The sequence below is a fragment of the Paraburkholderia ginsengiterrae genome (assembly GCF_001645125.1).
In the GTDB taxonomy this organism is placed as follows: domain Bacteria; phylum Pseudomonadota; class Gammaproteobacteria; order Burkholderiales; family Burkholderiaceae; genus Paraburkholderia; species Paraburkholderia ginsengiterrae.
Window position 1 is genome coordinate 403701 of the sequence record NZ_LXKA01000110.1, and the last position, 57384, is coordinate 461084.

The 57384-nt window shown below is 65.3% G+C and carries 55 protein-coding genes (2 of these 55 running past the window's edge); 35 read left to right on the top strand and 20 right to left on the bottom strand.

The window, feature by feature from the left end:
- The 16 genes from A6V37_RS09895 to A6V37_RS09970 form a co-directional block, all read left to right on the top strand.
- Positions 1 to 14, top strand: the final stretch of a protein-coding gene (locus A6V37_RS09895; RefSeq protein ID WP_064267069.1) for a response regulator. Its footprint begins 364 nt before the window's first position; 14 of the gene's 378 nt are visible here — the last part of the coding sequence; its start codon lies off the left edge, out of view; its stop codon occupies positions 12 to 14.
- A 90-nt stretch (positions 15 to 104) separates the two neighbouring features.
- Positions 105 to 2447, top strand: coding sequence for a chemotaxis protein CheA (cheA, locus tag A6V37_RS09900; RefSeq protein ID WP_064285945.1), 2343 nt, complete (start codon positions 105 to 107; stop codon positions 2445 to 2447).
- Between the two features lie 63 nt (positions 2448 to 2510).
- Positions 2511 to 3047: a chemotaxis protein CheW gene (locus A6V37_RS09905; protein ID WP_064267071.1), complete on the top strand. Its 537-nt coding sequence runs from the start codon at positions 2511 to 2513 to the stop codon at positions 3045 to 3047.
- A gap of 42 nt (positions 3048 to 3089) precedes the next feature.
- Positions 3090 to 4973: a methyl-accepting chemotaxis protein gene (locus A6V37_RS09910; RefSeq protein WP_064267072.1), complete on the top strand. Its 1884-nt coding sequence runs from the start codon at positions 3090 to 3092 to the stop codon at positions 4971 to 4973.
- 204 nt (positions 4974 to 5177) lie between these two features.
- The gene (locus A6V37_RS09915) at positions 5178 to 6158 is read left to right on the top strand and encodes a CheR family methyltransferase (protein WP_064267202.1); all 981 of its coding nucleotides are present in this window, start codon (positions 5178 to 5180) and stop codon (positions 6156 to 6158) included.
- The gene (cheD, locus tag A6V37_RS09920) at positions 6155 to 6901 is read left to right on the top strand and encodes a chemoreceptor glutamine deamidase CheD (protein WP_064267073.1); all 747 of its coding nucleotides are present in this window, start codon (positions 6155 to 6157) and stop codon (positions 6899 to 6901) included. The genes A6V37_RS09915 and cheD overlap by 4 nt, the downstream gene beginning before the upstream one ends.
- A 5-nt stretch (positions 6902 to 6906) precedes the next feature.
- Positions 6907 to 7995: a protein-glutamate methylesterase/protein-glutamine glutaminase gene (locus tag A6V37_RS09925; RefSeq protein WP_064285959.1), complete on the top strand. Its 1089-nt coding sequence runs from the start codon at positions 6907 to 6909 to the stop codon at positions 7993 to 7995.
- A gap of 72 nt (positions 7996 to 8067) precedes the next feature.
- Positions 8068 to 8463, top strand: coding sequence for a chemotaxis response regulator CheY (gene cheY, locus A6V37_RS09930; RefSeq protein ID WP_064267074.1), 396 nt, complete (start codon positions 8068 to 8070; stop codon positions 8461 to 8463).
- A 1-nt stretch (position 8464) separates the two neighbouring features.
- A complete protein-coding gene (cheZ, locus tag A6V37_RS09935; RefSeq protein WP_064267075.1) occupies positions 8465 to 9175 on the top strand; it encodes a protein phosphatase CheZ in 711 nt (236 codons plus the stop codon).
- Positions 9176 to 9437: 262 nt separating this feature from the next.
- Complete coding sequence (locus tag A6V37_RS09940) at positions 9438 to 9983, top strand: DUF2844 domain-containing protein (RefSeq protein ID WP_064267076.1); 546 nt, start codon at positions 9438 to 9440, stop codon at positions 9981 to 9983.
- A 17-nt stretch (positions 9984 to 10000) separates the two neighbouring features.
- Positions 10001 to 11302 carry a DUF3443 domain-containing protein gene (locus A6V37_RS09945; protein WP_064267077.1) on the top strand — a complete coding sequence of 434 codons (1302 nt, stop codon included), beginning with the start codon at positions 10001 to 10003 and terminating at the stop codon, positions 11300 to 11302.
- Positions 11303 to 11473: 171 nt separating this feature from the next.
- Complete coding sequence (gene flhB / locus A6V37_RS09950; protein ID WP_064267078.1) at positions 11474 to 12694, top strand: flagellar biosynthesis protein FlhB; 1221 nt, start codon at positions 11474 to 11476, stop codon at positions 12692 to 12694.
- Positions 12691 to 14793, top strand: coding sequence for a flagellar biosynthesis protein FlhA (gene flhA, locus A6V37_RS09955; protein WP_064267079.1), 2103 nt, complete (start codon positions 12691 to 12693; stop codon positions 14791 to 14793). The genes flhB and flhA overlap by 4 nt, the downstream gene beginning before the upstream one ends.
- A gap of 356 nt (positions 14794 to 15149) precedes the next feature.
- Complete coding sequence (gene flhF / locus A6V37_RS09960) at positions 15150 to 17078, top strand: flagellar biosynthesis GTPase FlhF (protein WP_064285946.1); 1929 nt, start codon at positions 15150 to 15152, stop codon at positions 17076 to 17078.
- Positions 17071 to 17940, top strand: a complete 870-nt coding sequence (locus A6V37_RS09965) for a nucleotide-binding protein (RefSeq protein WP_064267081.1) — start codon at positions 17071 to 17073, stop codon at positions 17938 to 17940. Before flhF ends, A6V37_RS09965 begins: the two co-directional genes overlap by 8 nt.
- Positions 17941 to 17968: 28 nt before the next feature.
- On the top strand, positions 17969 to 18703 hold the full coding sequence (locus A6V37_RS09970) for an RNA polymerase sigma factor FliA (RefSeq protein ID WP_064267082.1): 735 nt from the start codon (positions 17969 to 17971) through the stop codon (positions 18701 to 18703).
- An 80-nt stretch (positions 18704 to 18783) separates the two neighbouring features.
- Here the strand turns inward: A6V37_RS09970 and A6V37_RS09975 are convergent, their stop codons facing one another.
- The 5 genes from A6V37_RS09975 to flgA form a co-directional block, all read right to left on the bottom strand.
- Positions 18784 to 19194, bottom strand: a complete 411-nt coding sequence (locus A6V37_RS09975; RefSeq protein WP_064267083.1) for a type II toxin-antitoxin system HicB family antitoxin — start codon at positions 19192 to 19194, stop codon at positions 18784 to 18786.
- Complete coding sequence (locus tag A6V37_RS09980) at positions 19191 to 19373, bottom strand: type II toxin-antitoxin system HicA family toxin (protein ID WP_064267084.1); 183 nt, start codon at positions 19371 to 19373, stop codon at positions 19191 to 19193. The genes A6V37_RS09975 and A6V37_RS09980 overlap by 4 nt, the downstream gene beginning before the upstream one ends.
- Before the next feature lie 292 nt (positions 19374 to 19665).
- Complete coding sequence (locus tag A6V37_RS09985) at positions 19666 to 20112, bottom strand: flagella synthesis protein FlgN (RefSeq protein ID WP_064267085.1); 447 nt, start codon at positions 20110 to 20112, stop codon at positions 19666 to 19668.
- Between the two features lie 94 nt (positions 20113 to 20206).
- Positions 20207 to 20560: a flagellar biosynthesis anti-sigma factor FlgM gene (gene flgM / locus A6V37_RS09990; RefSeq protein WP_064267086.1), complete on the bottom strand. Its 354-nt coding sequence runs from the start codon at positions 20558 to 20560 to the stop codon at positions 20207 to 20209.
- Between the two features lie 201 nt (positions 20561 to 20761).
- Entirely contained in the window at positions 20762 to 22165 is a 1404-nt protein-coding gene (flgA, locus tag A6V37_RS09995; RefSeq protein ID WP_064267087.1) for a flagellar basal body P-ring formation chaperone FlgA, read from the bottom strand.
- Between the two features lie 219 nt (positions 22166 to 22384).
- Here flgA and flgB point away from each other — a divergent pair, with 219 nt between their 5' ends.
- The 12 genes from flgB to flgL all read left to right on the top strand — a co-directional run bounded on the left by flgB (position 22385) and on the right by flgL (position 34791).
- Positions 22385 to 22879, top strand: coding sequence for a flagellar basal body rod protein FlgB (gene flgB, locus A6V37_RS10000; protein WP_064267088.1), 495 nt, complete (start codon positions 22385 to 22387; stop codon positions 22877 to 22879).
- Between the two features lie 160 nt (positions 22880 to 23039).
- Positions 23040 to 23465 (top strand): flagellar basal body rod protein FlgC, encoded by a 426-nt coding sequence (gene flgC, locus A6V37_RS10005; RefSeq protein ID WP_064267089.1) that lies wholly within the window; start codon positions 23040 to 23042, stop codon positions 23463 to 23465.
- A gap of 10 nt (positions 23466 to 23475) precedes the next feature.
- Positions 23476 to 24207, top strand: coding sequence for a flagellar hook assembly protein FlgD (locus tag A6V37_RS10010; RefSeq protein WP_064267090.1), 732 nt, complete (start codon positions 23476 to 23478; stop codon positions 24205 to 24207).
- Between the two features lie 43 nt (positions 24208 to 24250).
- Complete coding sequence (locus A6V37_RS10015) at positions 24251 to 25765, top strand: flagellar hook protein FlgE (protein ID WP_064267091.1); 1515 nt, start codon at positions 24251 to 24253, stop codon at positions 25763 to 25765.
- Positions 25766 to 25785: 20 nt separating this feature from the next.
- Positions 25786 to 26544 carry a flagellar basal-body rod protein FlgF gene (flgF, locus tag A6V37_RS10020; protein ID WP_064267092.1) on the top strand — a complete coding sequence of 253 codons (759 nt, stop codon included), beginning with the start codon at positions 25786 to 25788 and terminating at the stop codon, positions 26542 to 26544.
- A gap of 22 nt (positions 26545 to 26566) precedes the next feature.
- Complete coding sequence (flgG, locus tag A6V37_RS10025; RefSeq protein ID WP_064267093.1) at positions 26567 to 27355, top strand: flagellar basal-body rod protein FlgG; 789 nt, start codon at positions 26567 to 26569, stop codon at positions 27353 to 27355.
- Positions 27356 to 27388: 33 nt separating this feature from the next.
- Entirely contained in the window at positions 27389 to 28087 is a 699-nt protein-coding gene (gene flgH, locus A6V37_RS10030) for a flagellar basal body L-ring protein FlgH (RefSeq protein ID WP_064267203.1), read from the top strand.
- Between the two features lie 2 nt (positions 28088 to 28089).
- Positions 28090 to 29265 carry a flagellar basal body P-ring protein FlgI gene (locus A6V37_RS10035; protein ID WP_064267094.1) on the top strand — a complete coding sequence of 392 codons (1176 nt, stop codon included), beginning with the start codon at positions 28090 to 28092 and terminating at the stop codon, positions 29263 to 29265.
- A 12-nt stretch (positions 29266 to 29277) separates the two neighbouring features.
- On the top strand, positions 29278 to 30276 hold the full coding sequence (flgJ, locus tag A6V37_RS10040) for a flagellar assembly peptidoglycan hydrolase FlgJ (protein WP_064267095.1): 999 nt from the start codon (positions 29278 to 29280) through the stop codon (positions 30274 to 30276).
- 345 nt (positions 30277 to 30621) lie between these two features.
- Positions 30622 to 31395, top strand: a complete 774-nt coding sequence (locus A6V37_RS10045; protein WP_207547597.1) for a flagellar brake protein — start codon at positions 30622 to 30624, stop codon at positions 31393 to 31395.
- Between the two features lie 188 nt (positions 31396 to 31583).
- A complete protein-coding gene (flgK, locus tag A6V37_RS10050; RefSeq protein WP_064267096.1) occupies positions 31584 to 33557 on the top strand; it encodes a flagellar hook-associated protein FlgK in 1974 nt (657 codons plus the stop codon).
- A gap of 10 nt (positions 33558 to 33567) precedes the next feature.
- A complete protein-coding gene (gene flgL / locus A6V37_RS10055) occupies positions 33568 to 34791 on the top strand; it encodes a flagellar hook-associated protein FlgL (protein ID WP_064267097.1) in 1224 nt (407 codons plus the stop codon).
- Positions 34792 to 34895: 104 nt separating this feature from the next.
- Here the strand turns inward: flgL and fliR are convergent, their stop codons facing one another.
- From fliR to fliF, 13 genes are all read right to left on the bottom strand, one after another.
- A complete protein-coding gene (gene fliR / locus A6V37_RS10060; protein ID WP_064267098.1) occupies positions 34896 to 35678 on the bottom strand; it encodes a flagellar biosynthetic protein FliR in 783 nt (260 codons plus the stop codon).
- 37 nt (positions 35679 to 35715) lie between these two features.
- On the bottom strand, positions 35716 to 35985 hold the full coding sequence (gene fliQ / locus A6V37_RS10065; RefSeq protein ID WP_064267099.1) for a flagellar biosynthesis protein FliQ: 270 nt from the start codon (positions 35983 to 35985) through the stop codon (positions 35716 to 35718).
- Between the two features lie 57 nt (positions 35986 to 36042).
- Positions 36043 to 36753, bottom strand: a complete 711-nt coding sequence (gene fliP / locus A6V37_RS10070; protein WP_157447863.1) for a flagellar type III secretion system pore protein FliP — start codon at positions 36751 to 36753, stop codon at positions 36043 to 36045.
- Positions 36754 to 36899: 146 nt separating this feature from the next.
- A complete protein-coding gene (fliO, locus tag A6V37_RS10075) occupies positions 36900 to 37484 on the bottom strand; it encodes a flagellar biosynthetic protein FliO (RefSeq protein WP_082902649.1) in 585 nt (194 codons plus the stop codon).
- Positions 37481 to 37945, bottom strand: a complete 465-nt coding sequence (fliN, locus tag A6V37_RS10080) for a flagellar motor switch protein FliN (RefSeq protein ID WP_064267101.1) — start codon at positions 37943 to 37945, stop codon at positions 37481 to 37483. Before fliN ends, fliO begins: the two co-directional genes overlap by 4 nt.
- Positions 37938 to 38936 carry a flagellar motor switch protein FliM gene (gene fliM / locus A6V37_RS10085; protein ID WP_064267102.1) on the bottom strand — a complete coding sequence of 333 codons (999 nt, stop codon included), beginning with the start codon at positions 38934 to 38936 and terminating at the stop codon, positions 37938 to 37940. The genes fliN and fliM overlap by 8 nt, the downstream gene beginning before the upstream one ends.
- 65 nt (positions 38937 to 39001) lie before the next feature.
- Complete coding sequence (gene fliL / locus A6V37_RS10090; RefSeq protein ID WP_064267103.1) at positions 39002 to 39505, bottom strand: flagellar basal body-associated protein FliL; 504 nt, start codon at positions 39503 to 39505, stop codon at positions 39002 to 39004.
- Positions 39506 to 40019: 514 nt separating this feature from the next.
- Positions 40020 to 41546, bottom strand: coding sequence for a flagellar hook-length control protein FliK (locus tag A6V37_RS10095; RefSeq protein ID WP_064267104.1), 1527 nt, complete (start codon positions 41544 to 41546; stop codon positions 40020 to 40022).
- A gap of 69 nt (positions 41547 to 41615) precedes the next feature.
- Positions 41616 to 42065, bottom strand: coding sequence for a flagellar export protein FliJ (gene fliJ / locus A6V37_RS10100; RefSeq protein ID WP_064267105.1), 450 nt, complete (start codon positions 42063 to 42065; stop codon positions 41616 to 41618).
- An 11-nt stretch (positions 42066 to 42076) separates the two neighbouring features.
- Positions 42077 to 43756 carry a flagellar protein export ATPase FliI gene (gene fliI, locus A6V37_RS10105; protein ID WP_064267106.1) on the bottom strand — a complete coding sequence of 560 codons (1680 nt, stop codon included), beginning with the start codon at positions 43754 to 43756 and terminating at the stop codon, positions 42077 to 42079.
- Positions 43750 to 44427 (bottom strand): flagellar assembly protein FliH, encoded by a 678-nt coding sequence (gene fliH / locus A6V37_RS10110; RefSeq protein ID WP_064267107.1) that lies wholly within the window; start codon positions 44425 to 44427, stop codon positions 43750 to 43752. The genes fliI and fliH overlap by 7 nt, the downstream gene beginning before the upstream one ends.
- On the bottom strand, positions 44420 to 45415 hold the full coding sequence (fliG, locus tag A6V37_RS10115; protein ID WP_035554529.1) for a flagellar motor switch protein FliG: 996 nt from the start codon (positions 45413 to 45415) through the stop codon (positions 44420 to 44422). The genes fliH and fliG overlap by 8 nt, the downstream gene beginning before the upstream one ends.
- Positions 45405 to 47198 carry a flagellar basal-body MS-ring/collar protein FliF gene (gene fliF / locus A6V37_RS10120; protein ID WP_064285948.1) on the bottom strand — a complete coding sequence of 598 codons (1794 nt, stop codon included), beginning with the start codon at positions 47196 to 47198 and terminating at the stop codon, positions 45405 to 45407. Before fliF ends, fliG begins: the two co-directional genes overlap by 11 nt.
- A gap of 238 nt (positions 47199 to 47436) precedes the next feature.
- On the opposite strand from fliF, the gene fliE reads away from it, so the two are divergent.
- The 5 genes from fliE (at position 47437) to A6V37_RS10145 (ending at position 50721) form a co-directional block, all read left to right on the top strand.
- Positions 47437 to 47772 carry a flagellar hook-basal body complex protein FliE gene (gene fliE / locus A6V37_RS10125; RefSeq protein WP_064267109.1) on the top strand — a complete coding sequence of 112 codons (336 nt, stop codon included), beginning with the start codon at positions 47437 to 47439 and terminating at the stop codon, positions 47770 to 47772.
- Positions 47773 to 47997: 225 nt separating this feature from the next.
- The gene (fliS, locus tag A6V37_RS10130; RefSeq protein WP_064267110.1) at positions 47998 to 48432 is read left to right on the top strand and encodes a flagellar export chaperone FliS; all 435 of its coding nucleotides are present in this window, start codon (positions 47998 to 48000) and stop codon (positions 48430 to 48432) included.
- Positions 48429 to 48755 (top strand): flagellar protein FliT, encoded by a 327-nt coding sequence (locus A6V37_RS10135; protein WP_064267111.1) that lies wholly within the window; start codon positions 48429 to 48431, stop codon positions 48753 to 48755. The genes fliS and A6V37_RS10135 overlap by 4 nt, the downstream gene beginning before the upstream one ends.
- 119 nt (positions 48756 to 48874) lie before the next feature.
- Entirely contained in the window at positions 48875 to 50347 is a 1473-nt protein-coding gene (gene fliK / locus A6V37_RS10140) for a flagellar hook-length control protein FliK (RefSeq protein WP_064285949.1), read from the top strand.
- Entirely contained in the window at positions 50347 to 50721 is a 375-nt protein-coding gene (locus A6V37_RS10145) for an EscU/YscU/HrcU family type III secretion system export apparatus switch protein (protein WP_064267113.1), read from the top strand. The genes fliK and A6V37_RS10145 overlap by 1 nt, the downstream gene beginning before the upstream one ends.
- A gap of 26 nt (positions 50722 to 50747) precedes the next feature.
- Here the strand turns inward: A6V37_RS10145 and A6V37_RS10150 are convergent, their stop codons facing one another.
- On the bottom strand, positions 50748 to 52166 hold the full coding sequence (locus tag A6V37_RS10150; RefSeq protein WP_064285950.1) for a coniferyl aldehyde dehydrogenase: 1419 nt from the start codon (positions 52164 to 52166) through the stop codon (positions 50748 to 50750).
- 101 nt (positions 52167 to 52267) lie between these two features.
- On the bottom strand, positions 52268 to 53953 hold the full coding sequence (locus tag A6V37_RS10155) for an isovaleryl-CoA dehydrogenase (RefSeq protein ID WP_064267206.1): 1686 nt from the start codon (positions 53951 to 53953) through the stop codon (positions 52268 to 52270).
- A gap of 411 nt (positions 53954 to 54364) precedes the next feature.
- Here A6V37_RS10155 and A6V37_RS10160 point away from each other — a divergent pair, with 411 nt between their 5' ends.
- Complete coding sequence (locus tag A6V37_RS10160; RefSeq protein ID WP_064267115.1) at positions 54365 to 56023, top strand: GMC family oxidoreductase; 1659 nt, start codon at positions 54365 to 54367, stop codon at positions 56021 to 56023.
- 182 nt (positions 56024 to 56205) lie between these two features.
- On the top strand, positions 56206 to 57384 hold the 5' portion of the coding sequence (locus A6V37_RS10165; RefSeq protein ID WP_064267116.1) for an OmpA family protein. It continues 567 nt past the right edge of the window; the window shows 1179 of its 1746 coding nt (coding positions 1-1179); it begins with the start codon at positions 56206 to 56208; its stop codon lies beyond the right edge, outside the window.

The window sequence follows — 57384 nt, forward strand, 5'->3', positions numbered from 1 at the left end:
CCGATGACGCGTAAGCACCACCCATAGACCACAAGTTATAGAAGCTCTCGACGCGGCGGCAAGGCAGCCCAAGCCTAGACAGGAACTCTCGCGGTGACCCAGGCATGACACTCGACATCACTCAGTTCTATCAGACGTTCTTCGACGAAGCGGACGAACTGCTCGCGCAGATGGAGCAGTTGCTGCTCAATCTCGACATCGCACACCCGGACCCCGAAGATCTCGCGGCGATTTTCCGCGCGGCGCATTCCATCAAGGGCGGTGCGGCGACCTTCGGCTTTACCGCGCTGACGGAAACGACACACATTCTCGAATCGCTGCTGGACCGCGCGCGCAATAACGAACTCGTGCTGCGCAAGGACATGATCGACACGTTCCTCGAAACCAAGGACGTGTTGTCCGGCCAGCTCGCCGACTACCGCGCGAGCGCGGAGCCGGATGCGGCGGTCGCTCGCGCGATCTGCGCGAAGCTCGAACGGCTGCACGCCGAGAGCAGCGAGGGCGGCGCGCCGGCCGCGAGCGCGGCAGCGGTTGAAACACAGGCAACGCAGGCAGTACATGCTGCACAGGGAGGCACCCCGCCGGAGCACGTCGTCGAACAGGCGGTGCAGGCGGCGGGCGAATGGATTGACGGCGAGCCGGCACAGACCGGGCAAGCCGCGGGGGCGGACGGCGGTCAGGACGACGGCGCCGGTCCCCATCTGAAAATTACGCTACGGGGCGTTGGTGAGAAGGACCAGGAACTGCTGGCCGAAGAGCTCGGCAACCTGGGCAACATCGTCGGGCAGGTCAAGAGCGGCGGCGATCTGACGCTGTGGCTCGCGACCGATGTAACCGCCGACGACATCATCGCCGTGTGCTGTTTCGTGATCGACGAAAGTCAGATCTCGGTCGGCCGCGGCACCGCACCGGCGGTCGAGACGCAGCAAGGCGAACCTGGAACGCCTGCCGCTGCCGCCTCGTCCCCGGCGCAAGCAGTACCGGCCAGTCAGGCGGGACAGGGGGCACTGGCAGCATCGTCGGCACGGGCGGCCGACACCGCTGCACCCGCTTCCACGGCCACGCACGGCCTGTTCGACGCACCGGCTGCGGCTCAACAACCTGCTGCAACTCAGCCCGCGGCTCCGGCCGCGGCGGCGAGCAGCGCGCCGGCGGCCAGTCAGGCGAGCGCATCCAGTACGTCCAGCGCAGCCGCACCGGCCACACAGACAGATTCGGACCGCCAGGCCGCGCGTCCGGCAGCGGCAGCCGGCGGCGCGGAAGGCAGCTCGATTCGCGTCGGCGTCGAAAAGGTCGATCAACTGATCAATCTGGTCGGCGAACTGGTCATCACGCAAGCCATGCTCGCGGAGACCACCAGCACGTTCGATCCGGCGCTGCACGACCGGCTCTTCAACGGCATGGCGCAGCTCGAGCGCAACGCGCGCGACCTGCAGGAAGCGGTGATGTCGATTCGCATGATGCCGATGGATTACGTGTTCAGCCGCTTCCCGCGTCTGGTGCGCGATCTGGCGGCGAAACTCGGCAAGGAAGTGGAGCTCGTCACCTTCGGTCAGGCGACCGAACTCGACAAGAGCCTGATCGAGCGGATCATCGATCCGTTGACGCACCTCGTGCGCAACAGTCTCGACCACGGTATCGAAACCGTGGAAGCGCGGCGCGCGGCGGGCAAGGATTCGACCGGCCAGCTGGTGCTGTCCGCGGCACACCACGGCGGCAACATCGTCATCGAAGTGAGCGACGACGGCGCCGGCCTGCGCCGCGACAAGATTCTCGCGAAGGCGGCCAAGCAGGGCATGCAGGTCAGCGACACGATGTCCGACGAAGAAGTCTGGAACCTGATCTTCCTGCCGGGCTTCTCGACGGCCGAGCAGGTCACGGACGTGTCGGGCCGTGGTGTCGGCATGGACGTGGTGAAGCGCAACATCCAGTCGATGGGTGGTCACGTGGAAATCACCTCGCACGCCGGCAAGGGCAGCACCACGCGCATCGTCCTGCCGCTCACGCTGGCGATTCTGGACGGCATGTCGGTCAAGGTCGGCAACGAGATCTTCATTCTGCCGCTGAACTTCGTGATGGAGTCGCTGCAGCCGCAAGCCGACGACATCTACACGGTCGCCAACGGCGAGCGTGTGGTGCGGGTGCGCGGCGAGTATCTGCCGCTCGTGGCGTTGCACGAAGTGTTCAACGTCGACGAAGCGAAGCAGGAGCCGACGCAGGGCATCGTCACCATCATGCAGACCGAGGGGCGCCGCTTCGCCATGCTGATCGACGAACTGGTCGGCCAGCAGCAGGTGGTGGTGAAGAATCTGGAAACGAACTACCGCAAGGTTCACGGCATTTCCGCGGCGACCATTCTCGGCGACGGCAGCGTCGCGCTGATCGTGGACGTGGCGGCGCTGAACCGCGAAACGCGCCACGCGCATGGCGCAATGAGCCTCGCATGAAGTCAGTCAAATCCGGCGGCACTCTTACTCAACTTATTTCATCCCAACCATTTGGGGGCTAACGTGGCAGAAGTCCAATCCATCAATTCGAGCGTCGCCAACGCGAACGGTACGAATGGCCGCCGCGCCTCGCAGCAGGCTGACGCCGGCGGTCAGGAGTTCCTGGTCTTCACGCTCGGCGCGGAAGAGTACGGCATCGACATTCTGAAGGTGCAGGAAATCCGCGGCTACGACAACGTGACGCGTATCGCCAATGCGCCCGAGTTCATCAAGGGCGTGATCAACCTGCGCGGCATCATCGTGCCGATCGTGGACATGCGCATCAAGTTTCATCTGGGCCGTGTCGAGTACGACCATCAGACCGTCGTGATCATCCTGAACGTCGCGCACCGCGTGGTCGGGATGGTGGTGGACGGCGTCTCGGACGTGCTGACGCTCGCCACCGATCAGATCATGCCGGCACCCGAATTCGGCGCCACGCTGACGACCGAGTACCTCACGGGTCTGGGCACGGTCGACGGCCGCATGCTGATCCTCATGGACATCGAGAAGCTGATGACCAGCCGCGAAATGGCGTTGATCGAAACGCTCGGCGTCTAACGGCCGCCGCCTTCACGAACGATTGGGACAGGGAGCATCGAGATGCTGAGTAGGTGGTCGATTCGCACATCGCTGACGATGGTGGGAGTCATTCTGGCAGCGCTGACCGTAGTCGTCGGCGTACTTGGGCTAACCGCGCTGAATGGCGCGAGCCAGTCGCTCGACCGCATTGCGCGCGGCGATCTGGTCGCCATTCATGCACTCGACGATGCCTCGTCGTACCTGCTGCGCTCGCGCGTGTCGCTGGACCGCTTCAACGCGTTGAGCGCGTCGGGCGACACGGAGCAGGCGAAGAAGGTCCTCGACCGTGCGCAGGAGCTGTACGGCAAGGGCAATCAGAACTGGCAGGCTTACCTCGATGCACCCAAGAACGGCGTGGATCAGGCGCAGCTCGACGAACTGGCGGCGCGCCGCACGGCGCTGATGCGTGACGGCATGGAGCCGGAGTTCGCCGCGCTGCGCGCGAACGATCTGGCCGGCTATCACGCGATCGCGGACACCAAGATCAGCCCGTGGTTCGTGTCCTACGACAATGCCGCGTCGGTCGTCATCAAGGGTTTGCAGCAACACGCCATGGATCAGCAGGCGAGCGCGCAATCGAACATCTCGCTGATGACCATGCTGATCATCGGCTTCACCGTGTTCGCGCTGCTGCTGGTGGTGGGCATTCGCTTCGCGCTGCGCGGCCTGATCGTCCAGCCGCTCAACGACGCGACCGCGTGTTTCGAACGGATCGCTTCGGGCGACCTGTCAGAGACGATTGAAGTGTTCAGTCGCAACGAAATCGGGCGTCTCTTTGCCGGCATCAAGCGCATGCAGGAAAGCATGGCGACGATGGTGAAGGCCGTTCACAGCAGCACCGAATCGATCGACACCGGCGCGCGCGAAATCGCCATGGGCAACACCGATCTGTCGCAGCGCACCGAACAGCAGGCCGCCTCGCTGCAGGAAACCGCATCGAGCATGGAGCAGTTGACCGGCACCGTGCGGCAGAACGCCGAGAACGCGCGTCAGGCGAGCCAGCTGGCCGTCAACGCCTCCGATATCGCCACGCGCGGCGGCGACGTGGTGAGCCAGGTCGTCACGACCATGCAGGACATCGCGACCAGCTCGAACAAGGTCGTCGACATCATCGGCGTGATCGAAGGGATTGCTTTCCAGACCAATATTCTGGCGCTGAACGCGGCGGTCGAAGCCGCCCGGGCCGGCGAACAGGGCCGCGGTTTCGCGGTGGTGGCAGGCGAAGTGCGCAGCCTCGCGCAGCGCAGCGCGAGCGCCGCGAAGGAAATCAAGGAGCTGATCGGCGACTCGGTCGACAAGGTGCAAAGCGGCTCGGCGCTGGTCGGCCGCGCGGGCACGACGATGGACGAGATCGTGCAGGCCGTGCGCCGCGTAACCGACATCATGGGCGAAATCAGCGCGGCGTCCGAAGAGCAGTCCGGCGGCATCGAGCAGGTCAATCGCGCGGTCGTGCAGATGGACGAAGTCACGCAGCAGAACGCCGCGCTGGTGGAACAGGCAGCGGCCGCGGCGGCGTCGCTCGAAGACCAGACGAAGCAGTTGCAGGCCGTGGTGAGCGGCTGGAAAGTGGCCGGCGGTCCGGCGCGCAGCAGCGCGGCGGTCGCGCGTGCGCGTACGGCAACGACCCGCGTGAGCAGTGGTACGAGCAAGCCGGCTGCTAAAGCAACGACGGCAACGGCGGCGGCGGCGGCAACGCACGGCAACGGCGCAGCGCATCCGGCGGCGAGTGCGACGGCCACCCATGCAGCAGTCACGAAGACCGCGCCGGCTTCGGCCACCCACGATGCACGCGTCGAACCGGCTCTCAAGCCGAAGACCGTGCGCGCGACGGCCGAATCCGCAGCACGTCCGGCCGCAGCAGGCGCGGCTACGGCGGGCTCCGACGCGGACTGGGAAACATTCTAGGAAGCAGCACAAAGACATGCGGTCATTCGACATCTCGCTCCATGAGGGGCGAATCATCGAAGCACGTTCAAGCAGCGTGCCACGGGCCGATTGCGTGTTGGCAGAACTCGCGGGCGGGCGCGACCCCGCGAACACACTCGCTTTCCCTCAGGCAGGAACGCCCGGTGGAAAGCGGGATGGCTCGTATCGCAGGCAGGAACTTTCATAATGGCAACGCGCGCACCACAACGCTCCGCACGGACATCCCCTGAACGGGCACTTCCCGATCAGGGGGAGCTGGTCAGAGTCGGCGAACAGGCACGGGATTTCGAGTTCACGTCGGCGGACTTCGCTCGCATTCGCGAGCTGATTCATCGCAGCGCGGGCATCTCGCTGTCGGATCACAAGCGCGATATGGCCTACAGCCGCCTCGCGCGGCGTCTGCGCGCGCGCGGCCTCGACACGTTCAAACAGTATCTGGATCTGCTCGAAGCGGAAAACGATCCGGCCGAGTGGGAAGCGTTCACCAATGCGCTGACCACCAACCTGACGGCGTTTTTCCGCGAAGCGCATCACTTTCCGATCCTCGCCGACTTCGTGCCGCGCCGTGCGCAGCCGGTGTCGGTATGGTGCTCGGCGGCCTCGACCGGTGAAGAGCCGTATTCGATCGCGATGACGCTGATCGAGGCGCTCGGCGAGAGCGGCGCGCGCCAGGCCTCGGTGCTCGCCACCGATATCGACACCCAGGTGCTGGCCAAGGCCGAAGCGGGCATGTACCAGTTCGACCAGGTGAAGCACCTCTCGCCCGAACGGCTCAAGCGCTTCTTCCTGAAAGGCACTGGCGCGCATGCAGGGATGGTCAAGGTGCGCCCGGAAGTGCGCGCCATGGTGCGCTTCGAGCAGTTGAACCTCACCGACCGCGACTACCAGTTGCGCTCGCAGTTCGACGCGATTTTCTGCCGCAACGTAATGATCTATTTCGACAAGCCGACGCAGGCGCAAGTCCTCGCGCGCTTCGAGCCGCTGATGAAATCGGGCGGCCTGCTGTTTGCCGGCCACTCGGAAAACTTCACGTATGTGACGCAGGCGTTCAAGCTGCGCGGCCAGACCGTCTATGAACTGACGCGCGACGCGACCGGCGTTCGTACGCCGTCGCGCGCGCCGGCATCGGCGGCGCACCACACGACCGGTGGGGTGACCGTATGAGCAGCACCCTGCCGATCGCCACCAATCTATATTTCGACAACCACTTTCAACGCCCCGGCGTGAAGCTGTTGCCGAACGAGTTTTACACCACGAGCGAAGACATGGTGCTCGTCACCGTGCTCGGCTCCTGTGTCGCGGCCTGCATCCAGGATCGCACGGCGGGTATCGGCGGCATGAATCACTTCATGCTGCCCGACGATGGCGCCGACGTCGGCCAGGCCGCATCGGATTCGATGCGCTACGGCGCCTATGCGATGGAAGTGCTGATCAACGAACTGATCAAGGCCGGCGGCCGGCGCGAGCGCTTCGAAGCCAAGGTGTTCGGCGGCGGCGCGGTGCTCGCCGGCATGACGACGATGAACATCGGCGACCGCAATTCCGAGTTCGTGCGCCGCTATCTGGCGCTCGAAAAGATCCGCATCGTCGCCGAAGACTTGCAGGGCTCGCACCCGCGCAAGGTGGCCTTCATGCCGCGCACCGGCCAGGTGATGGTGAAAAAACTGCGCCTGCAGCAGGAAGCCGGCGTGGCCGAGCGCGAGCAGGCGCTTGTGCGCAGGAGCGCCGAGGAACGTGCGGAGCGGCTGGCGCAGGCGCGCAAGCGGGTCGAACTGTTTTCGACACCTGCCGCGCGGCCCAAGGTCGAGCTGTTTTCGGCCCCCGCCGCCCGCCCGAAGGTCGAGCTGTTCGGCTCGGCCCCGCGCCCGATTAACTCAAACAACGCCAGAACTACAGAGGAGGCGTGAGCGCTGTGCAAAAGATCAAAGTACTGTGCGTCGACGATTCCGCGCTGATTCGCAGTTTGATGACGGAAATCATCAACGGTCAGCCGGATATGACCGTGGTGGCGACCGCACCCGACCCGCTGGTCGCGCGCGAACTCATCAAGCAGCACAATCCGGACGTGCTGACGCTCGACGTCGAAATGCCGCGCATGGACGGACTCGACTTTCTCGAGAAGCTGATGCGTCTGCGGCCGATGCCGGTCGTGATGGTGTCGTCGCTGACCGAACGCGGCAATGAAATCACGCTGCGCGCGCTGGAACTCGGCGCGGCCGACTTCGTCACCAAGCCGAAGGTCGGCATTCGCGACGGCATGCTCGACTACGCGGAAAAGCTCGCCGACAAGATCCGCGCGGCGGCTCGCGCGCGCGTGCGCCAGGCCGCGCCGGTGCAGCATGCGGCCGCGCAGCCGGCGCACGCGCCGGTCGGCGCCGCGCCGCTGTTCAACAATCCGCTGCTCAGTACCGAGAAGCTGATTATCGTCGGCGCGTCGACCGGCGGCACCGAAGCGATCCGCGAAGTGCTGCTGCCGCTGCCGCCGGATGCACCCGCGGTGCTGATCGCGCAGCATATGCCGCCGGGTTTTACGAAATCTTTTGCACAACGCCTCAATGGTTTGTGCCGGATTACCGTTAAAGAGGCAGAGCACGGCGAACGCGTGCTGCCGGGCCATGCGTATATCGCGCCTGGCCACGCGCACCTGTTGCTCGCACGCAGCGGCGCGAACTATATTGCGCACTTGTCGGACGAGCCGCCGGTGAACCGTCATCGTCCTTCGGTGGACGTGCTGTTCCGTTCGGCCGCGCAGCATGCCGGCAAGAACGCGGTCGGCGTGATTCTGACCGGGATGGGGCGTGACGGCGCAGCGGGTCTGCTGGACATGAAAAAAGCAGGGGCGTACACCCTTGCGCAGGACGAGGCGAGCTGTATCGTGTTCGGCATGCCGCGCGAAGCGATTGCGCTCGGCGCGGCCGACGAGATCGCATCACTGCCGGAAATGAGCCGGCGTGTGATGGCGCGTTTGTCGGCGATGGGCGATCGCGTTCAGCGGGTTTGATGCGCCCGGTAAATTGAGGCGCGGGTTTGAGGCAACTCAACGCCGCACCATGAATCAAGCAAAGGGAATGAAATGGATAAGGGAATGAAAATCCTGGTAGTTGACGACTTTCCGACGATGCGCCGGATCGTTCGCAACCTCCTGAAAGAACTCGGCTACTCGAACGTGGACGAGGCGGAAGACGGTCAGGCCGGTCTCGCGCGTTTGCGCGGCGGCAGCTACGACTTCGTGATTTCCGACTGGAACATGCCGAACCTCGACGGTCTGGCCATGCTTCAGGCCATCCGCGCGGATGCCAGCATTGCGCACCTGCCGGTGCTGATGGTGACGGCCGAGTCGAAGAAGGAAAACATCATCGCGGCGGCGCAGGCCGGCGCGAGCGGTTACGTCGTCAAGCCGTTCACGGCCGCGACGCTCGACGAGAAACTCAACAAGATTCTCGAGAAGATGGCCAAGACCGGGAGCTGATGTGAATCTGCCGACCAATGCGCCTGGCGCCGAAGCGGTCAACGAGAGCGGCGACTTTGCGTCTGACCGCATTCTCGCCCGCATTGGACAACTCACGCGCACGCTGCGCGACTCGATGCGCGAGCTCGGGATCGACAAGCATGTCGAGCGCGCGGCGGAAGCCGTGCCCGATGCACGCGATCGTCTGAAATACATCGCGAACATGACCGAGCAGGCCGCCGAGCGCGTCCTGTCCGCGATCGACATCGCCAAGCCGATCCAGGAGCAGTTGCAGAAAGACGCGGGTGAGCTCGACGCGCGCTGGGAGCAATGGTATGCGGCGCCGATCGAACGCGAGGAAGTGCGCGCGCTGATGAACGACACGCGGACCTTCTTGCGCGGCGTGCCCGAGGCGACCGGCGCGACCAACTCGCAGCTCATGGAGATCATGCTGGCGCAGGACTTCCAGGATCTGACCGGCCAGGTCATCAAGAAGATCACCGACGTCGTGTACCTGATCGAGCAGCAGTTGCTCGGCGTGCTGGTGGAGAACATCGCGCTCGAGCGGCGCGAACAGTTCGCCGCGAACGCGGCGGCGCTGGCGGCGGAAGTCTCGTCGACCGGCAGCCCCGAGCATCTGCTGAACGGCCCGCAGATCAATCCGGAAGGGAAGGCGGACGTGGTCCAGGACCAGTCGCAGGTCGACGACCTGCTGGCGAGCCTCGGCTTCTGACGTGCCGCGCGGCCTCCCGCGCGCGGCATCGAACCCGCACGCGTGACAGGCCGCGCGCACGTGGTTTCTGTGTCCGGACACAAACCACAGGCATACTACGGGCTCAAGCAGCGGCACGGCGTACCGGCAAAAATTGCCGACTGCCGGCGGCATAGTGAGGATTGCCCTTAGTGTGCTGCCGCAGCCGTGCCGTATGATTTGCATACATGCCGCCGGGTCGCGCGAGGTGCGGGCCGAGTGGCAGCTCGGGAGGAACCTCGTCATGTGGAGTTGTATTCGTCGCGCCGGGATCATTACGGCGCTTGCTTTGCCTTGTTCGTTTTTTGCGGTGCAGTCCGCCAACGCGGCACTGGGCGGTGCCCCAATGACGCCTTCCGGGGACGCATCGGTCTCGTCCCGCACCGTCCAGCCGGGCAGCGGCGCCGCCAACGCCGCGCAAGGCGTGATGCGCTCCGCCTCCAACGCCGCCTCCGCCACTTCGGCTACAGCCTCGTACACCGTGCGTGAGACCAAGCTCGGCAACGGCACCGTGGTTCGCGAGTACCTTGCCGCCGACGGTTCCGTATTCGGCATTGCGTGGCGCGGTCCGCAAATGCCGGATCTGAGCGATCTGCTCGGCACCTATTTCCCGCAATACGTGGCCGGCGTGAATGCGGTCCGCGCGGCGCGCGGCGGCGGCCATGGTCCCGTTGCGGTCGAGCAGAGCAGCCTCGTGGTGCGTTCCGGCGGCCACATGGGCGCGTTCAACGGCCAGGCCTGGCTGCCCGCGGCGCTGCCCGCGGGCGTCAGCGGTTCCGACATCCAGTAACGGCGAGGACGAGAACGATGCGAACCATGCATAGCGCTGTAAAGCTCAAGGACTGGATGCGGGCGGTCGTGGCCGTGATGCTGGTGTCGGTGCTCGCCGCTTGCGGCGGTGGGGGCGGCTCCAGTTCCAGCAACAATTCGTCGACCACGCTGAACGGCGGCTCGCTGCCGGCGAGCCCGACCCAGCAGCCGATTGCGGCCGGCGCCGCGAACACGGCGGTGATCACGGTCGGGCAGGGGTTGAGCGGCGTCGTCAATATTCCGACGGTCAGCGTCACCATCTGCCAGCCCGGTTCGACCGCGAATTGTCAGACCATTAACAATATTCAGGTCGATACCGGTTCGTTCGGATTGCGGGTGGTTGCCTCGGCGCTGAACCCAACGATGGCGCAGGTGTTGCAGCCGATCCAGTTGAACGGCGGGCAACTTGCCGAATGCGCAACCTTCGCCGACGGCTACACGTGGGGTACGGTGCGTAGCGCAAGCGTCGGGATTGGCGGCGAAACGGCCACCAATATTCCGATCCAGGTCATCGGCGACAAGCCTCAGAGCACGGTGCCGGCAACCGGCTGCAGTGGCACGGCGCAAAACACGGCCAGCCAGCTCGGTGCCAACGGCATTCTCGGCATCGGCACGGCGCCTACCGATTGCGGTGCGACTTGTTCCGATCCGGCGACGGCCGGTACGTACAGCAATTACTTCGGCTGCCCGGGTACCGTAAATTGCACCCGGACGGCGGTGCCAACCGCTCAGCAGGTGACCAATCCGGTCTCGAAGTTTACAGGCGACAACAACGGCGTAATCGTGCAGATGCCACCATTGCCGGATACGGGGGCGCCGTCGGCCACCGGCACGCTGGTGTTCGGTATCAACACGCAGTCGAACAATACACTGACCGGCGTGCAGACCTATACGACCGACGCCTTCGGCGACATGAACGACAGCGTTTTCAACGGCACAACGGTGCAGGCGTTCCTCGATTCGGGCTCGAACGCGTACTTCTTCGCCGATAACTCAATCGCGCAGTGCGGAGGCAATTTAGGGAGCTTCTATTGCCCGCCGTCGGCGCAAACCCGCTCGGTGACGCTGGTCGGGCTGAACAAGGCCACCACGAGCGCCAGCATCGGCATCCTGACCGCGCAGACGCTGTTTGGCGGCGGCAGCAACTTCGCGTTCAACGACCTGGCCGGTCAGATCGGCGGCAACAGCAGCTTCGATCTCGGCCTGCCGTTCTTCTACGGCCGCCACATCTACTACGGCATCGATCAGACCCAGAACGGCGCGAACCCCGGCGGCCAGGCACCTTTCGTCGCCTTCTAATCTCCGCGCAACACTGAAGCACAAGGCCAGCCGGGCGCCCAACCCGGCTGGTCCATCCCTCGAAATACCCCCCTTTCTCCGCCCTTATCCGCCGATCAGCGCTTGCGTCGAGCGGGAATAATCGCTCTCACTGGAAAGAGGCGCCGTGCCTCGGCCGACTGGAGAGCGTTTGTGGCAGAGGATAGCGACCTCGAAAAGACCGAATCAGCCACCCCCCGGCGCCTGCAGAAGGCGCGCGAGGAAGGGCAGATCGTCCGCTCGCGGGAACTGTCCACGTTTGCGCTGCTGGCGGCGGGGTTCTTCGGCGTGTGGGGCATGTCCAGCACCATAGGCGAACATTTGCAGGGCATGCTGCGCGCGGCCTTCACGTTCGATCACGCCAGTGCATTCGAAACCCGCCGCATGATGATCGGCGCCGGTGTGGCGAGCCGCGAAGGGTTCTACGCGCTGCTGCCGGTCCTCGCCTTCACCGGCGCGGCCGCCTTGCTCGCGCCGATGGCGCTGGGCGGCTGGCAACTGTCGGCCAAAGGCCTCGAACCCAAGTTCAACCGGCTCAATCCGATCGCCGGGCTCGGCAAGATGTTTTCGATCAACGGGCCGATCCAGCTCGGCTTGTCGCTGGTGAAGACGCTGGTGGTGGGGATCATCGGCGGAACGGCGATCTGGAATCGCCGTGAGGAGATTCTCGCGCTGGCCACCCAGCCGCTGCATCTCGCGCTCGCCAATACAGTGCATCTGATCGCCGTGTGCTGCGGCATGACGGTGGCCGGCATGTTCGTGGTCGCCGCGCTGGATGTGCCGTACCAGCTGTGGCAGTTCCACAAGAAGCTGCGCATGACGAAGGAAGAAGTGAAGCGCGAGCATCGTGAAAGCGAAGGCGATCCGCACGTGAAAGGCCGGATTCGCCAGCAGCAGCGCGCGATGGCCCGCCGCCGCATGATGACCAACGTGCCGAAGGCCGACGTGGTGGTGACCAACCCGACGCACTTCGCCGTCGCGCTGCAATACACCGACGGCGAGATGCGCGCGCCGAAGGTGGTCGCCAAGGGCGTGAACCTGGTGGCCGCGCGGATTCGCGAAATCGCCGCCGAAAACAACGTGCCGTTGCTGGAAGCGCCGCCGCTCGCGCGGGCGCTGTATCACAACGTCGAGCTGAATCGCGAGATTCCGGGCCCGCTGTACGGTGCGGTCGCGGAAGTGCTCGCATGGGTGTATCAACTGCGGCGCTTCAAAGCCGAAGGCGGCACCGTGCCGATGGCACCGACCGAACTCGACGTGCCCGCCGAACTCGACAAGGGCGGCGTATCGGATGACGAAGCCGATCAGGAAGCCGCCGACACGCTCAACCCTGCCAACCCAAATAACGACGACGCTTCAGGAGCCTCCGCATGAACGCTCGCGCCGGTTTCCTCGCTCGACGGCCGGATGCCTTAAGCAGCACCAATTTGCGCGCCCTCGCCGGGCCGGTGCTGATCTGCATGATCCTCGGCATGATGATCCTGCCGCTGCCGCCGTTCCTGCTGGACCTGCTGTTCACCTTCAACATCGCGCTCTCGGTGATGGTGCTGCTCGTCAGCATGTACACCATGAAGCCGCTCGATTTCGCCGCGTTCCCGAGCGTGCTGCTGTTCTCGACCTTGCTGCGTCTTTCGCTGAACGTGGCATCCACGCGGGTCGTGCTGCTCGAAGGCCACACCGGCCCGGACGCGGCCGGCCAGGTGATCGAGTCGTTCGGCCACTTCCTCGTGGGCGGCAACTTCGCGGTCGGTATCGTCGTCTTTATCATTCTGATGGTGATCAACTTCATGGTGATCACCAAGGGCGCGGGGCGGATCGCGGAAGTGTCCGCGCGCTTCACGCTCGATGCGATGCCCGGCAAGCAGATGGCGATCGACGCCGATCTGAACGCCGGCCTCATCAACGAAGAACAGGCCCGCAAGCGCCGCGCGGAAGTCTCCCAGGAAGCCGAGTTTTACGGTTCGATGGACGGCGCGAGCAAGTTCGTGCGCGGCGACGCGATCGCCGGTTTGCTGATCATGGTGATCAACATTCTCGGCGGGCTGATTGTCGGGATGGTCCAGCACGGCATGGACTTCGCGTCCGCCGGCAAGAACTACACGTTGCTCACGATCGGTGACGGCCTCGTCGCGCAGATTCCGTCGCTGGTGATTTCGACGGCCGCCGGTGTGATCGTCTCGCGCGTCGCCACCAACGAGGATATCGGCACGCAACTGACCGGCCAGCTGTTCACGAATCCCCGCGTGCTGATGATCACGGGCTGCATTCTCGTGCTGATGGGCCTGATTCCGGGCATGCCGCACTTCGCGTTTCTGGTCCTCGGCGGCGGCCTGATCCAGCTCGGCCGCACGATGAAAAAGCGCGCCGAAGAACGCAAGAACACCACGGCGCTCGTCGATGTCGCGCCGGCCGCGATGGCGCCGGCCGAAAATACCGAGGCAAGCTGGGACGACGTGACGATGATCGACACGCTCGGCCTCGAAGTCGGCTACCGGCTGATTCCGCTCGTCGATAAAAACTCGGACGGCGAACTGCTCAAGCGGATCAAGAGCATCCGCAAGAAATTCGCGCAGGAAATCGGCTTCCTGCCGCCGGTCATCCATATCCGCGACAACCTCGAATTGCGGCCGAACGGTTACCGCATCGCGCTCAAGGGCGTCGAAGTGGGCGTCGGCGAGGCGTACCCGGGTCAGTGGCTGGCGATCAATCCCGGCCAGGTGTCGGCGGCGCTGCCGGGCACACCGACGCAGGACCCCGCATTCGGTCTGCCGGCGATCTGGATCGACACGAATCTGCGCGAACAAGCGCAGGTGTACGGCTACACGGTGGTTGATTCGAGCACGGTGGTGGCAACGCACCTGAATCACCTCGTCGTCACGCACGCCTCGGAACTGCTGGGCCGCCGCGAAGTGCAGGCGCTGCTCGAGCGGATGCAGAAAGATACGCCGTCGCTGGTCGACGATCTCGTGCCGAAGTCGCTGCCGCTCACCACGCTGCAAAAGGTGCTGCAAAACCTGCTGGAAGAGGGCGTGCCGATCCGCGACCTGCGCACGATTCTCGAAGCGCTCTCCGAACACACGCCGAAGATCACCGACGCGCACGATCTCACCGCGGCCGTGCGGCTCTCGCTGGGCCGCGCGATCACGCAGCAGTGGTTCCCCGGCACTGGCGACATGCAGGTGATGGGGCTCGACTCGAACCTCGAGCGGGTGCTCTCGCAGGCGCTCTCGACCGGCTCCAACCCAGGGCTCGAACCGGGCCTCGCGCATACGCTGCTCACCGAAACCCAGAAGGCGATGACGCGTCAGCAGAATCTCGGGTACGCGCCCGTGCTGCTGGTGCAGCACGCGCTGCGGCCGATGCTCGCGCGCTTCCTGCGCCGCAGCCTGCCGCAGCTGAAGGTGCTGTCGTACGCGGAAGTCCCCGACACGCGCAACATCAAGGTCGTGAATCTGATCGGCGCGCACGGTTAAACCGCGGCGCTCATCGCGGGCGGTTGCCATTTGCCGGCCGCGCTTCCCAATCCCCTTTTTGCCGGCGCTCATCGAGCGCCGGTTTCATTTCGGCGCCTGACCGGCGCCTGACTTTCCATGCGAAAAGCGGGCGCCGGAGGTCAGGCCCTGCCCGCGAAAGCGCCGCCGCGCAAGCGTGAAAGACCCGTTTAAAACCGCTGCACGCGGGCATCGCGGCGGGTTTCCATCGTCCGAATTGCCCGCCTTTAACCGTCTTTATCCATCGATCGTCGCTCGACGGGTTTCGCAATAATGATCTCAATGGGAAGCGGTATGTTGCCGGTCCGTTAGTCCGTTTACCTCATCGGGGGTCCAGCTTGAACATTCGTAAATTTGTCGGTGCCACCAGTCGCGACGCGCTGCGCCTTGTGCGCGAAGCGTTGGGCGCGGATGCGGTCGTACTGTCCAATCATACGATGGACGACGGCAGCGTCGAAATCGTCGCACTGGCCGACAGCGACCTCGCCGCCATCGCGCCGAAGGCGCCGCGCACTGGCGCGCAGCAGGCTGGTGCGATGAATGTCACGGCTGGACAACCGGCGCTGAGCGCGCCGCGCGCGCTGCCGGGCGCGGCGCCGATGCAGGCCAATCCGTATGCGAGCGGGATGCCCGATGTGTTCTCGTCGGTGTTCGGCGCAAGCCCGGAAGCCGGTGCTGAGAATTTCGGCGGCAGCGTGGGCAGCGACGACGCGAACGAAGCGCCGGCTACTGCGATGAAGCCCGCCGCGAGCGCGTCGAAAGCGGCGCTGCCGGGCACGGCGAGAGCACCGCTGGCCGCGCCGGTCAAGCCGGCTGCCGCGTCGCCTTCGCAAGCGGCGAGCCCGGAACAACCGAGCGCGCGTGCCGCCGCCTCGCGCCTCACCGAAGACATCCGCGCCGATCTGCTCAAAGCCGCCGGCGTGCCGCCGGTGCCTGCCGTGCCGGGCGCAAACACGCAGACGCCGCGCACGATGGCCGAATCGAATCCCTGGTTGATCGACCACGCTCGCCGCATCGCCGCCGAACAGCAGGAGGACGGCGCCTATAGCGCGCGGCCCGCCGCCATGGCGCCGGCCGCCGCGACGGCCAGGGGCCTCGGCTCCGCCGTCGAACCAGGCAAGGCCGCCGCGCCGCGAGCCGCCGACACCCCCGAGTGGGCCCGCGAAGGCGCGCAAGCCTCCGCGCGCCGCGCCGCGCAAAAGAACGCTGCGCCGCTGCCCTCGGGTGACGACGCCCGCACGCCCGCCTCGGTGGCCGAGGCGATCAAGGTGCGCATGGAGCAGGTCGTCAACGACACCGTCATGAACGAGCTGTCGTCGATGCGCGGGATGATGGAAGAACATTTCGCCGGTCTGCTGTGGGGCGAGCGTCAGCGCCGCAACCCGGCGCGCGCCGCGCTTACCAAGCATCTGTTCGCCGCCGGCTTCTCCGCGCAGCTCGTGCAGATGATGGTCGACAACCTGCCGGACGACGTCGAAAGCATGGACGGCGGCATGGCGTGGGTCCGCTCGGTGCTCGATTCGAACCTGCCGGTGATGGAAGACGAAGACGCGCTGATGGAGCGCGGCGGCGTGTTCGCGCTGATGGGCCCGACCGGCGTGGGCAAGACCACCACCACCGCCAAGCTCGCCGCGCGCTGCGTGATGCGCTTCGGCGCCAGCAAGGTCGCGCTGCTCACCACCGACAGCTACCGGATCGGCGGCCACGAGCAGCTGCGCATCTTCGGCAAGATTCTCGGCGTGTCGGTTCACGCCGTGAAGGACGGTGCCGATCTGCAGCTCGCGCTGTCCGAGCTGCGCAACAAACACATCGTGCTGATCGACACGATCGGCATGAGCCAGCGCGACCGTCTCGTCTCCGACCAGATCGCGATGCTGTGCCGCGCCGGTCAGCCGGTGCAGCGCCTGCTGCTGCTCAATGCGACCAGCCACGGCGACACGCTCAACGAGGTCGTGCAGGCCTATCAGCGCGCGCCGGATCAACAGCCGCTCGCCGGCTGCATTCTGACCAAGCTCGACGAAGCCACCAACCTGGGCGGCGTGCTCGATACGGTGATCCGCTACAAGCTGCCGGTGCACTACGTGTCGACCGGCCAGAAGGTGCCGGAGAACCTGTATGTGGCCACCAAAAAATTCCTGATCAAGAGCGCGTTCTGCATTCCGCGCGACAACTCGCCATTTGTGCCGCACGAAGACGACATTCCGGGCTTGCTGTCCGCGTTGTCCGCCCGTTCGACGGCCGAATTGCACGAGGTTCGCTTTGGATAAAGTCATCTCCGATCAGGCAGAAGGACTGCGGCGGCTGCTGGCTCGCAGCGGCTCGCGCGTGATTGCGGTGACAGGCGGCTCAGCGGGCGCCGGCCGCACGGCGACGGTGGTGAACCTCGCCGCCGCGCTCGCGCAGCAAGGCAAGGATGTGCTCGTCATTGATGAATGCCTCGGCGCGCAGTCAGTGAGCGCGATGCTCGGCGGCGTGCGCGGCGCGGGCAATTTCGCCGCGGTGATGCGCGGCGAGATGACGCTCGACGACGCCGCTGCGCGGCACGCGCTTGGCTTTTCGGTGCTGGCCGCTTCGCGTATGAGTCGCGAGGGCCACACGGCCGAAGAGTTCGGCGTGGTGTTGCGCGGTTCCGCCGATGTGGTGCTGATCGACGCGCAACTCGATTCGCAAGGCCACCTGTCGCCGCTCGCGATGCAGGCGCACGACGTGATGATCGTCACGCGCATGGCAGCCCAGGCGATTACGGATGCCTATGCGTGCATGAAGCGTCTGCACTACGCGCACGCCATCGCGCAGTTCCGCGTGCTGGTGAACCACGTGCAGAGCGTGAGCGATGCGCATACGGCGTTCGCCAACCTGGCCGGCGTGGCCGGACGCTACCTGACGGTGGCGCTGGAAGACGCCGGTTGTATTGCCGCCGATACGCGGATGGTGCGAGCCCTGGAGTTGTCGCGCTGTGTCGTCGATGCATTCCCGTCGACACCGGCTGCGCGCGATTTCCGGCATCTCGCCGCCGAATTGCAGTACTGGCCGATGCGGCCAGCGATGTCGTCGCAAGCGCCATGGATGGCGCCTGCGACAGTTACAGCGGCGCAACACGCCGACCAACCGTCTGCGCAGCACGCCTGAGAGGCGGCACAAGGACAAGGGGAGCACGATGTATAACGCTCAGGGAAAGATTTCCCAAGCCGACGTTCTGACGAAGTACGCACCGCTTGTGCGGCGTCTCGGCTTGCAACTCGTTGCCAAGATGCCGGCGAGCGTCGATCTGGACGATCTCATCCAGGCCGGCATGATCGGGCTGATGGACGCGGCGGGCCGCTACAAGGAAGACCAGGGCGCGCAGTTCGAGACCTATGCCAGCCAGCGGATTCGCGGCGCGATGCTCGACGAGTTGCGTAGCAACGACTGGCTGCCGCGCAGCTTGCGGCGCACCTCGCGCGAGGTGGAAACGGCGGTGCACAAGGTCGAACAGAATCTGGGCCGCTCGGCGAGCGAAACGGAGATTGCCGAGCACCTGCAAATGCCGCTCGACGAGTACCAGTCGATGCTTCAGGACCTGCACGGCAGCCAGCTCATCTATTACGAAGACTTCGACCGTTCCGCGGACGACGAACCGTTTCTCGACCGCTACTGCGTGGATCATTCCGATCCGCTCTCGGCGCTGCTCGACGACAGCCTGCGCTCGGCGCTGGTCGACGCGATCGATCGCCTGCCGGAGCGCGAGAAGCTCCTGATGTCGCTGTACTACGAACGCGGCATGAATCTGCGCGAGATCGGCGCGGTGATGGAAGTGAGCGAGTCGCGCGTGTGCCAGTTGCACAGTCAGGCCGTGGCCCGTTTGCGCACGCGCTTGCGCGAGATGGCCTGGGCGAACGCCGAGGCAACCTGAGGTGACCTGAAGGGCGGGTTTGGTGTTTCAGCGCTCGAAGAAGCGAGCGCGGCTGCGGTGGTCTTGAGCGTTAGCTTGCATCACGTGTCCGCCATCTCGTGTTCCGCGGCCAGCGCAAGAAACGCTGACCGCGACATGCCACGCGCCTTGGCATACGCGTCGATCTCGTTGACCAGAACCTCGGGCAATGAGATGTTGATACGCACGGCCTTTTTCAGCGCCGGAATGTTGCGTGTCGCAACAATACCCCACGTCAGACCCGCGTAATCCGGATTGCGCCGATGCTGCTCAAGCGGCAGACGTTCGGGGATCGGCAATCCTTCGTCGAGCAGCGTATCCAGATGGGCCTCGATGGCCTCCTTGGCGTTCGCGTAGGCTTCTTCCAGCGTATCGCCAGCCGAATGGCAACCGGGAATGTCCGGCACGACCACGCCAAATGCGTGCTGCGCGTCACCCGCTTCGATCGCGATCGGGAAAACCAGGTTCTTCATTTCAGCCCCGCCTGTTTCAAGATGCTGTTCAATGTGCCCGGCGGCAAATCCTTCTTTGGATGAGGGATGGTCACGAGACCGGCTCTGTCGGAATGCCGGTAATGGTGATGGCTGCCCGATATGCGGACCAGCCGCCAACCCGCCGCCTGAATGAGTTTGACGACCTCGGCACTGTTCATATTTCACTCCTCGAATAATACACACGATTACACAACCTCGCTAGTGGGTAATGCTCCGCATTGATCGTTCGAGTTGGCGTTCACACGCCGCCCGAAACGGCGGAGAACCGCAGTGGGGGAACTCGTGATTTCATCGTGGCGCGCGGATTCGCGCCACCTGGCCGGATGGCCAACGTGGCGGTGTTGAGCGGGAGTGGGAAAGCAAAAAGGGCTCGTCGTCGACGAGCCCTTCGTTCAAGGCAATTTGTTCAGCGAAGCCCGCGCATCTGAATGCGCGAGTCCGCGGCCATCTTCACACGGCGGCGCGAGCCGGGATCCGGCCATCCGGACCGTAAAAACCGGCCTTCTGCGGCACGGCCACCTGCAGCGCTGTCAGCGCACGCTGGTTGTAGTCCATCCGCACGCGAATCAGTTCACCGTTGCTGGTATTGCTGCGCCGCGCGCGTTCGGCGGCTTTTTGCAGCAGCGACCATTGTCCGGCGAGGCGGGTGTCGGTGCTGGCCGCGAGCTCCATGCCGGACCAGCCGGACGGAAAGCCCATCTCGGCGAGCAATTTGTCGCGAGTGCTTTCGAGGTTGGCGAGTAGGCCGATCAGTTCGGTTTTCTTCTCGACGATCGGCGGCAGGAGTTCCAGCGGCGACAAGGCAGTCAGTGCCTTGGTTTCGAGCGTCAGAATGGAGGCAAAGGCCTCGACAGCCGAATGTTCTTCGACGAGGGTGGCAAGCAGGGCGTCTTTCATCTCAACAACTCGCTGAACACGGCGGCTCGCGCTTGATTCGCGAGCCGGTTTTGTCGAACGCCGCCCGGCACGTCACCATACTTCGATGCGTCGATCAGTTGCCGGCCGACGAGGTTTTGCTTTGCAACAGTTCGCGTGCGGTGTTCAGCACGCCGTCGGCGATCTTGCCGGAGTCGATCGTCAGCGTGCCGTCCTTGATGGCCTGCTTGATCGACTCGACGTGCGCCGTGTCGATGTCGGCCGAGCCGGACGCCGCGAGGCTGCGCAGATGCTGCGAGAGCCCCGACAGGCTGACGCTGGCGTCGCCCGAACCGCTGCTGGTGGTCTGCGAGGCTGTGCCCGCACTCTGCGCGCCGGTGTTGGCGGTCGCCGCATCGCTTTGTTGCGAGCGGGAGAGGCCGTCTTTCAACGTCGGCAGATTCGAATTGGATGTGGAATCGACTTTCACGATGGGCTTCCTGAACGATTTGATTCTGATAACGGCAAGCGTTGATCAAAACTTTAGCGCAATCGCTCCAGGTCCTGCCCCGTCTTGCAAGCTGATCCGGCCCCTTGGCGGGCCCCATGCCCGCGATTCCTGCTATTCCTGTCATGCCCGTGCCACCCGCCGGCGCGTCCCGATCCGCTCTGACGCCACCGCCGCGGCGGTTCACAGTTGAATCTCCACGGTCGCACCGTCTTTCACGATGCCGGAAATGATTTGCCCATTGGCCGTCTTGACCCGCACCTGCTGGCCGGGCGACGCGTTGTTCAGCGCGCTGCCTTCGGCCGAAATCGCGAAACCGTCGCCGGCCGCCACGACCCGCACCGTTTGTCCGATGGAAACCGCAGACGCGCTTTTCAGCATGTCCCGGCGCAACGGCATGCCGCCGGCGACGCGCGTCAGCGTGACCGAACCGACCGCTTGCGCGGGGTCGGTGACGATCGCCTGCGGCAAGCCCGTCAGGTCGCCGTCGCGCGCCACGAGGTCGGCGGCGGTGAGCACTTCGCCCGGCGCCATCGCGCGGGCGGCCAGATAGTAGGTGGCATGCAGCGAAATGCGCGCCTGCAGATAAATGGTCCACGGGCGTTCGCCCGCGCAGCGCACGCCGACGGTCGTGCGGCCCCACAGGCGCGCGCCGGTGGGCATGAACGGCGCGAGCGTCGCGCAGGCCGCGAGTCCGCGCGGAAATGCCGGCGCAACGCTGATGTCGACCTTGCCGGGCAAACCAGTGGACTGCTGCTGCAGAAACGCGAGCGCCGCGCTGCGGATAGCTTCGGGATCTTGCTGGCCGGGCAGCGGCGCGGGCTGCGCAACCGCGGCGGGGCGCAGATTCTGTTGCGCGACGGCGGGCGCGGCTGCCCGCGTCGCCGAGATGCGGCCGATGGTGGCCGGGGTCGGCGCGGCGCTCGGAGCGGGCGCGGCGACGGTGGCGATGGCAACGGTGCCTTTGCTCACGACCGGCGTGCCGTTCGCGCCGAGTTGCGGCGGCTCGCCGCGTGAAGCCAGGCTGTCGAAGCCGTCTGTCGCGGGCGCGCTGGCGGCGATGCTGGCTGCGGAATTGACCGCGCCATTGGCCGCCGGGCCGGCGCTGCCCGGCGCGGGAATCGTCACGACGCCGTTGGCGTCGGGCTTGAAGTTGGTGCGAATCATCTGCGGCGCGGCAGGCGGTTCGCCCATGCCTGGAATCACGATCGAGCCGCTCGCGTTGGCCGCGCGTGTGAAGGAGTCGGTATTGCGAGCGACCGTGCCAGGCGTCAGCGACTGCGCGGTGGCCGCGGCCAGCGTGGCGGCGGAGCCGACGCGTTTTGCCGGCGTGTCCTGCAGGTGCGCGGCCAGGTCGGCGAGCGCGGCCGGATTCTTTTCACCAGGTCCGGGAATCACGATCGGGCCGCCGGCGTCCTGAGCCTGGGCGGCGGGCGGGAGCAGCAGGGCGCCGGCCAGCAGGCACAGCGCCGAACCCGATGCCAGTTGCGAGGCCATCCGTGAAGCAAGGCGCACGGCGCGCGCACCGACACGACGCGCGGCGGCGCGGCTCGCGCGCTGCGGCGGATCGAAGGTGGGCTGGTCCATGGCGATTCTCCATCGAATGCATCGGTGTATGGCTTGCATTCTAGTGAGCGCCCCCTTTGCGCAAACGTTGAATAGAAGCCCCCTTTCCCGGTTATTCGTCCGATTGCCGCTTGCGTTCGGCCCATAAGATGCACCTCATGCAAAAAGGTCTTCCCGCCTGGCGCAGCCTTCACGCGAGGTTTGCATGGGAAGCCTCGGGAACGTTCTCCGGAGATTCTTATGCTGGACAAACTCGATGCCGAATTCGCCTTTGGCCGTGAAGCGCTCGATGTGCGCGCCTACCGGCAGGAGCTGCTGTCGTCGAATATCGCCAACGCCGATACCCCTGGGTACAAGGCGCGCGACGTCGACTTCGCCTCGTCGCTCGCCGGCGCGCTGAAGAAGGCCGGTGGCGCCACCGGCACCGCCGCGTCGAACAACTCGACGCTTGCCATGACGCAACCCGCGGGCGTGACGAGCGGCATGTCGATGGTGTCGACCGCGCCGGGCCACATGTCCGGCAAGGCGACGCTGACGCCGACCGGCGGCACGTCCGACGACTACGGCAACCTGCAATACCGCATTCCGACGCAACCCGCGCTCGACGGCAACACGGTCGACATCGATACCGAGCGGGTGCAGTTCGCGGACAACACGCTGCATTTCGAATCGGGAATGACGGTGCTGTCCGGCCAGATCAAGACGATGCTGGCGGCGATCCAGTCAGGCTCGTAAAGAAGCCGCGCCGGCAGCACAGCAAGCAACACGGCAGTACGCAAGAAAAATCGCTACGGGAACTAACGTGAAGCCGGGTCGAACCGGTAAATGCGTTGCATGGGACCGGAGTAAGCGCTGAAGCGCTAACTCCGGATCGACAGGAGAGAGGTCAGGAAACATGCCATCTTTAATGAACATTTTCGGCGTCGCAGGCTCCGCGATGTCCGCGCAGTCGCAGCGGCTCAACGTGACGGCGTCGAATCTCGCCAACGCGGACAGCACGACCGGCCCTGACGGCCAGCCGTACAAGGCCAAGCAGGTCGTGTTCGCGGTGAGCCCGCTCGGTGGCGCGCGCACGGCTTCCGGCCAGCAGGTCGGCGGCGTGCAGGTCACCGGCGTGGTCGACGACCCGACGCCGATGAAGACCGCCTACGACCCGGGCAACCCGGCGGCCAACTCGGACGGCTACGTCACGATGCCGAACGTCGACCCGGTGCAGGAAATGGTCAACATGATCTCGGCGTCGCGCTCGTACCAGGCCAACGTCGAGACCCTGAACACCGCCAAGACACTGATGCTGAAAACGCTCACGATCGGAACCTGAGGAGAGCTCCTTGACCACCAACACCACCATCGGCGGCAGCGGCACGACCGTGTCGCAAACGCTGCTCGACACGATGAACGGCACGAACAAGGCCTCGAGTTCGACCAGTTCCACCAGTTCGACCAGCAGCACCTCGGGGACCTCGGCGACCGATCTGCAGAACACCTTTCTGCAGTTGCTCGTCGCGCAGCTGAAGAACCAGGACCCGACCAATCCGATGGACAGCTCGCAGATGACCTCGCAGCTGGCGCAGATCAACACGGTCTCCGGCATCAGCCAGTTGAACACGACGCTTACCTCGCTCGCTACGCAAATGTCCGCGGGCCAGCAGTCGCAAGCCGCGCTGCTGATCGGCTCGACCGTGCTCGCGCCGGGCAGCTCGGTGACGGTCGCGAGCGGCAAGGCCAGCTCGTTCGGCGTGCAGCTCGCCAACTCGGTCGGCGACCTGCAGGTCGTGGTGAAGAACTCGGCAGGGCAGATCGTCAACACGATCGACCTCGGCAAGCAGTCCGCCGGCACGATCCCGGTGGGCTGGACGCCGACCGATTCGAAGGGCAACACGCTGCCGGACGGCACCTACACGATCAGCGCGGTCGGCACGATCAACGGCCAGCAGGCTACTGCCACCACGCTCGCTGGCGCGACGGTGCAAAGCGTCGTCCAGCAGAGCAATGGCACGCCGGGCCTCGTGCTGTCGAACGGTACGACGGTCGGATTGACCAGCGTCGCGGCCATCCTCTGATTCAGATTCAGTCAGTCAAGACTTTCCAGATACGGAGACCGTCATGGGTTACCAACAAGGTTTGAGTGGTTTGGGGGCGTCGTCGAGCGATCTCGACGTGATCGGCAACAACATTGCCAACGCGAATACGGTTGGCTTCAAGAGCGGCGCTGCGCAATTCGCCGATATGTACGCCAATTCGGTGGCGACCGCGGTGGGCAACCAGGTCGGCATCGGCACGAAGCTCTCCGAAGTGCAGCAGCAGTTCTCGCAAGGCACGATCACCAGCACCAACCAGGCGCTCGACGTCGCGATCAACGGCAACGGCTTCTTCCAGCTCTCGAATAACGGCTCGCTGGTGTACTCGCGCAACGGCGTGTTCCAGCTCGACAAGAACGGCTTCATCACCAACGCGCAAGGCCTGCAGCTGATGGGCTATGCCGCGAACAGCTCAGGCATCATCAACACCGCGCAAACCGTGCCGCTCAGCGTGCCGACCGCGAACATCGCGCCGCAAGCGACCACCAAGATCGTCGCCGGTCTGAACCTGAACGCGCAGGATCCGCTGATGCTCGGCACGCCGACCGTGACGGCCGGCGGCGGCAACACCGGCACGCTCACGACGCCGGGCGCGACCATCACGAACACCGCGTCGGGCACGAACAACGACAACTTCACCGTCAATTTCACGAGCCCGACGACCTACACGGTGACCGACGCGACGCTCGGCACGACCACCGCGCCGCCCGCGACCTATACGGCCGGCACACCGATCCAGCTCGGCAACGGCCAGACCGTCACGTTCAACGGCGTGCCGGCGACCGGCGACAGCTACGCGATCGCGCCGACCCCGGTCGCGTTCAACCAGAACAGCTCGTCGACGTACAACTACTCGACCAGCACGACGGTCTACGATTCGCTCGGCGGCTCGCAGACGGTCAACATGTATTTCGCCAAGACGTCGGCGGGCACGTGGAACGTGTACGCAGGCACCTCGACGGGCACGGCGAGCCTGATCGGCCACGCGAACTTCAATTCGTCGGGCACGCTGCTCAGCACGACCAACGCGGCCGGTGTCGCGACCACCACGCCGTTCGTCTTCAACTTCGGCATTCCGACTACCGACGGCTCGTCGACGCCGCAGAACCTGACGCTGAACATCGCCGGCACGACGCAGTACGGCGGCAAGGACGGCGTGAACTCGCTGCAGCCCGACGGCTACGCGGCCGGCACGCTGACGAGCTTCACGATCGGCGCCGACGGCACGCTGACCGGCAACTATTCGAACCAGCAAACCGCGGCCCTCGGCCAGATCGTGCTGGCGAACTTCTCGAACCAGAACGGTCTCGTGAATCTCGGCAATAACGAGTTCCAGCAGACCTCCCAATCGGGCGTCGCGCAGATCTCCTCGCCGGGCTCGACCAACCACGGTGTGCTGCAAGGCGGCGCGGTGGAAAACTCGAACGTCGATCTGACGAGCGAACTGGTGAACCTGATCACCGCGCAACGCAACTATCAAGCGAACGCGCAGACGATCAAGACCCAGCAGACCGTCGACCAGACGCTGATCAACCTGTAAGCGACCGGGACCCACCCATCATGGATCGGCTGATCTACACCGCGATGTCGGGCAGCACCCAGGCGCTCGAACAGCAGGCCATCGTTGCGAACAACCTGGCGAACGCCTCGACCACCGGATTTCGCGCGCAGCTCGCGACGTTCCGGGCCGTGCCGATGTCGTTCGGCGACGGCAGTACGGTCGACGACAACACCACGCGTACCTTCGTGCTGTCGTCGACGCCGGGCGCGGACTACACGCCTGGGCCGATCCAGCAGACGGGCAATCCGCTCGACGTGGCAATTCAGGGGCCGGGCTGGCTGGCGGTGCAAACCGCCGACGGCGGCGAGGCTTACACGCGCGCCGGCAACCTGCACATCGACGAGAACGGCCAACTGGTGAACGCCACCAATCAGGTGGTGCTCGGCAATGGCGGTCCGGTGTCGGTGCCGCCGGGTGCGCAGATCACCATCGGCAAGGACGGCACGGTGTCCGCGCTGACGCCGGGCGATCCGCCGACGGCCGTGGTGACGGTCGATCAGCTCAAGCTGGTGAATCCGGATCCGCAAACCATGACGCGCGGCAACGACGGCCTCTTTCGCACCGCCGACGGCAACGCCGCCGATGCCGATCCGGTGGTCACGCTGGCGCCGGCTTCGCTCGAAGGCAGCAACGTGAATCCGGTCAGCGCGATGGTCGCGATGATCACCAACGCGCGGCAGTTCCAGATGCAGACCAAGCTGCTGGAAAACGCCGACAAGAACGATCAATCCGCCAACCAGTTGCTCAGCTTTAGCTGACGGATCCAGATAGGAGAAAAATATGAATCGCTCACTCTACATCGCCGCAACCGGCATGAATGCGCAACAGGCGCAGATGGACGTGATCTCGAACAACCTCGCGAACGTCAGCACCAACGGCTTCAAGGGCTCGCGCGCGGTGTTCGAGGATCTGCTGTATCAGACCATCCGCCAGCCGGGTGCGAACTCGACGCAAAACACCGAATTGCCGTCCGGCATCCAGCTCGGCACGGGGGTGCAGCAGGTCGCCACCGAGCGTCTGTACACCCAGGGCAACCTGCAGCAGACCGGCAACTCGAAAGACGTCGCCATCAACGGCCAGGGCTTTTTCCAGGTGCAGATGCCCGACGGCACGACCGCCTATACGCGTGACGGCTCGTTCCAGACGAATGCCCAGGGCCAGCTCGTGACGTCGAGCGGCTATCAGGTGATCCCGGCCATCACGATCCCGACCAACGCAACCTCGCTCACCATCGGCAGCGACGGCGTGGTGTCGATCACCGTGGCCGGCTCGACCAACAGCCAGCAGCTCGGCTCGATGCAGATCGCGACCTTCATCAATCCGGCCGGTCTGGATGCGAAGGGCGAAAACCTGTTCGCGGAAACCGCTTCGTCGGGTGCGCCGAACGTCGCGCAACCGGGCCTGAACGGCGCCGGCACGCTGAATCAGGGCTACGTGGAAGCATCGAACGTGAACGTGGTGCAGGAACTGGTGAACATGATCCAGACGCAACGCGCTTACGAAATCAACAGCAAGGCCGTGACGACTTCCGACCAGATGCTGCAGACCCTGAGCCAGATGCAGGTTTAAGGGACTGGGAATTAAGATCAGGCGGTAATCATGATGTCGCACTTCACTCGTCATCCGGTTCATTCGCGCACCGCTCAGGCGCTCGTGCAGCTCACGCTGCTCGCAGCGCTGGGCGGCTGCGGGCTCGTGCCAAAACAGCCGATCACGCAGCAGCCGATGACGGCCCTGCCGCCGTTGCCGCCGCAAGCGCAGTCGCCGGGCTCGATCTTCAATCCGGGCTACGCGGGCCGGCCGCTGTTCGAAGACCAGCGGCCGCGCAATGTCGGCGACATCCTGACCATCGTGATTCAGGAAAACGTCAACGCGACGAAGTCCTCGGGCTCGGGCATCAACCGCAACGGCAACACCAGCTTCGACGTGCCGACCGCGGGCTTTCTCGGCGGGCTGTTCGCCAAGACCAACCTGAACGCGACTGGCGCCAACAAGTTCTCGGCGACGGGCGGCGCGAACGCGTCGAACACCTTCAACGGCACCATCACCGTGACGGTGACGGGCGTGCTGCCGAACGGCAACCTGATGGTCAGCGGCGAAAAGCAGATGTTGATCAACCAGGGCAACGAGTTCGTGCGCTTTTCCGGCGTGGTGAATCCGAACACGATTTCCAACCTGAACGCCGTGTACTCCACCCAGGTGGCCGACGCGAAAATCGAATACTCCGCGAAGGGCTATATCGACGAAGGCGAGAACATGGGCTGGTTGCAGCGCTTCTTCCTCAATGTGTCGCCGTGGTGATCATGCGTACCGCTTTCTTCCGTAACCGCCTCGCCCGCCTCGGCCGCGCACTGGCCTTCGTCGCGCTGGCCTGCGCGGCGCTGCCGGCGGCGACGCCCGCGCATGCCGAACGTCTGAAGGACCTCGTGCAGATCCAGGGCGTGCGCGACAATCCGCTGATCGGCTATGGCCTTGTCGTCGGTCTCGACGGCACCGGCGACCAGACCACGCAAACGCCGTTCACCACGCAGACGCTCGCCAACATGCTGGCGAACCTCGGCATCTCGATCAACAACCAGGCGGCGGGCTCGACCAATCAGCAATCGTCGCTGTCGAACATCCAGCTGAAAAACGTTGCCGCGGTGATGGTGACGGCGGTGCTGCCGCCGTTCGCGCGTCCGGGCGAAGCGATCGACGTAACCGTGTCGTCGCTCGGCAATGCGAAGAGTCTGCGTGGCGGCACGCTGCTGCTCACGCCGTTGAAGGGCGCTGACGGTCAGGTCTACGCGCTCGGTCAGGGCAACCTCGCGGTCGGCGGTGCCGGCGCCAGCGCGAACGGCAGCAAGGTGCAGGTGAACTCGCTGGCCGCGGGCCGTATCGCTGGCGGCGCAATCGTCGAACGCACGGTGCCCACGTCGGTCTCGCAAGCGGGCATCATGCAGCTCGATCTGAACGACATGGATTACGACACCACGCAGCGCGTGGTGGCCGCGGTGAACAACGCCTTCGGCGGCGGCACCGCGACCGCGCTCGACGGCCGCACGATTCAACTGCGTGCACCGACCGATCCGGAGCAGCAGGTCGCCTTCATGGCGCAATTGCAGAACCTCGACGTCAAGCCCGCGCAAGCCGCCGCGAAGGTGATCCTGAACGCGCGCACCGGTTCGATCGTGATGAATCAGATGGTCACGCTGCAGAACTGCGCAGTGGCGCACGGCAACCTCTCGGTGGTGATCAATACGCAGACAGCGGTGAGCCAGCCAGGCCCGTTCTCGAACGGTCAGACCGTCGCGACTCCGCAGTCGCAGATTCAGCTGAAGCAGGACAACGGCGCCCTGAAAATGGTGACCGCCGGCGCCAACCTCGCCGAAGTGGTGAAGGGGCTCAACGCATTGGGTGCGACGCCCGCGGATCTGATGTCGATCCTGCAGGCCATGAAAGCGGCGGGCGCTCTGCGCGCCGACCTGGAAATCATCTAAGGAGCACGCCAGATGAATTCGGATACGACCAACTCCGCCAACGCGGCGAACGACCTGACCCAGCGCTTCGCGCTCGACGTGCAGGGCTTCGCCAAGCTGAGCGCACAGGCCAAGGCCTCGCCGCAAGCCGGCATGAAGATGGCTGCGCAGCAATTCGACGCGGTGTTCACGCAGATGATGTTGAAGAGCATGCGCGATGCGACGCCGCAGGACGGCCCGTTCGATTCGCATGACAGCGCCACGTTCACGTCGATGCTGGATCAGCAGCTGTCGCAGCAGCTTTCGCAGAAGGGTATCGGCGTGGCCGACGCCATGCTCAAGCAACTGATGCGCAATCAGGGCATGCAGGTCGGCGGCGGTGCCGGCGGCGCGGGTGGACTTGCCGGCATGGCCAACGCACTGGGCGGCGGCAGCGGCGGCGACGAAGGCCAGACTGCGGCGCTCAACGCGCTCGCCAAGGCCTACGGCAATGCGCAGGCCAACGGCCAGCTGGCGATGGGCAAGGGCTACTCGGCCAACAGCGCGCTGACGCCGCCGCTGAAGGGCGACGGCAGCTCGCCGAAGATCGACGCGTTCGTCGACAAGCTCGCCGAACCGGCCCAGGCCGCCAGCGCGGCCACCGGCATCCCGGCGCGCTTCATCATCGGTCAGGCCGCGCTTGAATCGGGCTGGGGCAAGAGCGAGATCAGGAAGACGGACGGCTCGACCAGCCACAACGTGTTCGGCATCAAGGCGACCAAGGACTGGACCGGCAAGACCGTCTCGACGGTCACGACCGAGTATGTGAACGGCAAGCCGCAGCGCAAAGTGGAAAAATTCCGCGCCTACGACTCGTATCAGGAAGCGATGACCGACTACGCGAGCCTGCTCAAGGGCAACCCGCGTTATGCGCAAGTGATCAATTCGGCGCACGACGTGAACGGTTTTGCCAACGGCATGCAGCGCGCGGGCTACGCCACCGACCCGCATTACGCGAAAAAACTGATGTCCATCATGCAGAAGATGGGCTGACCTGCCGTTAATGCAGTTTGATGCAGTTTGAATCACCGGATCATTCGACCGGATAAATACCATGCACGCGACGGGGCCAGGTGCATAACAAGACGGACGAGGCCGGCCGCCCATGGCGGCCGGTCCACCCGCACCAGGGATTGCGCCTTTTAACGTTTGCGGCAAATAATTCATTACAACGCCCTAAATTTTGACGGGACGCTGCCGCTAATCAGTTACACCTGATACCGGAAAGCGCAGTAATGTCCGGTTGAAAGCGCGTGCTGCGGCTTCGATGAAGACCGCGCGAAAGCCCCAAAAGGAGCCTTGGCACGCGATCGCAAGAATATGCATACCGGCAAGCCCATGGATACTACCCAGTCGAACGGCCAAACCGACACGCACGGCCAGCCTCCCGCTCCGCTAGACGAAAGCGCCAATGATTTTGGCCGTCGCAACCCGCTGGAGATCGGCGTTCAGCTGCGCAATCTCGTCAATCGCGGCGATTTCCTCACTGCTCAATACGCCGGCGGCCAGATCGTGACGCGGCTGCTCGACGTGGACGTGCGCGGCCGTACGTTCACGTTCGATTGGGGCGCGTTGCCCGAGCAGAACAAAGGGCTGCTCGCCGCGCCGCGCTGCCAGTTCCACGCCCAGCCGGACGGTGTGCGCGTCGAATTCGCCACCGCCACGCCGCGCGAAACCCGTTACGAAGGGCTGCCCGCATTCGAGGCCGACTTCCCCGAGGTGCTGTTTTACGTGCAGCGCCGCGAGTATTTCCGCGTCGACGCGCCGATTCTCGACCCGTACATGTGCACCGGCCGCCTGCCTGAAGGCGATACGTTCCGCTTCGAAGTGCACGACCTGTCGCTCGGCGGCGTCGGCATGCGCACCGCCGACGTGCGCGTGGCCGAGTTGCCGATGGGCACGCGCCTGATGGATTGCGAACTGTCGCTCGGCGGGCTCGGCCGGCTCTCGCTCGATCTGCAGCTCGTGTCGCATCGCTCCACTGCGTTGCCGAACGGCACGCAGCGCTATCAACTCGGCTTCCGTTTTCTGGCACTGCCGGGCAGCGCGGAGAACACGCTGCAACGTCTGATTACCCAGCTCGAGATGAAGCGCCGCTCACTCGCGCGCTGATCTTCGCGGCACGATTCGCGGAACGACCCGCGGCATGACCCGGCGCCACGACTGGCAAGGCTCGCAAACGTTGAAACAAAAGCCGGGCATGCAGCGCAATAGCCTCAATTTTTCGTTATTGGGGCCGTTAAACAGACTGTTCAAGTAACGCGGCGGCAAGTGGTCGGTGTCGCCCTTCAGGATGGCGCATGTCCAATCTAATCAATCTCGGCCTCAGCGGACTGAACGCAGCCCAGTGGGGACTCACGACGACTGGCCAGAACATCAGCAACGCGTCGACGCCAGGCTACACCATCGAAACGCCGGTGTATGCGGAAACGGGTGGCCAGTACACGGGTTCCGGCTATCTGCCGCAAGGCGTCTCGACCACCACCGTGACGCGCCAGTACAGCCAGTATCTGACCACTGAGCTCAACAATGCACAGTCGTCGGGCAGCTCGTTGTCGACGTACAACTCGCTGATTTCGCAACTGAACAATCTGATCGGCAGCCCGACCGCCGGGATTGCAAGCGCGATCACCAGCTATTTCACCGGCTTGCAGAACGTCTCGAACAACGCGTCCAGCCTGGCCACGCGGCAGACCGCGATGAGTGGCGCGCAGACGCTTGTCAACCAGATCAACGCCGCCGGTCAGCAATACGACGCGCTGCGCCAGAGCGTCAACACGCAGCTCTCGAACACGGTCTCGCAGATCAACAGCTACACGCAGCAGATCGCGCAGCTGAACGGCCAGATCTCCCAGGCCAGCTCGCAAGGCCAGCCGCCGAACCAGTTGCTGGATCAGCGCGATCAAGCCGTGTCCCAGCTCTCGCAGCTGATCGGCGTGCAGGTGGTCAACAGCAACGGCAGCTACAGCGTTTTCATGGGCAACGGCCAGCCGCTCGTGTCCTCCACCAACAGTTATAACCTCGGCACGGCGCCCTCCACGGGCGACACGAGCGAACTGTCGGTGCAGTATCTCGGCCAGGCCGGCGCCAATCCGGCGGCCACGCCGCAAAACCTGCCGGACAGCAAGATCACGGGCGGCACGCTCGGTGGCCTGCTCGCGTTCCGCAGCCAGACGCTCGATCCGGGCGAAGCGCAGCTCGGCGCGATTGCCGTGAGCTTCGCCTCGCAGGTCAACTCGCAGAACCAGCTCGGCATCACGCTCGCCGGCGCCCAGGGTGGCGCGCTGTTTTCGGTGGGTGGCCCGACGGTTTATGCGAACACGCAGAACACCGGCAACGCGCAGCTGAACGTATCGTTCGCGAACCCCGCGCAGCCGACCACCGGCGACTACACGCTGGCCTACAACGGCACCACCTACACGCTGACCAACAATTCGACGGGTGCGGTGGTGGGTTCGGCGACCACCCTGGCCCAGCCGATCAACGGCCTGAATTTCTCGACCACCGGCACGATGAACCCCGGTGACTCGTTCACGGTCGAGCCGACCCGCGGCGCGCTGAACAGCTTCGCGACCGCCACCACCGACCCGTCGGCGCTTGCCGCCGCGGCGCCGGTGCTCGGCGCGGCCACGGCGAGCAACACCGGCACCGGCACGATCACGCAGGGCACGGTGACGGCCGGCTACACCATGCCGAACGCGACCACCACGCTGACGTACAACGGCGCGGGTCTGTCCGGCTTCGCGGCGGGTTCGACGGTGACGGTGGCGGGCACGCCCCCGACCAGCTATCCGATCGCCAGTGCGGCGACCGTGGTGCCGTATTCGGCGGCCACGGGCGCCGCGCTCACGATCACCAGCGCGACCGCCGGCCAGATGAACAACGTCTCGGTGACGATCAGTGGCGCGCCGGCTGCCGGCGACACGTTCACCATCGGGCCGAACACCGGCGCCACCAACGACGGCCGCAACGCATTGGCGCTGTCGAATCTGTCCACCGCGAAAGCGCTGGCGGGCGGCACGGTCACGCTGTCGGGCGCGTACGCGAACTACGTCAACCAGATCGGCAACCAGACCAACCAGGTGCAAACCGCGAGCACGGCGCAGACTTCGCTGGTGACGCAGATCACCACCGCGCAGCAGTCGGTGTCGGGCGTGAATATCAATGAAGAAGCAGCCAACCTGCTTCAGTATCAGCAGATGTATCAGGCTAACAGCAAGGTCATCCAGACCGCGCAGACCCTGTTCCAGACGATACTTGGCATCTTCCAGTGAGGCGTTGAACATGCGCATCTCAAGTACGCAGTACTTCACCATGAACGTGGCGACGATGAGCGATCAGCAAGCTCAGCTGTCGCAGCTGTACCAGGAGATTTCCAGCGGCGTGAGCCTCTCCTCGCCGTCGGACAATCCGCTCGGCGCGGCGCAGGCCGTGCAGTTGAGCTCGACTGCCACCACCCTGTCGCAATACACCAGCAATCAGGGCACCGCGCTCGCCTCGCTGCAGCAGGAAGACACCACGCTCGGCAGCGTCAACACGGTGCTGCAAAGCATCCATACGCTGGTGCTGCGCGCCGGCGACGGCTCGCTGAACGACGGCGACCGCGGTTCGATCGCGACGCAACTGCAAAGCCTTCGCAGCCAGCTGATGACGCTCGCCAATGCGACCGACCCGCAGGGCAACTACCTGTTCGCGGGCTATCAAAGCGGCGCGCAACCGTACACTACGAACGCGGCCGGCGTCGTGGCCTACTCGGGCGACACTGGCACGCCGACCGTGCAGGTCACCGACTCGCACCTTGTGCAAACCGGCGACAACGGCCTCGCGATTTTCGGCAGCGTGGCGCCGATCGGTACCAACGCGGTGCCGGCGGCGACGGCCGGCAACACCGGCACGGGCGTGGTCAGTTCGGTGAGCCTGACCAACCCGACCAATCCGGCGAACGCGGATAAGTATTCGATCAACTTCACCTCGGCGACCACTTACACGGTGAGTCAGACCAATCCGGCTACCGGCGTGACGACCACGGGTGGGCCGCAGCCCTTCACGGCCGGTTCGTCCATCACGCTCGGCGGCCAATCGGTGTCGATCAGCGGTGCGCCGAACGCGGGCGACAGCTTCACGGTGACGCCGGCGACGCAAGGCAGCATGGACGTGTTCGCCAATCTGAGCCAGCTGATCACGACGCTGCAAACGCCGGTGTCGGGCGGTGCCTCGACCGCGAGTTTCCAGAGCGCCTTGACCACCAGTATGGCCCAGCTCGAAAACACGATGAACAACGTCGTGACCGCGCAGGCAGCGGTGGGTGGCCGTGAACAGGAAGTGCAGGCCTTGCAGACGGTCACGCAAACCAACACGCTGCAGACCTCGAGCAACCTCGCGAATCTGACGCAGACCGACATGGCCAAGACGATCGGTCAGTACACGATGACGCAGAACGCGCTGCAAGCCGCGCAACAGGCGTTCGTGAAGATTCAGAGCGTCTCGCTGTTCCAGTACCTGAACTGATCGCACGAGCGGGTCTGAAACGAAGAAGGGCGGAACCGGTGTGAGCCGGTTCCGCCCTTCTTCTTTTGGAGCGTGTGCCGTGGCGCGGCGCGCGGTGATTTGCGCTATCTGAACCCGGCCGCCACGCGTCCCATCTGGTCGATGCCGATGTCGAACAGGCGCATGAAGAACGGAATCATGTTCGGGATCATCAACTGCAGAAGCAGCAGGCCGATCAGCGCGGTCAGCGGGAAGCCGATCTGGAACACGCCGATCTGCGGCGCGGCGCGATTCAGAATGCCCAGCGCGAGGTTGGTGATCAGGAGCGCGGCGACGACCGGCAGCGACAGCAGCAGGCCCGCCGAAAACACCGTGCTGCCAAAGGTTGCCAGCGTGCGCCAGCCGGGCGCGCCGAGAACGTTCGCCGACACCGGCACCGACTGGAACGTGGCGAGCAGCGCGCTGATCATCTGCAGATGCCCGTCGATTACGAGAAACACCAGCATGGCGAGCGTGTTCATGTAGCTCGCCAGCACCTGGCTCGAACTGCTCACCTGCGGATCGAAGAAACTTGCAAAGCCGAGACCCATGCCGAGGCCGACGAAGTCGCCCGTGGCGCTGACCGCCTGAAACACGAGTTGCATCGTAAAGCCGAGCGCGATGCCGATCAGGAACTGGTTGACGATGATCCACACGCCCGCGGCGGAAAACACCGTGACTTGCGGCAGCGCGCCGAGCGTGGGTGCGACGATGATCGTGATGAAGGCCGCGAGTCCGATCTTCACTCGGGTGGGCAGCGAGCGGTTGCCGAGCACCGGCGCGGTGGCGACCAGCGCGAGAATCCGCACGAACGGCCACAGGAACGCGGTGAGCCAGACGTTCAGCTGTGCGTAGGTGACGGAAAACATCGCGGCAGGGCAGGGAAGGTTGAGACCGGCGCCGCGCTCAGTTGACGAGCGTCGGAATGTTGGTGAGCGTCTGGCGCAGATAGTCGAGGATGGTCGTCAGCATCCACGGACCGGCGATCACCATCGTGATGGCAATCGCGAGCAGCTTCGGAATGAACGACAGCGTGCTTTCGTTGATCTGCGTGGCGGCCTGGAACAGGCTCACCACCAGACCGACCACCAGCGCGACCAGCAGCAGCGGCGCGGCGAGCAGCAGGCCGACATACATGGCCTGGTGCGCGAGCGTCATGACGGATTCTTGATTCATGGAGTCGGAACCGGATGCGTAGGGCTTAAAGGGCGTAAGCGGGCGCGCAACGCGCGGTTAAACGAAGCTCTGTGCGAGCGAGCCAATCAGCAACTGCCAGCCATCCACCAGCACGAACAGCATCAGCTTGAACGGCAGCGAAATCGTCGCGGGCGACACCATCATCATACCCATCGACATCAGCACGCTCGCCACCACCATGTCGATGATGAGGAACGGAATGAAAATCGTGAAGCCGATCTGGAAGCCGGTTTTCAGCTCGCTGGTCACGAACGAGGGCACCAGCAGCGACAGCGGCACATCTTCAGGGCCTTGCATCGGCGCGGCGTGCGAGATGCGGGCGAAAAGAGCGAGGTCGGTTTCGCGGGTCTGGCGCAGCATGAAGGTCTTGAACGGCGCGAGGCCGCGGTTGACAGCGGTTTCCATCGGCAGCGAGCCGTCAGAAAACGGCTTGTAGCCATCGGTGTAGGCCTTGTCGAGCACCGGCGACATCACGAACAGCGTGAGGAACAGCGCTAGCCCGACCAGCACCTGGTTCGGCGGCGTGGTGCTCGTGCCGAGCGCCTGGCGCAGCAGCGAGAGCACGATGATGATGCGCGTGAAGCTCGTCATCATCAGCACCATGGCCGGCAGGAACGACAGCATCGTGAGCAGCAGCATGGTCTGCACGCTCAACGAGTAGGTGGTGCCGCCGTTCGGGCCGGGGCTCGTGTTGAAGGCCGGCAAGCCGGCGGTTTGCGCGAACGACAGCGTCGGCAGCGCGAGCATCAGCGCCGGCAGCGCGAGCGGGGCGGCGCCGGGCAGCGCGGAACCCAGCGTGGTGGTGAGTTTCGGAACGGCTTGAGACTTGCGAGCGGATTGCGCTGAATGCGCCGAGTGCGTCGATACCGGCGCGGATTGAACACTGAACTGCATTACCGAACCTCGCGGCCTTGCCCGTTGAAACGTTTGCCGACTTCGCCTTTCAACGCATCGCGAAAGCGTTGGCCGAAAGAGCCCGGCAAGGCCGCGCCAGTGGGTGAATTGCCTGCTTGCGTGGCGCCGGCGGGTTCGACCGCGGCCGATCCCGCGGGCATCGTATGAAGCAGGCGCACGTTGCCGGGCGCGGTGCCGAGCACCAGCCAGGTATCGCCGATCTCGACCACCGCGACGCGCTCCTTGCCGCCGAGCGAGGCGCCGCCCACCGTCTTCACGAGGCCGCCGCGGTTTGCCGGCTGCAAGCCGAAGCGGCGCGCGAGCCATGCGCAGCCGAACACCAGGCCGATCACGACCAGCAGCCCGACGATGGTCTGCAGCACCGCGCCGACGCCGAGCGCCGGAACGGCTGTGCCGGCACCGACACCCGAAGCGATATTCGCGGCGTTGTTGACCGCGTTGATATCGGCAGCACGAGCGGCCGACGTGGCGAGCAGCGCGACGACCGGCGCCGCGAGCTTCGCGGCCAGCGCGGCGCGAGACAGAACAAGGCGCGCCGTGGCGCGGCCGGCAAAGCGTTTCATCGATTCAGCTTCCGGATGCGTTCGGACGGCGTGATGATGTCGGTCAGGCGGATACCGAACTTGTCGTTCACGACCACCACTTCGCCCTGCGCGATCAGGCAGCCGTTCACCAGCACGTCCATCGGTTCGCCGGCCATGCCGTCCAGTTCCACCACCGAACCCTGCGCGAGTTGCAGCAGATTGCGGATCGCGATCTTGGTGCGGCCGAGCTCGACGGTCATCTGGACGGGAATGTCCAGGATCATGTCGATGTCGTTGCGCGTGGAAGTCGCCTCGACTTTCGAGAGCGGCTGGAACACGCCGGCCGAGGCCACGTTGACTTCCGTGTTGTCGTTCTGCTCGGCCAGCGCGCTGGCCCAGTCGGCCATCGCCGCGTCGTCTTCGGCCGTGGCTGCGTCGGCGGCCAACTGCGCGTCGATGGCAGCCAGTTCGGCTTCGGGCTTTGCGTTCAGGTCACTCATATCCACCTTCCTTCATCGTGTCGGCTGCGCTGATCATCTTCTGGACCCGCAACGCGTACTGACCATTGAAAATTCCGTAACCGCATTCCATCACCGGCACACCGTCGACTTTCGCGGTGATGTGCTCGGGGATGTTGATCGGCAGAACATCGCCTTTGCGCATGTTCAGGATCTGTTCGAACGTGACCGGCACCTGCGCGAGGTCGGCGGTCAGTTCCACTTCCGCCGCCTGCACCTGCTGCGACAGCACGCGGACCCAGCGGCGGTCGACTTCGAGCGCCTCGCCCTGGATCGGCGAAGAGAGGATGTCGCGGATCGGTTCGATCATCGAGTACGGCATGCAGATGTGCAGCGTGCCGCCCGTCGTGCCGAACTCGATCGAGAACTGCGTGACGATGACGATTTCGTTCGGCGTCGCGACGTTGGCGAACTGCGTGTGCATTTCCGAGCGCACGAATTCGAACTGCAGCGGACGCACGCTTTTCCACGACGCCGTGTAGTTGTCGAACACCAGGTTCAGCAACTTGTTGATGATGCGCTGCTCGGTCTGCGTGAAATCGCGCCCTTCGACGCGCGTATGGAAGCGCCCATCGCCGCCGAACAGGTTGTCGACCACGAAGAACACCAGGTTCGGATCGAACACGAACAGCGACGTGCCGCGCAACGGCTTCACGTGCACCAGGTTCAGGTTGGTCGGGATCGGCAGGTTGCGGGTGAATTCGCTGTACTTCTGCACCTTCACCGGACCGACGGAGATTTCCGCCGAGCGCCGCATGAAGTTGAAAATGCCGACGCGCAACAGACGCGCGAAGCGGTCGTTGATGATTTCGAGGCCGGGCATCCGGCCGCGGACGATGCGTTCCTGCGTCGCGATGTTGTAGGGCCGTACGCCCGCACGATCGCTTTGCTCGGCTTCCGAGTCGGACTCGCCGGTTACGCCCTTGAGGAGGGCATCGACCTCCTCCTGGGACATGAACTCTTCGTGGCCCATTCCTTATTCCTCGTGCGTCCCTTGGCGGTTGATGATGGCAGCGCTGAATACCGTCACGGCAGACGTCACTGCACGACGAATTCGGTGAACAGCACGTCCTGGACGTGGATCGGCGCGGCGCCCTTGTCGGTCGGCTGCTCGATCAGCGTTTGCAGTTCCGTGGCGAGCGCGCGCTTGCCGTCGAGCGGCGCGAGCTCCTCGGGGTGCTTGTTCGACAGCGCGAGCAGGATGCGGCTGCGCACTTCCGGCATGTGGTCGGTGAGTTCCTGCTGGGTCTTCGCGTCGTTGAGCTTGAGCGTCAGGCCGATGCGCAGGAAATGCTGCTGGCCGTCGTCGGATTGCAGGTTGACGGTCATGGATTCGAGCGGGAAGAACAGCGGCACCGGCGACGGCGCGGGTTCGGCCGCGGTGGCGGGTGCTACCGGGGCGTGTTGTTTGGACATGAAGAACCACACACCCGCGCCGGCTGCGCCCGCGGCAATGATCGCAATGAGGGCGATCAGGATGATGCGCTTCAAGGGGCCCGGCGAGGCGGGCGCGGCTTGCTGGTTTGCGGTTGTGGTTGCCATGGGGTTTGCTTTGCTTGCCTTTAGTGCTGGTGAGGGTGATTGTTGTTGATTTGCTCGCGGCGCGATGGGTCGAAAAGAAGGGGGATTGGTGGCTATCTCTTGTTTTTGCTTTCTTTGGCCTTTCCTTGCTGTTCTGGTGGTCTTGTTTGTGTTGGGTTGGCCTTTCCTTGCTTTGCTAGTGGTCTATTGGCGTTGCCCCTGTGCGGGGCGGCACCTACTTTCTTTGCCGCGGCAAAGAAAGTAGGCAAAGAAAGCCGCTTTCCCACCGCTAACCCTTAAGCGGAGCCCCTGGCTTGGAGGGGGTAGTGGTGCATCTGGAATCAGTGTCGTCGCACACTCCGCGCTCGTGACAAGGCAGTCATTCTTCCGGCGGCGCTGCGCGCGCCCGCACGGTCGCTCTTCCAACCAGCAGACGCGAATAGGCGCCCGCTGGGGGCGCCGCTTGTCAACCAACTACAAACTCAGGTTTGGTTATTGCCTTTTGCTTACCGCAAATGCCGAGCTAAGGCATCTCTCATGCAAACGTGTCGACCAGGCCTACCGTGCGGCGCGTCGGGACGTTGACTGTTGTCGCGACCGCGTCTGAACCGCCACCGCCGAACGATCCGCTCGTGCCGCTCGCGCGGCCGCCGGAACGGCCGGAGTTGGCGCTCTGCTGCTGGCTGCCCTGACGCGCAAAGCCGTCGCTCACGCTCGCGCTGCCCAGACCAATGCCGTTTGACTCCATCGCCTCGCGCAACTTCGGCAAGGCCGCCTCGACGGCTTCACGGACCGATTGGTGCTGCGATACAAACAACGCATGTGCATGGTTATCGGCAACCTGCAACACAACCTGTAGTGGCCCCAGATCCTTCGGGTTCAACGTCAGCTCGGCACTCTGCGTGTGCGCGTTCGACAGGAACACCACCTTCTGGCTCAACGCGTCCTCCCAGTCAGTCGTGCCAACCTGCGGGGACAACGCGTTCACCGCTTCCGCGGCGCCCGCGTTGCCGGTGGTCTGGATAGCGGTGGTCGTGCTTGCACTGCTCGCCGCAGCCTGCGTTGCCGCCAGCGCTGCCGTGGCCGCGTCGGCGGCGCTCTTGAAGGACGCTGCGTCGTCAGTCTGCGTGCCGCCGGATGCCGCCGCCGTCAACGTGTCAGCCGCCAATGTTGCCGCCGTCGATGGGTCCGCCACCGTCGTCGCCGTCGTGGTCAACGCCGCCCTGGCAGCAGCGGATCCCTTGCTGTCGCCGAAGAGGCCCGCCGCCAAAGTCTTGCCGTTCGATGTCCCGCTCAACCCCGTGTTCGCGTTCGCCTGGCCGTTGGCCGGCGTCGCGGTGTTGGCCGCCGCGCCGTTCGCCATTGCCATCGTCTGCGCCGGGACCGCACCTTGGCCGCTGGCCAGCGCGGCCAATGCCGCCTGCAACGCGTCTTGTGCCGCCTTCGGATCGGTGGAGGCGGATTTTTTACCCGACGTGCCGGCGGTCGTGGGGTCGCTCGACGTGCCGGGCAACGCCGTCGCGGCATCGGTCAAAGTGGTCGCGGGGTCGGCGGTGGTGGGCGTGGTGGCGCTGGTCGCGTCGGTCTGGAGCTGCGCCTGAGCTTGTGCCTGAGCCTGAGCCACGGCGGCAGCAGCGGCCGTGCCCGCGGCGGTCTGGCTGGACGTCGTGCCGGACTTCGCCGGTGTCGCGGCGGTGTTGTCGTTCGAGGCCGGTTGCGCGTTGTTCGACGCCGCTGCGGGCGAGCTCGTGCTCGCCGATTGGTCAGTGGTCTTGCTGCTGCTCGCGTCACTCGTGCTGCTCGTGGAGGAATCAGGCGGCGGCGGAGCGTCGTGCACACTCGACGAAGGCGCCGTGGATCCAGACGCGCTCGATGAGGCTGAAGGTTGCGCCGATGCCTTCTGCTGGCTGGCGCTTTGCGCCGCCGCGCTGTTTTGCTGATCGATGCTCTGTTGCAAAGTCTGCGAGAACGGCATGGCGTTCGCCGCGGCGTTCATGGCCGCGCTGGCGGACGTGCTGCTGCCGGTGCCGAGCAGCGAGCCAATCTGTGAAAGAAGCGACATAGGGAATCCTGTCAATCCGTCAAACGGGGTGTTCGGTCAGTCGAGGCATACGCTTGCGCCTCATGCACGTCAGACGCCTTCAGCGCGCATTCTCAAAATACGTGCGGCGTGTTCGTCGGCGTCGCGCTGATCGCGCCGCGCCATGGTTTTCGCTTCGGCGGCTTCGCCGCGCGCCTGCAACACTTCATATGAGCCCAGCTTCTGCTTCTGCCGCTGCCAGTCGGGCTTGGCGGCCTCGACACGCGCGGTGGCCGTCGTCAGCAGATTGCGCTGCTGTTCGATGGCCGCGTCGAGCGTGTCGATGAATGCCTGGAAATTGCGCATGTTGCCGGCGGGCATGCCGCTCTGGGCCGTTGCCGTGAAGCGCGCGTGATATTCGTCGCGATACTGGACGAGCGCGTCGAGCTGCGCTTGAACGTCGTTGCGCTCGCGCTGGGCGCGGCCCAGACGTTGCGCGGCGGCGTCCACATCGTCCTGAGCGAGGCCGATGAGCGTCTTGATCGGAAAGTGTTTCGCCATTGTCAGCCCCTTTATGCAAACAACGCGTCCAGCATCGCGAGACTCGGTTGGAAGTTCGCGCATTCGCGAAACCCTTGCTGCAAGAACGCTTCCATCCGCGGATACAGCGCGATCGCGCGGTCGAGCAGCGCATCGCGCCCGCTCGAATAGGCGCCGACGTTGATCAGATCGCGGTTGCGCTGATAGCGCGACAGCATCTGCTTGAACATACGCGTCTTGTCCAGATGGTTATCGTCGATCAGCGCGGTCATCGCCCGGCTAATCGACGCTTCGATGTCGATCGCCGGATAGTGGCCGGCCTCGGCGAGCGAGCGCGACAGCACGATGTGACCGTCCAGAATCGCCCGCGCGGAGTCGGCAATCGGATCCTGCTGGTCGTCGCCCTCGGTCAGCACGGTGTAGAACGCGGTGATCGAGCCGCCGCCGGCCGGGCCGTTGCCGGTGCGCTCGACGAGCGCCGGCAGCTTGGCGAACACCGAAGGCGGATAGCCTTTGGTGGCTGGCGGCTCGCCCACGGCCAGCGCGATCTCGCGTTGCGCCATCGCGTAACGGGTCAACGAATCCATCAGGAGCAGCACGTGCTTGCCCTGGTCGCGGAAATACTCGGCGAGCGAAGTCGAATACGCGGCGGCCTGCATCCGCAGCAGCGGCGAGACGTCGGCGGGCGCGGCGACCACCACTGAGCGCGCCAGACCTTCCTCGCCGAGAATCTGTTCGATGAATTCCTTCACTTCGCGGCCGCGTTCGCCGATCAGCCCGATCACGATCACTTCGGCGCTGGTATAGCGCGCCATCGTGCCGAGCAGCACCGACTTACCGACGCCGGAGCCGGCGAACAGCCCCATGCGCTGGCCACGGCCGACGGTCAGCAGCGCGTTGATCGCGCGCACGCCGACGTCGAGAACCTGGTGAATCGGCTCGCGGTTCAGCGGATTGATGACCGGCGCGGACAGCGGCGCGTCGGCATGCGCGCCGAGCGGCCCGAGTCCGTCGAGCGGGCGGCCGGAGGCATCCAGCACGCGGCCGAGCAATTCCCAGCCGACCGGCAGGCGCTTGGCGCCCGCCATCGGGTCGGCGATCGGCGCGCTTTCGAGCGGATAGACGCGGGCGCCGGGCAACAGGCCGATCACTTCGGTGGTCGGCATCAGAAACAGCTTGTCGCCGGAGAAGCCGACCACTTCGGCTTCGGCCATCGGCAGCGAACTGCCCAGCGGCAATTCGATCATCACCTCGGCGCCGACCGAGAGGCGCAAGCCCACCGCTTCGAGCACCAGACCGGCGGCGCGCGTGAGGCGTCCGCAGGCGCGCATCGGCTTGGCAATCGCGTTGCGTGCGCGCAGGCTGTCGAGGCGGCCACGCCAGGCCTGCATGTGCGGGTTGCTGTCGAGCGCGGGATCGTAGGGAGTGTGCGGGGCAGGGGGCGTTTTGACGTGTGTTGCGGTATTGGCAGCAGCAGATTCGCGGCTTGCCGCCGTGCCGCTCGCGCGATGCGCATGCGCCGGATTGCGCAGCGCGGCGTCGATGGCCGCCACGGCAGCTGCGGCGGGCGATGCCGCGGCGGCCGTGGCGAGCGCCTCTGCCTCCGCTTCCGCCTCCGCGAGCGCCTCGGCGCCGAACGACGCCAGCGCCAGTTCGCGTTCGAGCGGCGTCAGATCGCTGGCGCGGATCTCTTCGAGCGTCGGCTTCACCATGTGCTTACCTTGCCGAGTGCGGCGGCGACGCGCTCCCAGCGCGTGTCGATGCCGGCGTCCACTTCACCGGTGGCGGCTTGCGCGCGGCAGCCGCCGCGTTCCACCGCCGGATCGGTACGCACGGTCCAGCCGCGGGTTTGCAGTTCTTCCAGCAGATAGGCTTCGACCACCGGCAGATCGGCGGGACTCACGATCAGTGCCGGCGCGCCGGTCAGCGCGGGCTCGGCGGCGAGCACCTCACGCGCGGCTGCGATCAGCGCGGTCGGATCGTGCTGCACGTGCTGCCGCACCACCTGTTGCGCGATGTCGAGCGCCAGCGCGACCAGCGTCTCGGAGATCGCGCTCTGGGCGCCGTCGAGTGCCGTCCTGAAGGTCTCGGCCAGCGCGGCGAGGCGTGCCGCTTCTTCGCGCGCTTCGCTTTGGCCTTGCGCGAAACCCTGCGCGTGGCCCTGGTCGTAACCGGCCTGGTAGCCGAGCGCCTGGCCGGCCACGTGACCGGAAGCGACGCCCTGTGCATGAGCAGCGTCGCGCAGGCGTTCGAGTTCGGCTTCGAATGCGCCGTCGTCGACTTCGGGTTCGGGCGGCGCCGGCGGCACCGGATCGAACGAGGCCATCTCCCAGCGCTGGTAGGCCGAGAGCCTTTCCTTCGCCGTGGAGTTCTGATCAGACATATGCGTCTTCCGCCTTGCCGCCTAGCACGATCTGGCCGCTTTCCGCCAGATTGCGCACGATTTGCAGGATGCGGCGCTGCTGCGTCTCGACTTCGGAGACGCGCACCGGACCGCGCGCGTCGAGGTCTTCGGCGAGCAGTTCGGCAGCACGCTGCGACATGTTCGACAGGAACTTCTGGCGCAGCGCGGGCGGTGCGCCCTTCAGCGAGATGATCAGCGCCTCGGACTCGACTTCCTTCAGCAGTAGCTGGATCGCGCGGTCTTCCAGATCGAGCAGGTTCTCGAATACAAACATCTGATCAATGATCTTCTGCGCGAGTTCCGCGTCGTACTGGCGAACGTTCTCGATGACGCCTTCTTCATGATTGCTGGACATGAAGTTGAGAATTTCGGCCGCCGTGCGGATGCCGCCCATCGGGCTGCGCTTGAGGTTGTCGCTGCCGGACAGCAGCCCCGTCAGCACGTCGTCGAGTTCGCGCAGCGCGGCCGGCTGAATGCCGTCGAGCGTGGCGATCCGCAGCAGCACGTCGTTGCGCAGGCGCTCGGTGAAGCAGGCGACGATTTCCGAGGCCTGATCGCGGTCCAGGTGAACTAGGATGGTCGCGATGATCTGCGGGTGCTCGTTCTTGATGAGTTCGGCCACGGCCGCGGAGTCCATCCACTTCAGGCCTTCGATACCGCTGGTATCGCTGCCCTGCAGAATCCGGTCGATGATCGCGCCGGCCTTGTCGTCGCCGAGCGCCTTGGTCAGCACCGAACGGATGTACTCGTTCGAATCCAGCGACATGCCGGTGTGCTGTTCCGCTTCGCGCACGAACTCCTGCAGAACCTCATCGACCTGCTCGCGGGTCACGCTCTTCAGCGCGGCCATGGCGACGCCGATCTTCTGGACTTCGCGCGGCCCGAGGAACTTGAACACCTGCGCGGCTTCTTCCTCGCCGATCGACATCAGCAGGAGCGCGCTCTTCATCACGCCTTCAGCGCTCATCGGACACCCAATTTTTCACGACGGTTGCGACAATCTTCGGATCCTGGCGCGCGATGTTGCGCGCGAATTCCAGGTTCCGCTCGTATTTGTGCTTCGAGTTTTCGAGCGCGAGCAGTTCGCTGTCGTTCTCCAGTTCGGCGACCGTGCTCAAGCCCGCGCGCTCGGCGGCAGGGATGCCGTCCAGCAGGACCGGATCGTCCGGCGACGGCAGGGCGGCCGCGAGAGCCGGTTCCGGCGGCGGGAACGCGCGGCGCAGCGCCGGCTTCACCATCACGAAGTAGAGGAACAGGGCCACCGCGCCGATGCCGAGGTACGTGGCGATCTGCTTGGCGAGCGCGATCATGTCCGGCGTGCGCCACCACGGCAGGTCGGCGGTCGGGTCGACGTCGGCGGTGAACGGGCTGTTGACCACGTTGACCGAGTCGCCGCGCGTCGCGTCGAAACCCATCGCGTCCTTCACCAGCTGATTGACCTGCGCGAGCTTGTCGGCGGTAACAGGCTGCATCGAGGCGTGGCCCTTGGCGTCGACCACCTTCAGATAGTTGACCACCACCGCCACCGACAGGCGCTTGATGCCGCCCATCGCGCTTTCGTGGTGGCGCACCGTCTTGTCGAGTTCGTAGTTGGTGGTCGCATCCTTGCGGTCGCTAACCGGCGTGGTCGCCACGCCGCCCGGGCCGTTCGGCGCGTTAATCGGTGCCGAAGCCGGCTGCGGCGGCTGGTTCGACAGCGCGCCCGGCACGCCCGAGGCGGCGCCTTGCGACATTTCGGTGGCGCTGCTCGATTGCTGACTGCGGATCGCCACTTGCTGCGGATTGCCGTTCGGGCCGTAGTTCTCGGAGGTCTGCTCGTTGCGCGAGAAGTCGATGTCGGCGCTGACCTGCGAATGCGCGTTGCCCGAGCCGAACAGCGGCGCGAGGATCGCGTCGATGCGCTGCTGGGTGTTGCGCTCGATCTGCTGGCGGTACTTCAGTTGCGAGGCGTCGAGTCCGCTGCCGGTGGACGGCTGGGTCAGCAGGTTGCCGTCCTGGTCGAGGATGGTCACGCCCTTCACCGGCATGTCCGGCACCGCCGACGACACCATATGGGTGATCGCCAGCACCTGGCCTTCGTCGAGCGCGCGGCCCGGGTAGAGGTTGACCAGCACGGAGGCGGAGGGCGCTTCCTTGTCGCGCACGAACACGGATGGCTTCGGAATCGCCAGATGCACGCGGGCCGACTTCACCGACGAAATCGATTCGACCGTGCGCTCCAGTTCGCCCTCCAGCGCGCGCTGGTAGTTGACCTGCTCGGCGAACTGGCTGATGCCGAACTTCTGGTTGTCCATCAGCTCGAAGCCGACCGAGCCGCTCTTGGGCAGGCCCTGCGAGGCAAGGCGCAGACGCATTTCATGCACCTGCTCGGACGGCACGAGGATCGCACCACCGGCGTCGGAGAACTTATAGGGAATGTTGGCCTGCTGGAGCGCCGCGATGATGGCGCCGCCGTCGCGGTCCGACAGGTTGCTGTAGAGCACCTTGTAGTCCGGCGCCCGCGACCACAGGAACAGGCCCGCCACCACGGCGACCAGCAACGCCACCGCGAAGATCAGCGGGGCGCGCGGGTTGCCGCGCATTTGCGCGAGGCCTGACAGACGTTGACCAAAATTGCCGCCCAGGCCGCCGCCGAGGCCGCCAAGGTCCGCGGCGCCGCCAGCCTGGCCGGCACCGGCGGTGCCGGGCTGCGCGCCGGCGAGGCCCATACGGGCGTCGGGGTTGATCAAAGAGTTGGCTGACGAATCCATGCGTCGGGTTTCTCCGGGATGCCTTTGCGTTCTGCCGTCTGCCGCCTCACCGAGGGCCGGCGGACGTACGGACAGATACTTTCACCCTTGAAATTATCCGCAGCGGCGCTTAACCCGATTGCTTGAATAGAGCCGGGTTTCCCCCCTACTTTCGGGGCTTTCCCGGAGAGCCCGCTGCTATGCTTTCATCCAGATCGGTACGGTTCCGGCATGCCGGTCGTCATTCCCTGGAGAAAACATGACTTTCCCCGTGAGCGCGCTTTCGTCGGCGCTGCAACAGATGCAGTCGATGGCGGCGCAAGCGGCCGGCGGCAGCAATGCCGTGGCCGACCAGTCCGGCGCGGCGACGCCTGGCGGCTTCGCCTCGGCACTGAAAGCGTCGCTCGACAAGATCAGCGGCGATCAGACCAAGGCGGTCGGCGAATCGAAGGCGTTCGAACTCGGCGCGTCGAACGTGTCGCTGAACGACGTGATGGTGGATATGCAGAAGGCCAACGTCGGCTTCCAGTTCGGCCTGCAGGTGCGCAACAAGCTGGTGTCGGCCTATAACGACATCATGCAGATGCAGGTGTAAGCGGCGCTTGGGCGGCCATGCTGTTCCGCCCGCCCGAACGCGAGCCTGCCGGCTGGCCCTCGCGGGCCGCGCCATGGCGCCCCTTAATCCTCCTTACAACGGACTAAAGCTTTCCTTCTGCCTATCCGATAACCAGGTACAGGCAGAAATCAGGGTGCGGCAATTGCGGCGCGCACCCGGATGGGGGGCCACGACCAACCGCAGTGCAAGAGAGGAGGAGCGCCGATGTTTTCCCCAGGACACTCTGGAGCCAACGCATACGCACGCGTCGGCGTCGAGACAGGGGTGATGGGCGCGAGTCCGCATCGTCTGATCGTGATGTTGTATCAGGGCGCCCGGCAGGCCATCGCGCAAGCTCGGATGCATCTGCAGCAAGGCAATGTGCCGGCTCGTGGAGAGGCGGTCGGCAAGGCGATTCAGATCGTCGAAAGCGGGCTGCAACAGTCGCTCAACCTGGAGGCGGGCGGCGAGATTGCGGAGCGGTTGAACGCGCTATATGGCTATATGTCGCGCCGGCTGCTCGAAGCCAACATAAAACAGAGCGAGGCGATGCTGGTCGAGGTCGATGGCCTGCTGGCGACGCTCGAAGAGGCATGGATCGGGATTGCCCCGGAGATCACGCGGATGGCAGCCCAGCCGGCCGCGGAAAGCATGAGATGACATCGAACGCAGAATACTTCGCCCGTTATGAGGCAATTGCAGCGATTTCCTGCCGGATGCTGACGGTTGCCCGGCGCGCACTGTGGAGCGACCTCGTCCACTTGCAGGAGGAATACCGCAAGCTGGTCGACGCGTTGAAGGACGCCGAAACCGGCGTGAAGCTCGACGAGGCGGAGCGTCTGCGCAAATACGCGTTGATCCGGCAAATCCTCGCCGACGACGCGGCAATCCGGGACCTGGCGAATCCGCGCATGGCCACGCTGTCGGCGCTGTTCGCCGGGAGGCAGACGCGCGTGCTCAAGGAACTGTACGGGGCGCGCTGAGTTGCGCCGCGCACCGTGAAGCAGGTCCCCTTGGGCGGCGCCGAGCGCATCTCTATCCAGACATCCGGCTGACAGACTGTAGCTGAGCGCGCTGCCGCCAGTGTGACCAAGGAATCGGCATGAACGGAATCGACACGGCCGTCGCTTCGCTGCTAGCGAACCGGATCGACAGCCTGCTCAACATCGCACCGGGCAGCGCGGCCGCCTCGCAGACCGGCGCGGCGGACGTCGAGACCGCGCCGGCCACCGGGGTGCCTGTTGCGGCTCCCGCGCCGCAGCCGTCCGCACAAACCGCCCTGTCCGCCGTGGCCCTGACGCTCAACGCGATCGTGCGCTCGGGCGGCGAGGCGACACCCGCGGTGCTCGGGCAGGCGCCAATCTGGCCGGCGGCGCCCGCGCTCGATGTCGAAGGCGGCGCCTTGCCGCTGTTCGATGCAACCGCTGCCGCCGCTGATGCCGCGGGCTCCAGCGCTTCAACCGCTGCTACCGCCTCAACTAACAATCCCAATGCAACCACGACCGCTTCCACTGCGGCGACCGCCAACATAGCGGCGGCCCAGGTGCCGGTAGCGTCGCTCGCGGCCGCGCTCGAGCAGACGGTCAGCGACAGCGGTCTGTTCTACGAAGCGCATCTGGCGCAATGGCTGGCGGGCCAGCGCTCGCCGGCGGACCTGGCCGGCGAGGCGCAAAACAAGCTGGTGGCCGCCGCCGCGCAATTGCCGCTCGACTGGGCGAACGACGCAGGCGAGGCGCTTCCAGCCAATCCGTCGAGCCGGCAGGGCATGGCGTCCAATGGGCCGCAGCCGGGGCCGCAGTCCGGTGCGCCGGACGCGAACGCCGCCGCCCGCGCGGCGCCATCGATCCAGACCGCGCAGGCCGCGCGCTTCGTGGCCGGGGAAGTGCTGGCCAGTTCGCTGTCCGATCTGAACGGCCAATCCGCGCACGCCAGCTTGCACAACGCGGCGACGCTGCCGGGTGACGGCGGCGGCTCGCAAAGTTCGCAGTCGATGGCGGCCGCGGTGCATCCCGCCACCGTGCCGCTGGTGCGCCAGCAGCTCGACCTGCTCGCGACCGGGCAGTTTCGCTGGACCGGCGAAGCGTGGCCGGGCGCCAAGCTCGACTGGACCGTCGAACAGGATGGTGACGAATGGGACCGCAGCGGCGGCGGCGCGGCCAGCGAGGACGATCACCCGTGGCGCACGCGCCTGACGCTGTCGCTGCCGACGCTCGGGACGGTCGATGCGGAATTGACTTTGACCGGCACCCGGCTCATCGCGCGGGTGCAGGCCAGTCCGGGCGGCGCGGCGCGCCTGGCGGTGCAGGGCGAGAGCTTCCGTCAGCGGCTCGCGGCGGCCGGCATTGAACTGACCGGCTTGACGATCCGCGAGATCGGCGGCGGTGCGCCGGTCACCGGCGCCGATGCCACGGGTGCCGCGGCGGCCGCCCAGGCAGCGGCTTCGGCGTATGCGCGCTCGGCGTCCACGGCGAGTGCGGCAGGGGCGGCAACGGACCATGCCGCGTCGGTTCGACGGACCGCGCACACTGGCCGCCCGGCCGCCTCGCCGCCCGACGATTTCGACTGGGACATGTGATGAGCCGCACGAACCGCACACACGGCTACCGCCGCAGCGCGGCCGCGCTCGTCTATGACACGCAAGGTCGCGATCCCGCGCCGCGCGTGATCGCCAAAGGCTACGGGATGCTGGCCGAGATGATCGTGCAACGGGCCAAGGAAGCCGGCCTGTATGTCCACGAGGCGCCCGAAATGGTTTCGCTGCTGATGCAGGTAGACCTCGACGCGCGTATTCCGCCGCAGCTTTATCAGGCGGTGGCGGAGTTGCTCGCGTGGCTGCATCGGCTGGAAAGCGGGGCTGAGACCGAGCCGGCGCACGGCGCGAATGCCGCCGCGCAGGACGTCACCGATGTGGTGGCCGTCGACGTCGAAGGCGGGACAGCGGCGCGCTGAACACGCCGCCGCTGCAAGGCCCTTCGTTAAAACCGCATCATCAGCTTCAGCAGCGCGTTCACGCGCTTACCGTACGGCGGCGAGATCCAGCCACGCGCGTTCAGACGCGCCTGCGTCAGCACCGGCTTCATCTTCGAGAACGTCACGAAGCCTTCGTAGCCGTGATATGCGCCCATGCCACTGGCCCCGACTCCGCCGAACGGCAGGCTTTCGCACGCCAGATGCATCAGCGTCTCGTTGATTGCCATGCCCCCGGCGATGGTTTCGTGCGTCACGCGCTCGATCGTGGCGGCGTCGTCGGCATACAGATACAGTGCGAGCGGACGAGGCCGGGCGTTGATCCACGCGATCGCGTCGTCGAGCGTGTCGTAGGGGACGATCGGCAGCAGCGGCCCGAAGATTTCCTCCTGCATCAGCGCGCAGGCGTCCGGCGCATTCGTTACCGCGATCAGCGGATAGCGGCGGCTAGCCGGGTCGGGCACGCTGTCGGTGAGCCTATGGAGTTGCGCGCCGGCTGCCTCGGCTTCGTCGGCGCGGCGTTCGAGGCGTGCGAAGTGGTGCGCCGAAATGATCGACGTGTAGTCCGTGTTATCGGCGAAGTTCGGATACATCTTCGCCATCCGCGCGCGCGCCCGTTCGACGAACGCCTGCTCCTGGCCGCGCGGCACCAGCACGTAGTCGGGCGCGACGCAGGTTTGCCCCGCGTTGAGCGTCTTGCCGGCGATCAGGTTGTCCACCGCGTTGTCGAAGCGCGCGTGCGCGCCGATGATGGCCGGCGACTTGCCGCCCAGTTCGAGCGTGACCGGCGTCAGATGCTCGGCGGCGGCGCGCATCACTTCGTGGCCGACCTTGGTCGAACCGGTGAACAGCAGATGGTCGAACGGTTGCGCGCTGAACGCGGCGGCGAGCGCGGCGTCGCCGTTTACCACCGCGACGTGATCGCGCGCGAAGGTCTGGCCGATCAGCTGCTCGAACAGTGCCGAGGTGCGCGGCGTCAATTCGGACATCTTGATGATCGCGCGGTTGCCGGCGGTGAGCGCGCTGATCAGCGGCCCAACGGCGAGCAGCACCGGATAGTTCCACGGCACGATGATGCCGACCACGCCGAGCGGTTGCGGCACGACCTTCGCGCGCGCCGGCATCAGCCATTTGTTGGTGCTGCGGCGCTGCGCTTTCATCCAGCGCTTGCCGTGCCGGAGTGCGCCGTTGATCTCTTCCTTCACCAGCAGAAATTCGGCGAGCAGCACTTCCTGTTTCGCGCGATTGCCGAAGTCGGCGTTCGTCGCCTCGGCGAGCGCGTCGCGATTGTCGAGCATGACTTTGCGCAGCGCTTTCAGATGCGTCGCGCGGGTATCCCACGACGGATAGGGCGCTCGCAGATAAGCATCGCGTTGATCGCGCAGCAGCGCTTCGAGCGCGGCGACTTCCGGCAAATCGTTCTTCATAGGTGTCCTCTCCCTGATGGATGACGGTGCGCGTTGCGTCGCGCTTATAGGTGTGCTGGTGTTGCCCGATGTTGCCTGGTGTATCCGGCGCGTGCTGGACGTCAGCCGGGAAAAGCCCGTTCGACAATCGCCGCGTGATCGAAGGTCGCCGGCAGCGTACCGTAGACGCGGCCGCTTTCGCCGCAGCCATCGGCCAGGCGTGTTGCAATGAACGCTTCGGCGATTTCGGCCGGCGCGTGCTTGATGAGCAGGGCCGCCTGCGCGATCAGCACGATTTGCTGCGCGATCCGCCGCGCCGAGGCTTCGCGATGCTCGGCCGGCCCGTTGAGTGTGGCGGCGAGCTTGCCGAGCGCGGCGCGCAATGCCGGATGTGCCTGCGCATCCGCCTGCCACGCGGCGAATAACGCCTGAGCCGCTTCCGGCTCGCGTTCCATGGCGCGCAGCACGTCGAGGCACATCACGTTGCCGGAGCCTTCCCAGATCGAATTCACGGGCGCTTCGCGATAGAAGCGCGCCATTGGACCGGTTTCGACATAACCGTTGCCGCCCCACACTTCCATTGCCTCGCCGGTGAATTCCAGTGCGCGCTTGCAGACCCAGTACTTCGCTGCCGGCGTGACGATGCGCCGCCACGCGCGTTCGGCGAACGAGGTGGACGCCGCGTCGGTGGATTCTTCGAAAGCGCGCGCGAGGCGCATGAACAGTACCGTCGCCGCTTCCGACTCCAAAGCCAGATCGGCCAGCACATTGCGCATGAGCGGCTGATCGGCCAGATGCCGGCCGAAGGCGCTGCGCTCACGCGCATGGTGGATGGCCTGCACGAGCGCCGCGCGCATCAGCGCCGCACTGCCGATCACGCAATCGAGCCGCGTGTAATTCGCCATTTCGATGATGGTGGGCACGCCACGCCCTTCGTCGCCGATCATGATGCCGAACGCGTCGAGGAATTCGACTTCGCTGCTCGCATTCGAGCGGTTGCCCAGCTTGTCTTTCAGACGCTGGATCTGCACGGCGTTCTTGCTGCCGTCCGGCGCGAAGCGCGGCACGAAGAAACACGAGATGCCCTCGTGATCGTCCGTGCGGGCGAGCACCAGATGCGCGTCGCACTGCGGCGCGGAGAAAAACCACTTGTGGCCGACGAGCCGGTAGGCGGCGCCGCGGCCGCTGCCGGCGGTGGCATAGGCGCGCGTCTGGTTGCTGCGCACATCCGAGCCGCCTTGCTTCTCGGTCATGCCCATGCCGATCATCGCGGACGTTTTCTGCGTAAGCGGCAGGTCGCGGGAATCGTGCTCGCGCGCGTAGAGCTTGTCGCGCAGCGTGGCGAACAGCGCGGGTTCGCGCTGCAGCACCGGGATGCTCGCGAAGGTCATCGTCAGCGGGCAAAGCGAGCCGGATTCGATCTGCGCATGCAGAAAGTAGCCTGCGCAGCGCGCGACCATCGCGCCGCGCTGCGGATCGGAAAATGGCAGCGCGTGCAGACCTTCGCGGCGCAGCAGCGACAGCAACGTATGCCACGAAGGATGAAACTCCAGCGCGTCGATGCGCTCGCCGCGCGGACTGTGCGTGACCAGCTCGGGCGTATGGCGGTTGGCCAGTTCCGCGAGCGCGAGCGTGTCCGCCGTGGTGAGCGCCGCGCCGTGCCGCAGCAGGGCGTCGCGATGCCATGCGGCGCCGTCGCGTTCGAGTGCGGCGGACAACGCGGCGTCGCTGGAAAACAGGTTGTAGTCCGCCAGCGGAGCAACCTGATTGGTCACCTCGTGGGTCTGGCCGAAACGGTGCCGTTCCATCTGCTGTCTCCGTCCAACGCGTGCCCGCCGGCGCTCTTCGGCGGTGCGCTGTTTGATCGCTGAGTGCCGTGCCGCACGGCGGGGGACGGCGCGCGTGGCGCCGTGTTTGAATGCCTTGCGCGGCCGCCCGGCGGGCGTGTGCGCGTCTTTCATCATAGGGGCGCAGGGGTGTTTCCGTTTAGAGGAATCGCTCTGGCGCGAACCCGCCGCGCGCTTCGAACGCTCCCTACAATGCCGGTAAAACACACGTAGACAAGTGTGCACGCAATAAATTGCATGGGACCAGAGTAAGTGCTTTGCATGGGACCGGAGTAAGCGCTAAAGCGCCAACTCCGGTTCGACAGCTAAAGCGCCAACTCTGGTCGACACGAGACAGGGCTGGCGAGCAAAGCAGCTCATATGGAGGAGCGAATGCAATACGACTACATCATCGTCGGTGCAGGCTCGGGCGGCTGCTCGCTGGCGAGCCGTCTCGCGGATAGCTGCCCGGACGCGACGATCGCCCTGATCGAAGCCGGTCCGCACACGGACCGTAATCTGTTCGTCAACATGCCGGTGGGCGTGGCGGCCGTGGTGCCCCACAAGCTCAAGACCAACTACGGCTATCTGACCGCGCCGCAGCCGGGGCTCGGCGGACGGCAGGGCTATCAGCCGCGGGGGCGCGGCTTCGGCGGATCGAGTGCGATCAACGCGATGATCTACACGCGCGGCCATCCGCTCGATTACGACGAATGGGCGCAACTCGGCTGCGAGGGCTGGTCATGGGCGGACGTGCTGCCGTATTTCCGCAAGGCAGAAGGCAATCAGCGCGGCGCCAACGCGTGGCATGGCGATAGCGGTCCGCTCACTGTCTCCGATCTGCGCTATCAGAATCCGTTTTCGAAGCGTTTCGTGCAGGCGGCCATGGAGGCCGGCTATAAGGCGAACGGCGATTTCAACGGCGCGGATCAGGAAGGGATTGGCTTCTATCAGGTGACGCAGCGCGACGGACGCCGTTGCAGCGTGGCGCGCGCCTATATCTACGACCGCGAACGTCCCAATTTGCACAAGATCGCCGACGCGACCGTGCTGCGGGTGACCTTCAGCGACAAACACGCGAGCGGTGTCGAGATCGTTCGCGGCGGCCGCACCGAAACGCTCGAAGCGCGCGCCGAGGTGGTGCTCGCGGCCGGCGCGTTCAATTCGCCGCAACTGCTGATGTGCTCGGGCATCGGGCCGGCGGCGCATTTGCAGTCGCACGGCATCGCGGTTTTGCACGACGCGCCCGAGGTCGGCCAGAACCTGATCGACCACGTCGATTTCACGATCAACAAGCGCGTCTCGTCGATCGAGCCGACCGGCTTCTCGATCCGCGGGATTGCGCGGATGCTGCCGCAGTTCGTCACCTTCATGCGTCATGGGCGCGGCATGTTGTCGAGCAATGTCGCGGAGGCGGGCGGTTTTCTGAAGAGCCGCCCGACGCTCGAGCGGCCGGATCTGCAATTGCATTTCTGCGCGGCTATCGTCGACGATCACAATCGCCATATGCATTGGGGCCACGGCTATTCGCTGCACGTATGCGTCTTGCGGCCGCACAGCCGCGGCACGGTGACGCTGGCCAGCGCCGACGCGCGGACCGCGCCGGTGATCGACCCGCGCTTTTTCAGCGATTCGCGCGATCTCGACCTGCTGGTGGAAGGCGCACAAATGGCGCGGCGCATTCTCGATGCGCCCTCGCTCGCGCTGCATGGCGGCACCGAGCTGTACACGGATGCGGGCCAGACGGAGGCGCAATTGCGGCAGACCATCGCCGAGCATGCGGACACGATCTATCACCCGGTGGCGACTTGCCGGATGGGCGGCGACGCGTTGTCGGTGGTCGATTCGCAGTTGCGGGTGCGGGGCGTGACGGGGCTGCGAATCGTCGACGCGTCGGTAATGCCGACGCTGATTGGCGGCAACACCAATGCGCCGACGGTGATGATCGGTGAGCGCGCGGCTGAGCTGATTGCCTCGGCCCGTCGCGCGTCGCAGATGGCGCCCAAGTCGACGCCGGCAGGCATGCCCGGCATGACGGCGAGCGCGGCTTGAGCCGCGTCGATCATCGCTTCAATTGCCGAGTTTGATGCTCAAATATAAGACAACTTTGACGAACGTCGTCTAATTCGTCATAAATTGTGCTGTTTCGTTTTTGAGATTTTCCGAAACCTATAATCGCGCCGCGAAAAGAAGCGCGTCACGTGGCGCGTTCGGAATCTCAAGGAAACGAAGCGATGAGCATCAATGTGATTCAACTGATTCAGTCTGCCTTGACGGACAGTGTCGTGGGACAGTTAGCGGGGCGCTTCGGATTGCCGCCGGACGCGACGCAAAAGGTGCTGTCCACTATTGCTCCGGCGCTCGTCGCCGGCTTGATGCAGAAGGGCGCGACGCTCGACGGTGCGCGTTCTCTCTACACCACGATCCTCTCGTCGGCGGTGAATGACCATATTGCCGAGCAACTGCCGAACCTGCTCGGCAGCACGAGCGGCGTGAGCCAACTGGAAATTGGCGGGCGGCAGTTGCTCGAGCGCGTGTTTGACCGCCGCGTCGATCTCCTCAGCGACGAGGTCGCGCGGCAAACCGGTGCACCGGTCCATGCCACGCATGCCATGACGGGGATTGCCGGAGCCATCCTGCTCGGCGTGCTCAAACGGTATTTTCTCAACGGGCAGGGCAACGCCGGGCAGTTGCCGACGCTGCTGGGCCATCAATTGCCTTCGATCGCGCCGCATCTGAGCGACCGCCTGCTGGCCGCGCTCGGCCTGAGCGGTCTCGGTGCTTTTTCCGGCGTCATTCTGTCGCAATTGAAGGCCGTTTCGGCGCATATCGACCACCCGACGCCGGCGGTCAAGCCGGTGCCCGAGGCCCTGGCGAACGTTCAAGTGCCCGCGGGGGCGGTGGTGCGCGAAGAGCGCCGCTCGCACACGTGGCTCTGGTGGCTGCTCGCGGCCCTGGCAGCGGTGCTGGCCTTTCTGTTTCTGCGTGGCTGCCATCGTGAGGAGAGCACGAGTGACGCTGCCGGGCGCAGCGCGGCGGGAGCGGCAGTCAGTGCGCAGCCGGCTTCCGCGCCGGCCCCTGCGTCGGTTGTCGTGGCACCGGCCAGCGACGTCGCGGCGTCCACACCTGCCGCCAGCGCTCCGGCTGGAGCGAGCGCCGTGCCGCAGCCGGCCGCCGCGCCCGCACCGACCAAAGACAGTCAGCTGAGCGTCGTCGTCAGCGCCAGCGGCAAACCGACCGTGACCGCCACGGTCGGCAGCGAAGCTGAAAAATCGCAGCTGATCGACGAACTGGCCAAGCGCCTCGGCGAATACAATTTCGTGCCGAACATCACGGTCGATGCCGCCACCAAGCCGGCCGACTGGCTGGCCCATCTCGACGGCTTGCTGCCGCTCATGTCGCTGCCGGGCGCG

Bases quoted from the DNA above. Each gene is read 5' to 3' on its own strand.
- fliO (WP_082902649.1), bottom strand. From the start codon at position 37,484: ATGAAACGCTTTGCCGGCCGCGCCACGGCGCGCCTTGTTCTGTCTCGC.
- cheA (WP_064285945.1), top strand. From the start codon at position 105: ATGACACTCGACATCACTCAGTTCTATCAGACGTTCTTCGACGAAGCG.
- fliN (WP_064267101.1), bottom strand. From the start codon at position 37,945: ATGAGTGACCTGAACGCAAAGCCCGAAGCCGAACTGGCTGCCATCGAC.
- fliE (WP_064267109.1), top strand. From the start codon at position 47,437: ATGACTTTCCCCGTGAGCGCGCTTTCGTCGGCGCTGCAACAGATGCAG.
- fliP (WP_157447863.1), bottom strand. From the start codon at position 36,753: ATGCTCGCGCTGCCGACGCTGTCGTTCGCGCAAACCGCCGGCTTGCCG.
- fliF (WP_064285948.1), bottom strand. From the start codon at position 47,198: ATGGATTCGTCAGCCAACTCTTTGATCAACCCCGACGCCCGTATGGGC.
- flgL (WP_064267097.1), top strand. From the start codon at position 33,568: ATGCGCATCTCAAGTACGCAGTACTTCACCATGAACGTGGCGACGATG.
- fliH (WP_064267107.1), bottom strand. From the start codon at position 44,427: ATGTCTGATCAGAACTCCACGGCGAAGGAAAGGCTCTCGGCCTACCAG.
- A6V37_RS10035 (WP_064267094.1), top strand. From the start codon at position 28,090: ATGCGTACCGCTTTCTTCCGTAACCGCCTCGCCCGCCTCGGCCGCGCA.
- A6V37_RS10045 (WP_207547597.1), top strand. From the start codon at position 30,622: ATGGATACTACCCAGTCGAACGGCCAAACCGACACGCACGGCCAGCCT.
- cheD (WP_064267073.1), top strand. From the start codon at position 6,155: ATGAGCAGCACCCTGCCGATCGCCACCAATCTATATTTCGACAACCAC.
- A6V37_RS09970 (WP_064267082.1), top strand. From the start codon at position 17,969: ATGTATAACGCTCAGGGAAAGATTTCCCAAGCCGACGTTCTGACGAAG.
- fliK (WP_064285949.1), top strand. From the start codon at position 48,875: ATGAACGGAATCGACACGGCCGTCGCTTCGCTGCTAGCGAACCGGATC.
- A6V37_RS10160 (WP_064267115.1), top strand. From the start codon at position 54,365: ATGCAATACGACTACATCATCGTCGGTGCAGGCTCGGGCGGCTGCTCG.
- flgG (WP_064267093.1), top strand. From the start codon at position 26,567: ATGAATCGCTCACTCTACATCGCCGCAACCGGCATGAATGCGCAACAG.
- fliM (WP_064267102.1), bottom strand. From the start codon at position 38,936: ATGGGCCACGAAGAGTTCATGTCCCAGGAGGAGGTCGATGCCCTCCTC.
- fliL (WP_064267103.1), bottom strand. From the start codon at position 39,505: ATGGCAACCACAACCGCAAACCAGCAAGCCGCGCCCGCCTCGCCGGGC.
- flgK (WP_064267096.1), top strand. From the start codon at position 31,584: ATGTCCAATCTAATCAATCTCGGCCTCAGCGGACTGAACGCAGCCCAG.
- flhA (WP_064267079.1), top strand. From the start codon at position 12,691: ATGAACGCTCGCGCCGGTTTCCTCGCTCGACGGCCGGATGCCTTAAGC.
- A6V37_RS10150 (WP_064285950.1), bottom strand. From the start codon at position 52,166: ATGAAGAACGATTTGCCGGAAGTCGCCGCGCTCGAAGCGCTGCTGCGC.
- cheY (WP_064267074.1), top strand. From the start codon at position 8,068: ATGGATAAGGGAATGAAAATCCTGGTAGTTGACGACTTTCCGACGATG.
- flgJ (WP_064267095.1), top strand. From the start codon at position 29,278: ATGAATTCGGATACGACCAACTCCGCCAACGCGGCGAACGACCTGACC.
- flgC (WP_064267089.1), top strand. From the start codon at position 23,040: ATGCCATCTTTAATGAACATTTTCGGCGTCGCAGGCTCCGCGATGTCC.
- fliS (WP_064267110.1), top strand. From the start codon at position 47,998: ATGTTTTCCCCAGGACACTCTGGAGCCAACGCATACGCACGCGTCGGC.
- A6V37_RS09980 (WP_064267084.1), bottom strand. From the start codon at position 19,373: ATGAACAGTGCCGAGGTCGTCAAACTCATTCAGGCGGCGGGTTGGCGG.
- fliI (WP_064267106.1), bottom strand. From the start codon at position 43,756: ATGGTGAAGCCGACGCTCGAAGAGATCCGCGCCAGCGATCTGACGCCG.
- A6V37_RS10145 (WP_064267113.1), top strand. From the start codon at position 50,347: ATGAGCCGCACGAACCGCACACACGGCTACCGCCGCAGCGCGGCCGCG.
- fliQ (WP_064267099.1), bottom strand. From the start codon at position 35,985: ATGAATCAAGAATCCGTCATGACGCTCGCGCACCAGGCCATGTATGTC.
- flgA (WP_064267087.1), bottom strand. From the start codon at position 22,165: ATGGACCAGCCCACCTTCGATCCGCCGCAGCGCGCGAGCCGCGCCGCC.
- fliJ (WP_064267105.1), bottom strand. From the start codon at position 42,065: ATGGCGAAACACTTTCCGATCAAGACGCTCATCGGCCTCGCTCAGGAC.
- A6V37_RS09975 (WP_064267083.1), bottom strand. From the start codon at position 19,194: ATGAAGAACCTGGTTTTCCCGATCGCGATCGAAGCGGGTGACGCGCAG.
- fliG (WP_035554529.1), bottom strand. From the start codon at position 45,415: ATGAGCGCTGAAGGCGTGATGAAGAGCGCGCTCCTGCTGATGTCGATC.
- A6V37_RS10155 (WP_064267206.1), bottom strand. From the start codon at position 53,953: ATGGAACGGCACCGTTTCGGCCAGACCCACGAGGTGACCAATCAGGTT.
- flgB (WP_064267088.1), top strand. From the start codon at position 22,385: ATGCTGGACAAACTCGATGCCGAATTCGCCTTTGGCCGTGAAGCGCTC.
- flgF (WP_064267092.1), top strand. From the start codon at position 25,786: ATGGATCGGCTGATCTACACCGCGATGTCGGGCAGCACCCAGGCGCTC.
- A6V37_RS09945 (WP_064267077.1), top strand. From the start codon at position 10,001: ATGCGAACCATGCATAGCGCTGTAAAGCTCAAGGACTGGATGCGGGCG.
- A6V37_RS10015 (WP_064267091.1), top strand. From the start codon at position 24,251: ATGGGTTACCAACAAGGTTTGAGTGGTTTGGGGGCGTCGTCGAGCGAT.
- A6V37_RS09985 (WP_064267085.1), bottom strand. From the start codon at position 20,112: ATGAAAGACGCCCTGCTTGCCACCCTCGTCGAAGAACATTCGGCTGTC.
- A6V37_RS09910 (WP_064267072.1), top strand. From the start codon at position 3,090: ATGCTGAGTAGGTGGTCGATTCGCACATCGCTGACGATGGTGGGAGTC.
- flgH (WP_064267203.1), top strand. From the start codon at position 27,389: ATGTCGCACTTCACTCGTCATCCGGTTCATTCGCGCACCGCTCAGGCG.
- A6V37_RS10095 (WP_064267104.1), bottom strand. From the start codon at position 41,546: ATGTCGCTTCTTTCACAGATTGGCTCGCTGCTCGGCACCGGCAGCAGC.
- A6V37_RS09940 (WP_064267076.1), top strand. From the start codon at position 9,438: ATGTGGAGTTGTATTCGTCGCGCCGGGATCATTACGGCGCTTGCTTTG.
- fliR (WP_064267098.1), bottom strand. From the start codon at position 35,678: ATGTTTTCCGTCACCTACGCACAGCTGAACGTCTGGCTCACCGCGTTC.
- A6V37_RS10135 (WP_064267111.1), top strand. From the start codon at position 48,429: ATGACATCGAACGCAGAATACTTCGCCCGTTATGAGGCAATTGCAGCG.